This window comes from Citrobacter sp. A316 (assembly GCF_002042945.1).
Classification (GTDB): Bacteria; Pseudomonadota; Gammaproteobacteria; order Enterobacterales; family Enterobacteriaceae; genus Citrobacter; species Citrobacter portucalensis.
Genome location: NZ_MVFZ01000009.1, coordinates 57,672 through 115,092, shown reverse-complemented (window position 1 = coordinate 115,092; position 57,421 = coordinate 57,672). Strand labels below are relative to the sequence as shown.

Genomic DNA, 57,421 nt, shown 5'->3' with positions numbered 1-57,421 from the left:
AAACTTTTATTGTATTTCCTGAGTCTCATTTAACGACCTCAATTCCACGGGACCGGGTGGCGTTTAAAGTGTGAGGGCATTTTACGGGAAGGTTACATTACTGTAAACATCTCTAGATCTGTGTTACTGGGTTCTGCCGTGCATGTCACATATGTTGCAATATATGTCGCTTTGGCTTTAAGAACCTGTTGCAACATCACGTTATAACGAAAGCGGGCAGGTGGAGGGCGTACTGAGGGCAATTGGTATAACCAATACGAAAATAAAACAATTGCTTAACAATTGATTATCAATAAAAGGACAATTGAAGAACAAAAAATAAATCTATCGTGGCTGAATCGAGTAAGGAAAATAGTATATATAAAAGGCGTCAATAATTTCCAAATTCTTTGGCGCACAAAATAACAAATATTATTTTTAGCAGTTGTTGCTTATTTCGCCGTTATAATTACGCAGGGTGATTACAACGACCAAATATGCTCGTCATACTTCAAGCTACGGGTGTGTTGGCTTTCCTCGCTCACCCCAGTCACTTACTTATGTAAGCTCCTGGGGATTTGCTGCGTCGCCGCCTTCCCGTAACTCGAATTATTTAGAGCATAAATACGCAACATCACGCCAGACGGGTTTTACGCAGTGCCAGATAATCCAGCAATCCACCAAAAACGACCCCGCAGACTGCGACCACCACCGAGACTTCAAGCAGTTCTGGCAGGAAGGAGAAGTTGGTGTAATCCAGCGCGTTCATGGTTAACAGCAGCAGCCAAACCAGCAGCAGGCAGCAGCCCGCAACCAGCGTCATTAATGCCAGACTGTACGCCCCACGAAATTCCGTGCGTGGAATAAAGCTCTCATTTTGCCAGCTATGTTCCAGAGTCTGGCGGCATACCAGCAGCAGTATCAGACCGGGAATCGCGGCAAACACCGAGAACAGATAAAACGTCGGCCAGCCGTGTGCTTCGACAAACCAACCCGCTACCGGGCCAACGTAAACGCGGCCAACGGCAGAAAGCGCGGAGAGGAGGGCGAACTGGGTCGCTGAGAAGGACTTATTGCACAGCGTCATTAATAAGGCGACAAATGCTGCCGTGCCCATTCCACCGCACAGGTTTTCAAAGAAGACGGCGGCCGCCATGCTGAACATGTGTTTGTCCGTGATGGACAGTAGCCAGTAGCCCGCATTTGACGCCCCTTGCAGGATGCCGAAAATAAGCAATGCGCGGAACAGCGAAAGGCGCTGCATCAGGATCCCGCCGTACAGCGCGCCAACAATGGTAGCCAGTAGCCCCAGTGTTTTATTCACCACGCCAACTTCACCGGCATCAAACCCAACGCCACGGATTAAAAAGGTGGTGGTCAGGCTCATGGCGAAGGCATCCCCGAGCTTATACAGCACAATAAGCAGTAAGATCAGCCAGGCGTTGTTACGACCAAAGAAGTCGCGCAGCGGAGCCGCAACCGCCTGTTCCAGCGTTTTAGGCACCGGAATGGTGTCAGTCGGTTCGGGTGCTAACAGGGTGGCGATGATACAAGGAATCAACAGCGCAGCCATCAGCCAGTACATCCCTTGCCAGCCCAGCCAGCGATCGGCCATCCACAGGGCCAGTCCGCCTGAAACCAGCATCCCTAATCGATAGCCCAGCACGCTGATCGCCGCGCCGGTGCCGCGGTCTTCAGCGGGCAATACGTCGGTTTTCCAGGCATCAAAGACGATATCCTGCGATGCAGAGCAAAATGCGATCACTACTGCGAGTGCAGCCATCCAGCGTAACTGTGTGCCAGGCTCCAGAAAGCCCATCGCGGCGATAGAAATTAACAACAGCACCTGGGTCGCCAGCAGCCAGCCGCGACGTCGACCTAAAAACGGTGGCGTGTAACGGTCCATCAACGGGGACCAGAGAAACTTAAATACGTAGGCCTGACCGACCAGGGAAAAGAAACCGATGGTTTTAAGATCGATATTCTCGACCGTCATCCATGCCTGAAGCGTACCGGAGGTGAGTGCGAGCGGTAAACCGGAGGCGAACCCCAGAATGAGCAGGATAGCTGAGCGTGGCTGCTGAAAAATACGTAAGTAATGACTGGACATGGGCTTCTATAGGCCCGACGAACGCCGGGCCATATGGGCAGAAATTAACGAGCGTTCTGCTTGATGAAATCGTGAACGCTGGTGTCCTGAGACATATCAGCGATGGTATCGGTCAGTACGCTGTTAACGGCATTAGCGATATTTTTGTTAGAGGCCTGCAGGGCACCTTCAACAGAATAGCTTGCGCGGTAGTTTTTGGTCATCTTGTTGCCGTTAGCGGCGGTCGCGATGATAGCGATGTCTGCTTTGGTGGCGATGTTATAGCGTACGCTACCCTGAGACACGTCAGCATACAGTTGGCTAACAATGATTTGCAGGTTGACTGCACCGTTCGGTCCAATCATATAACCGCGTGCGGTCATCTGTTTTTCCAGAACTTCTTGCAGCAGGAAACGCAGATCGCGGGACGCGGTCAGGGTCACCAGCTGGTTGTCACGGGTGACTTTTGCCAGTGCTTGATCCTGACGCTGGTCGGCACCGTTGATGCTAACGGTCACGCCCATCAGGCTCGGGTCCTGCTGCGGCAGGGTAATTTTCGGGGAGACTTCAATAGTAGTCGGCGGTGTTGCGCATCCAGCTAACATAAACAGTGCGACAAACGGGACGAGGATTTTTTTAAACATGCCAGGGCTCTCAGCGAATCTAAATTGTATGGTTAGAGAAAATTCCCGCCATCATAACATCGCCAACGATGAGGGGAAGTGGGTAACGCATGTAAATTCATTGTGTTGTCCGTTTTATGACTTTGTGGAGACTATAAACGGACTTTTTGCAATAAATTGAAGTGAGGAATCAGTGAACTTCATCCGTTTGAATGAGAAAATCAGACAAGCGCTAATTTTTTGTTGCTAAGGTGTAATGAAAACGGTAAAAGCGGCTAGTATTTAAAGGGATGGGTGACATCTCAGCGTTGTCGGAGGAAAAATTTCATGATGATTCGTGAGCAAATAGAAGAAAAATTAAGGGCAGCGTTCGAACCCGTGTTCCTCGAAGTTGTGGATGAAAGCTATCGTCACAATGTCCCGGCTGGTTCTGAAAGCCACTTTAAGGTTGTACTGGTTAGCGATCGCTTTACAGGTGAACGTTTTCTTAATCGTCATCGGATGATTTACAGCACGTTAACGGCGGAGCTTTCCACAACCGTTCATGCGCTTGCCCTGCATACCTACACTATTAAGGAGTGGGAAGCGTTGCAGGATACGATTTTTGCATCGCCTCCGTGTCGCGGGGCGGGAAGCATCGCGTAAAACGGATTTGCAACAACCGACGCTTTTCCAGTATGTTGCTACAGATTATGTGAAAACGGCCTGCGGGCCGTTTTGTTTTGTCTGAATTCTGGGGCAGTCGTACAGTATTCAGACAAAAATTAGCCGGGAATTGTGAAAAAAGCCGCAGCAACGCGCGATAACCGTTCTCGACTCATAAAAGTGATGCCGCTATAATGCGCGTCTTATTTTTCGGAATGTCTTCGGGATGATTCTGACGACAGGGAATGTGATTGCTTATGAGAACATCCCAGTTCCGCGAAGCCAACAACCTGTGCTTGCGGAGAAGAGTTGACCGAGCACTGTGATTTTTTGAGGTAACAAGATGCAAGTTTCAGTTGAAACCACTCAAGGCCTTGGCCGCCGTGTAACGATTACTATCGCTGCTGACAGCATCGAGACCGCTGTGAAAAGCGAGCTGGTCAACGTAGCGAAGAAAGTGCGTATTGACGGTTTCCGCAAAGGAAAAGTACCGATGAATGTTGTTGCTCAGCGTTATGGCGCGTCTGTTCGCCAGGACGTTCTGGGCGACCTGATGAGCCGCAACTTCGTTGACGCGATCATCAAAGAAAAAATCAATCCGGCTGGCGCACCGAACTACGTTCCGGGCGAATACAAACTGGGTGAAGATTTTACTTACGCGGTAGAGTTTGAAGTTTACCCGGAAGTTGAGCTGACTGGCCTGGAAGCAATCGAAGTTGAAAAACCGGTTGTTGAAGTTACCGACGCTGACGTTGACGTGATGCTGGATACCCTGCGCAAGCAGCAGGCTACCTGGAAAGACAAAGACGGCGCTGCTGATGCAGAAGACCGTGTAACCATCGACTTCACCGGTTCTGTAGACGGCGAAGAGTTCGAAGGCGGCAAAGCGTCTGACTTCGTACTGGCGATGGGCCAGGGTCGTATGATCCCAGGCTTTGAAGAAGGCGTTAAAGGCCACAAAGCTGGCGAAGAGTTCACTATCGACGTGACCTTCCCGGAAGAGTACCACGCTGAAAACCTGAAAGGTAAAGCTGCGAAGTTCGTTATCAACCTGAAGAAAGTTGAAGAACGCGAACTGCCGGAACTGACTGAAGAATTCATCAAACGTTTCGGCGTTGAAGATGGTTCCGTAGCAGGTCTGCGCGCTGAAGTCCGTAAAAACATGGAACGCGAGCTGAAAGGCGCTGTGCGTAACCGTGTTAAGTCTCAGGCGATCGAAGGTCTGGTAAAAGCTAACGACATCGACGTTCCGGCGGCTCTGATCGACAGCGAAATCGACGTTCTGCGTCGTCAGGCTGCACAGCGTTTCGGTGGCAACGAGAAACAAGCTCTGGAACTGCCGCGTGAACTGTTCGAAGAACAGGCTAAGCGTCGCGTAGTTGTTGGTTTGCTGCTGGGCGAAGTGATTCGCACCAACGAACTGAAAGCTGACGAAGATCGCGTTAAAGGCCTGATCGAAGAGATGGCTTCTGCTTACGAAGATCCGAAAGAAGTTGTTGAGTTCTACAGCAAAAACAAAGAGCTGATGGACAACATGCGTAACGTCGCTCTGGAAGAGCAGGCTGTTGAAGCCGTTCTGGCGAAAGCGAAAGTGACTGAAAAAGCCACTTCCTTCAACGAACTGATGAACCAGCAGGCGTAATTCGTCGCTTTTTTAGCTCGAATTTCGTACGCAAGCCCGTCACCTTTTGGTGGCGGGTTTTTTTTTGTCACGCATTTTGCATGGGAAGAGTGCGAAAACAGCGTTTCAGTGTTAGCGTTACAACAAAAGATTGTTATGCTTGAATTATGGCGATGTCGTACCCATTACTGAGGGACTAGCTGATAATCCGTCCATAAGGTTACAATCAGCACAGCAGGTTTTTTCAAATTTTATCCAGGAGACGGAAATGTCATACAGCGGCGAACGAGATAACTTTGCACCCCATATGGCGCTGGTGCCGATGGTCATTGAACAGACCTCACGTGGTGAGCGCTCTTTTGATATCTATTCTCGTCTACTTAAGGAACGCGTCATTTTTCTGACCGGCCAGGTCGAAGACCATATGGCTAACCTGATCGTGGCGCAGATGCTGTTCCTGGAAGCAGAAAACCCAGAAAAAGATATCTACCTGTACATCAACTCCCCTGGTGGAGTGATCACTGCCGGGATGTCTATCTATGACACCATGCAGTTTATTAAGCCGGATGTCAGCACCATTTGTATGGGCCAGGCGGCCTCAATGGGTGCGTTCCTGCTGACTGCCGGGGCGAAAGGCAAACGTTTTTGCCTGCCTAACTCTCGCGTCATGATCCACCAGCCTCTGGGCGGTTACCAGGGCCAGGCAACGGATATTGAAATTCATGCCCGTGAAATCCTGAAGGTAAAAGGGCGCATGAACGAACTTATGGCGCATCATACGGGTCAATCTCTTGAGCAGATTGAACGTGATACCGAGCGCGATCGCTTCCTCTCCGCTTCTGAAGCGGTAGAGTACGGTCTGGTCGACTCGATTTTGACCCATCGTAATTAATGCCCAGTGCGCAGGTGTGCCGCTATAATTACCTGGAGCGGCACAACGCTGACTAGCGTCTTGCGCCTGAGAATGGCATTTGCGTCGTCGTGTGCGGCACAAAGAACAAAGAAGAGGTTTTGACCCATGACAGATAAACGCAAAGATGGCTCGGGCAAATTGTTGTACTGCTCTTTTTGCGGCAAAAGCCAGCATGAAGTGCGTAAGCTGATTGCCGGTCCATCCGTGTATATCTGCGACGAATGTGTTGATTTATGCAACGACATCATTCGCGAAGAGATTAAGGAAGTAGCACCGCACCGTGAACGCAGTGCGCTGCCGACGCCACATGAAATTCGCAACCACCTGGACGATTACGTTATCGGTCAGGAGCAGGCGAAGAAAGTGCTGGCGGTCGCGGTATACAACCATTATAAACGTCTGCGCAACGGCGACACCAGCAATGGCGTTGAGTTGGGCAAAAGTAACATCCTGCTGATTGGCCCGACGGGTTCCGGTAAAACGCTGCTGGCTGAAACGCTGGCGCGCCTGCTGGACGTTCCGTTCACCATGGCTGATGCCACCACGCTGACCGAAGCCGGTTATGTGGGTGAAGATGTTGAAAATATTATTCAGAAACTGTTGCAGAAGTGCGATTACGACGTGCAGAAAGCACAGCGTGGGATCGTCTATATCGATGAAATCGACAAGATTTCTCGTAAGTCTGATAACCCATCTATTACCCGTGACGTTTCCGGCGAAGGCGTACAGCAGGCGCTGTTGAAACTGATCGAAGGGACGGTTGCTGCCGTTCCGCCGCAGGGTGGTCGTAAACATCCTCAGCAGGAATTCCTGCAGGTTGATACCTCCAAGATCCTGTTTATCTGCGGCGGTGCATTTGCTGGTCTGGATAAAGTGATTGCTAACCGTGTTGAAACCGGCTCCGGCATTGGTTTTGGCGCAACGGTAAAAGCACAGTCTGATAAAGCCAGCGAAGGTGAACTGCTGTCGCAGGTTGAACCGGAAGATCTGATCAAATTTGGTCTGATCCCTGAGTTCATCGGTCGTCTGCCGGTTGTGGCAACGCTGAGCGAACTGAGTGAAGAAGCGTTGATCCAGATCCTCAAAGAGCCGAAAAATGCCCTGACTAAGCAGTACCAGGCGCTGTTCAATCTTGAAGGTGTTGATCTGGAATTCCGTGAGGAAGCGCTGGATGCGATCGCCAAGAAAGCGATGGCGCGTAAAACCGGTGCTCGTGGTCTGCGTTCTATCGTCGAAGCCGCGCTGCTCGACACCATGTACGATCTGCCTTCTATGGAAGACGTCGAAAAAGTGGTGATCGATGAGTCGGTAATTGGCGGTCAGAGCAAGCCATTGCTGATTTACGGTAAGCCGGAAGCGCAGCAGGCATCTGGCGAATAATTCATCAATTCATACAGACATTTAATTAAAAAGGGGGGATTTTATCTCCCCTTTTATTTTTCCGTAAACATGGCGTTGAATGTGTGGGAAACATCCCCATATACTGACATACATGTTAAAGGTGGTGTGAAGCACAGTCGTACCACCTGATTACCTGGCGGAAACTAAACTAAGAGAGAGCTCTATGAATCCTGAGCGTTCTGAACGCATTGAAATCCCCGTATTGCCGTTGCGCGATGTGGTGGTTTATCCGCACATGGTCATACCCTTATTTGTAGGGCGGGAAAAATCTATCCGTTGTCTGGAAGCGGCTATGGACCATGATAAAAAAATCATGCTGGTCGCACAGAAAGAAGCGTCAACGGATGAGCCGGGTGTAAACGATCTTTTCACCGTCGGGACCGTGGCCTCTATTTTGCAGATGCTGAAACTGCCTGACGGCACCGTAAAAGTGCTGGTCGAGGGGTTACAGCGTGCGCGTATTTCTGCGCTGTCTGACAACGGCGAGCATTTCTCTGCGAAAGCAGAGTACCTTGACTCGCCAGCTATTGATGAGCGCGAACAGGAAGTGCTGGTGCGTACCGCTATCAGCCAGTTCGAAGGCTATATCAAGCTGAACAAGAAAATCCCACCAGAAGTGCTGACGTCGCTTAATAGCATTGACGATCCTGCACGTCTGGCGGACACCATCGCTGCGCACATGCCGCTGAAGCTGGCTGACAAGCAGTCCGTGCTGGAGATGTCCGACGTTAACGAACGTCTGGAATATCTGATGGCGATGATGGAGTCTGAAATCGATCTGCTGCAGGTTGAGAAACGCATTCGCAACCGCGTGAAAAAGCAGATGGAAAAATCCCAGCGCGAGTACTATCTGAACGAGCAGATGAAAGCTATTCAGAAAGAACTCGGCGAGATGGACGATGCGCCGGACGAAAACGAAGCGCTGAAGCGTAAAATCGACGCGGCGAAAATGCCGAAAGAGGCAAAAGAGAAAGCGGAAGCAGAACTGCAGAAGCTGAAAATGATGTCTCCTATGTCGGCGGAAGCGACCGTGGTTCGTGGCTACATCGACTGGATGGTACAGGTGCCGTGGAATGCGCGTAGCAAGGTCAAAAAAGACCTGCGTCAGGCGCAGGAAATCCTCGATACCGACCATTATGGTCTGGAGCGCGTTAAAGACCGTATCCTTGAATATCTCGCGGTTCAAAGCCGTGTAAATAAAATCAAGGGGCCGATCCTGTGCCTGGTTGGACCGCCGGGGGTAGGTAAAACCTCTCTGGGGCAGTCCATCGCTAAGGCAACTGGACGTAAATACATCCGTATGGCGCTGGGCGGCGTACGTGATGAAGCCGAAATTCGCGGTCACCGCCGGACCTATATCGGTTCTATGCCGGGTAAACTGATCCAGAAAATGGCTAAAGTGGGCGTTAAAAACCCGCTGTTCCTGCTTGATGAGATCGACAAAATGTCTTCCGACATGCGTGGCGATCCGGCTTCCGCACTGCTTGAAGTGCTGGATCCTGAGCAGAACGTGGCGTTCAGCGATCACTACCTGGAAGTGGACTACGATCTCAGTGACGTGATGTTTGTTGCGACCTCGAACTCCATGAATATTCCGGCACCGTTGCTGGATCGTATGGAAGTGATCCGTCTGTCCGGTTATACCGAAGACGAAAAGCTGAACATTGCCAAACGTCACCTGTTGCCGAAACAGATTGAGCGTAATGCGCTGAAAAAAGGTGAGCTGACGGTCGACGATAGCGCCATTGTGGGCATTATTCGTTACTACACCCGTGAAGCAGGCGTGCGTAGTCTGGAACGTGAAATCTCTAAACTGTGCCGTAAAGCGGTGAAACAGCTGCTGCTGGATAAATCGCTGAAACATATTGAGATCAATGGCGACAACCTGCACGACTATCTGGGCGTACAGCGCTTTGACTATGGCCGCGCGGACAACGAAAACCGCGTTGGTCAGGTGACCGGTCTGGCGTGGACGGAAGTGGGCGGCGATCTGCTGACCATCGAAACCGCCTGCGTACCGGGTAAAGGTAAGTTGACCTACACCGGTTCTCTGGGTGAAGTCATGCAGGAGTCGATTCAGGCTGCACTGACCGTGGTGCGTGCGCGTGCGGAAAAACTGGGTATTAACCCGGACTTTTACGAAAAACGCGACATCCACGTTCACGTACCTGAAGGGGCGACGCCGAAAGACGGTCCAAGTGCGGGTATTGCTATGTGTACTGCGCTGGTTTCTTGTCTTACCGGTAACCCAGTTCGCGCCGACGTGGCGATGACGGGTGAGATCACTCTGCGTGGTCAGGTTCTGCCTATCGGCGGTTTGAAAGAAAAACTGCTGGCGGCACACCGTGGCGGCATTAAGACGGTCTTAATTCCTGATGAGAACAAACGTGACCTGGAAGAGATTCCGGACAACGTAATTGCCGATCTTAATATTCACCCGGTGAAACGTATTGAGGAAGTTCTGACTCTTGCGTTGCAAAATGAACCCTCTGGAATGCAGGTTGTGACGGCAAAATAGTGACCTCGCGCAAAGAGCACTAATAAAAACAGGGCTGGCAGGCCATTTCGGGCTTGCCAGCCTTTTTTTGTATAGCTAATTTAGATAACGGATTGGGCTTGCCATCATTAACGGGTGTTGTAAGGGCATGGCAGGCCTGATATAACTGCTGCGCGTTCGCACTTTGAAGGATTCAGGTGCGATATAAATTATAAAGAGGAAGAGAAGAGTGAATAAATCTCAACTGATCGACAAAATTGCTGCAGGGGCTGATATCTCTAAAGCTGCGGCTGGACGTGCGTTAGATGCAATTATTGCTTCTGTTACCGAATCTCTGAAAGAAGGTGATGACGTAGCGCTGGTAGGTTTTGGTACTTTTGCCGTTAAAGAGCGTGCTGCCCGTACTGGTCGCAACCCGCAAACAGGTAAAGAGATCACCATCGCCGCGGCTAAAGTACCGGGCTTCCGTGCAGGTAAAGCACTGAAAGACGCGGTAAACTAAGTGATTTCCCCTTTGGGGATGTGACGAAGTACAAGGGCGCATCGACTGATGTGCCTTTTTTATTTGTAATTCCGGTACTTTCTACGCGTTGTGGGCTGACAATTGCCCCTGTTTCTTGTCACAATAGACCTTTGTGCGCAGCGTTCAGGAAACGCTATGCTGCGTGAAGCATATATACTCAAAATCCTTGTCGCCGTTGTTGTCGTCAACGCGGGGGCAGCATAGAGGATAACGCGTATAGTCATCTACAGCGGAGTGTGGTTACACCATGATGGACAGCTTACGCACGGCTGCTAACAGTCTCGTGCTCAAGATTATTTTCGGTATCATTATCGTGTCGTTCATTTTGACCGGCGTGAGTGGTTACCTGATTGGCGGGGGCAATAACTTCGCCGCCAAAGTGAATGGCCAGGAGATCAGCCGCGGGCAGTTCGAGAATGCGTTCAACAGCGAACGTAACCGCATGCAGCAACAGCTGGGCGATCAATACTCTGAGCTGGCCGCGAACGAAGGTTATATGAAAACGCTGCGTCAGCAGGTGCTGAATCGTCTTGTTGACGAAGCGCTGCTGGATCAGTATTCCCGCGAGCTTAAGCTCAACATCAGCGATGATCAGGTTAAACAGGCAATTTTCGCCACGCCTGCGTTCCAGGTGGACGGCAAGTTTGATAACAACCGTTACAACGCGATTGTCAATCAAATGGGAATGACTGCAGACCAGTACGCTCAGGCATTACGTAATCAGCTCACGACACAGCAGCTGATTAACGGCGTTGCCGGTACGGACTTCATGCTGAAAGGCGAAACGGACGAACTGGCGGCACTGGTCGCACAGCAGCGTATCGTGCGTGAGGCGACGATTGACGTTAACGCACTGGCCGCGAAGCAGTCTGTTACCGAGCAGGAAGTTGCCAGCTACTACGAGCAGAATAAAAACAACTTTATGACGCCGGAACAGTTCCGCGTGAGCTACATCAAGCTGGATGCTGCTGCTATGCAGGAGACAGCCAGCGATGCTGATATTCAGTCTTACTATGACCAGCATCAGGATCAGTTCACTCAGCCGCAGCGTAACCGCTACAGCATCATTCAGACCAAAACGGAAGATGAAGCCAAAGCGGTACTGGACGAACTGAACAAAGGCGGTGACTTCGCTGCGCTGGCGAAAGAAAAATCTGCCGATATCATCTCTGCCCGTAAAGGCGGCGATATGGGATGGCTGGAAGATTCCACTACCCCGGATGAACTGAAAAATGCGGGTCTGAAAGAAAAAGGCCAGCTGTCTGGCGTAATTAAGTCTTCCGTTGGTTTCCTCGTTGCGCGTCTTGACGACGTACAGCCTGCGCAGGTTAAACCGCTGAGCGAAGCCCGTGACGAGATTGCGGCAAAAGTGAAGCAGGAAAAAGCGCTGGATGCGTACTATGCACTGCAGCAGAAAGTCAGCGACGCGGCCAGCAATGATAACGAATCTCTGGCGGGCGCAGAGCAGGCTGCGGGTATGAAAGCGGTTGAAACGGGCTGGTTTAGCCGTGACAGCCTGCCGGAAGAACTGAATTTCAAACCAGTCGCTGACATCATTTTCAATGGTGGTCTGGTTGGCGAGAACGGTACGCCTGGCAGTAACTCCGATATCATCACCGTGGATGGCGATCGCGCGTTCGTGCTGCGTATTGCAGAGCACAAAGCCGAAGCCGTGAAGCCACTGGCTGAAGTGAAAGAGCAGGTAACTGCGCTCGTTAAGCACAATAAAGCAGAGCAGCAGGCGAAGCTTGATGCCGAAAAACTACTGGCGGATCTGAAAGCCGGTAAAGGCGATGAAGCGATGAAAGCGGCGGGTCTGAGCTTTGGCGAGGCGAAAACGCTGAGCCGTACGGGTCAGGATCCGCTGAGCCAGGCCGCCTTTGGTCTGAGCCTGCCGGCGAAAGACAAACCGAGCTACGGCGTAGCGAACGATATGCAGGGTAACGTTGTTCTGTTGGCGTTGGACGAGGTGAAAGCCGGTTCTATGCCTGAAGCGCAGAAGAAAGCGATGGTTCAGGGGATCACTCAGAACAACGCGCAGATTGTCTTCGAAGCGCTGATGAGCAACCTGCGTAAAGCCGCAAAAATTAAAATCGGTGATGCGCTGGAACAGCAGCAATAACCGGGGCAGTTCGCAAAAAATTGCAAAAAGTTGTATCTACCAAAGGCCGCTTTCGCGGCCTTTTCCATTTCTGATATTTGCCGTTTGTCTGCCGTTCTGCACCTCGCTATCGTGATTCCACTGTTAACAAACAAGGAGAAAACAGTATGAAACATGGAATCAAAGCTCTGCTTATCACTCTCTCATTGACCTGCGCTGGTATGGCCCAAACCGCATTGGCGGCTGAGCCTGTCGCCAAAAGCCAGGCGACTCAAACCAAAGCGGAAAACTCAGGGGCGGCAAAAAGCAAAGCCACACTGCCCGCTAAAACAAGCGACGATGAAGGCACCAGGGTAAGCATCAACAGCGCTTCTGCGGAGGATTTAGCGCGGGTCATGAATGGCGTGGGTCTAAAGAAAGCGCAGGCGATTGTGAGCTATCGTGAGGAGTACGGGCCGTTTAAAACGGTGGACGATTTAAAGCAGGTGCCGGGCATGGGCAGTTCACTGGTTGAGCGTAACCTGGCAGTTTTAACACTCTAATAACTTGCAGAGCGCTGAAAGTTTGCCAGACTGTAGAGGTCATACCAGTTATGACCTCTTTACTCTGAAATCTGTTCCTATAAAAACAACGTAAGGCTCCTGCGCTATGCAAACACAAATCAAAGTTCGTGGTTTCCATCTCGATGTCTATCAGCACGTTAACAATGCCCGCTATCTGGAGTTTCTGGAAGAAGCCCGCTGGGATGGTCTGGAAAACAGCGACAGCTTTCAGTGGATGACCGCTCACAACATCGCTTTTGTGGTCGTGAATATTAATATCAACTACCGCCGCCCTGCGGTGCTGAGCGACCTGCTGACCATTACCAGCCAGGTCCAACAGCTAAATGGCAAAAGTGGCGTGTTAAACCAGACCATTACCCTGGAGCCGGAAGGACAGGTGGTGGCTGATGCGTTGATTACGTTCGTCTGTATTGATTTGAAGACGCAAAAAGCGCTGCCGCTGGAAGGGGAGTTGCGCGAAAAACTGGAGCAGATGGTGCAGTAGTGGCTGCGACTGCCGGAAGGCGACGCTCAAGCGTCTTATCCGGCCTACATGAGTTGCTGCAACTGCTTTTAGGCCGGATAAGCAAAGCGCCATCCGGCAATACAATCACTTTAACCCGGTTTTCTGCTTCATTGCCGCCATCACTGCCGGTTTATCGGCCAGATAATGGTTCAGGCCGTTGGCACGCAGATTACACGCCGCACAGTGACCGCAACCGTCACCTTTGATGCCGTTATAGCAGGTCAGCGTTTCTTCGCGTACCAGGTCCAGCTTGCCCCAGTAATCGGCCAGTGCCCAGGTTTCGGCTTTATCAATCCACATCAGTGGGGTTTCAAAGCGAATATCTTTTGCCATCCCCAGGCTCACGGCATGGTTCAGGGCTTTAACGAACTCATCGCGACAGTCCGGGTATCCAGAGAAGTCGGTCTCACAAACGCCGGTTATGACCGCCTCTGCCTGCACCTGGTACGCGTAAATTGCTGCCAGCGTTAAGAACAGAATATTGCGTCCGGGCACAAAGGTGTTGGGAATACCGTTTGCATCCGGTTCGTAATCAGGTACCGGAATGTTATCGCGGGTCAGGCTGCTGACAGCCAGTTCGCTGAGCAGCGTGACATCAAGCACTTTATGCGCACGTGCGCCAAGTTTTAAGGCCAGGTCCCGTGCGACATCAATCTCAGCGCGGTGGCGCTGACCATAATCAAAGGTCACGCAGTGCACTTCATCATACTGATGCAGCGCTTGCGCCAGACAGGTCGTGGAGTCCTGGCCCCCACTGAATACAACAACGGCACGTTTCATGGCTTTTCCTGACAATAAACGAAAGCGCTTATGGTAGCGCCTGGACGTAGCGACGACCAGCTTCTTCACGCTGAAGGCGGCGGCAGCCAGGCTTCTGTGAACTCGAACCAGCCGCGAGGATTCAGGCGTACGCCGTTCACCCCCGGTGGCGCGCTGATGCGATAGTGATAATTGAACAGCGGCGTCAGGGTGGCGTCATGCATTAGCGTGGCGAAAACTTGTTGTAAAGCCGCGTGGCGATCGTCCTCATCAGCCTGGATTTGCAGGGCATCCAGGGTCGTTTGCAAATGTGTATATGCTGGCGCGTTCAATACATGTGACCACAGCTGATCGCAGCGCAACCACTGTTCGAGAGTATATTCAGGTGCCTCGCCAATCAGCCTGTCGCCCATCATCAGGTCGGCCTGGGCTAAGGGATGATCGCCATCCCAGTTTTTAGTATTATGAAAAATAAGCGTTAATTCACAGCCGAGTAGCGCCAGCGCCTGGCGAAGCTGTTCAGCCATAGCGTGAAGTTCTACCGGCAGGTGATAAGCCAGCGTCAGCTTTTCCGGCAGCGCTACCTCGTCGAGTTCATCCCATTGCGGGATAGTCCATCCGGGCAGCAGTGCATTGCTTGGCGTGATCAGATTTTCATCCACTTCAAGCGTTTGTAGCAGGGAAGAACGGTGGATGATGTTGATCAGTCGACGGGCCTGCTGCGTATTCAGGCGCGCGCTTTTTCTGAGCGTGAGATAGCAAAAACCGAGGCTGATCCCACTGCTTACCTGGCTTAGCATAGGCAACTCTTCGGGTTTACCAATCGCAATTTGCACCGGATGGCGACAGCTGGTGCCCAAATCCTGGGAGAAGAGTTGCGGGGTTATCCAGTATTCAATGGCTTTCAGTAGCGGATGACTCAGATGGTAGTGATCGTGACTCTCGATACGCACCAGCTCCGGAGTATACAGCGTCAACCGGAACGGGCCGGTACCCACAAACGGGTGCTCAGGATGCGCCAGGTGACTGCTGTAGCTTGCCAGGCGGTGCGCCAGCCAGAAGTCGGGACGATGCAGAATAAAGGTCAGACACTGGGGATGCGTTACCTCAATGCGCTTTACGCTGATAAACAGCTTATTCAGCGCGGGGAGTTCTAACAGCTTCAGCAACTGCTGATGTAGCTGTGTGCTGCTGACTGTATCGCCGTTATGCCAGTGCAGGGTGGAACGAATATAGAAATCCCAGCGCAGGCCATCGGCGGAGATATTCCAGTGATGGGCTAAATCTCCACAGGGGCGTTGCGTCTTACTGTCGAACCGGGTCAGGCCAGAAAATATTTGTCCGGCGAGGTGTTGCTCTGCGCGACCGGGGAGAAATCCAGGGTGCAAAGGGTCGAGTGGACGGTAATAGGGGATACGCAGTGTTGGCGTGTCGTTTTGCCACTGGCCGCCCATAAACGGCTGTAGCAGCGTTCTTAATTCGCCCGGCGCCAACTGGGCCAGTTCCAGCACGCTGAGCTGTTCTCCCTTTTGCAGCGCCTGTTCCATCATGTTGTTGCGCAGTGAATCTGGGGTGACTAAAAAGCGCAGCTGTCCGCGTTTCCCGCGCCCCGACTGGGCGTGCCACTCCAGCCAGCCCGCATCCTGCGCTTGCTTTAGCAGGGTACGCACATGGCGTTCGCTACAAAAACAGCGTTCGGCCAGTTCCCCGACAGTCGCCGACTGCGGTTCGCCGTTCGACGGTTGCCACAGGCGTTGGTACTGATTCAGTCGATTCAATAATCGCATATAAACCCGGAACAATTCATTTCATCTATTCACTATTACTTCCGTATATCTCAGGTGATACTGGAGCACAAGTTAACCGCGTCACAGTGTGGAGAAAGAAATGGCTCGTCTGGCTGCATTTGATATGGATGGCACCCTTTTGATGCCGAATCACCATTTAGGTGACGAAACGCTTTCAACGCTGTCGCGCCTGCGTGAACGCGATATTACTCTGACATTTGCTACCGGCCGCCATGTGCTTGAGATGCGCCATATTTTAGGCTCTATCTCACTGGACGCCTTTTTGATTACGGGGAATGGCACGCGCATTCACTCTCTTGAGGGTGATGTGTTACACCGTCAGGATCTGGATCCGAATGTCGCGGATATTGTGTTACATCAGAAGTGGGATACTACGGCCAGCATGCATGTCTTTAATGACAATGGTTGGTTCACCGGACAAGAGATCCCCTCGCTGCTGCAGGCGCATGTGTATAGCGGATTTAGCTACCAGATCGTCGATGTGAAACGTATTCCGGCGCATCAGGTCACGAAAGTCTGTTTCTGCGGCGATCATGACTCTCTGATCCAATTGCGCATTCAACTGAATGAAGCGCTGGGTGAACAGGCGAATCTCTGTTTTTCCGCGTTTGATTGCCTTGAGGTGCTGCCGCTGGGTTGTAACAAAGGATCTGCGTTGGCGGTATTGAGCGACCACTTAGGGTATTCAATGGCCGAGTGTATGGCGTTTGGCGATGCCATGAACGATCGCGAAATGTTAGGCAGCGTTGGGCGCGGCCTGATTATGGGCAACGCGATGCCACAACTGATTGCTGAACTGCCTCATTTACCGGTGATTGGGCATTGCCGTAATCAGGCAGTGTCACACTTTTTGACGCATTGGCTGGACAATCCACATCTACCTTATTCCCCCGAATGAGAGATCCCTTCCAGCAAGCCAGACTTCGCGTCTGGCTTTTTTTTATCCCATTAATGGGTGTTCAGTAGTCGGGCGAGCTCCGCTTTCCACGGCGTTAAATCACCGATGTGCGCGTCGACCCACTGTGGGTTGTAGTAGGTTTCCAGATAGCGTTCGCCGCTGTCACACAGCAGTGTCACCAGCGAACCGGTAACGCCTGCATCGCGCATACGGGTGGCAAGCTGCAGCGTCCCCCACATGTTGGTACCGGTAGAGGCGCCGACTTTGCGGCCCAACTGCGTTTCCAGCCAGTGTGCGGTGGCCACGCTTGCAGCATCCGGCACGCGCAGCATTTCATCGACCACGTCAGGAATGAAAGACGGTTCGACACGTGGGCGGCCAATGCCTTCAATTTTACTTCCTACCGGACTGCGTAACGTGGCATCGCGATCCTGCCAGAAGGGCAGAAAGACCGAGTTTTCCGGGTCCACTACCATCAGTTCAGTGTCGTAGCCCTGGCAGCGGATATAGCGGCCAATGGTTGCGGAGGTGCCGCCGGTTCCGGCGCTCATCACGATATGGCGGGGAACGGGGTTGGGCTCGCACTGCATCTGACGAAAGATGCTGTCGGCGATATTATTATTGCCGCGCCAGTCGGTGGCGCGCTCAGCGTAAGTAAACTGGTCCATGTAATGACCGTTCAGCTCACGCGCCAACTGCTCAGAGGCTGCATAGATTTCGCAGGCGCTTTCCACGAAATGACAGCGACCACCGTAAAATTCGATCTGTTCAATTTTACGTTTCGCCGTACAGGAAGGCATGACGGCAATAAACGGCAGCCCTAACAGTCGAGCGAAATAAGCCTCAGAGACCGCCGTTGAACCGGACGATGATTCAATGATGGTGGTGCCTTCTTTGATCCATCCATTGCACAATCCGTACAGAAACAGTGAGCGCGCCAGACGATGCTTCAGGCTCCCGGTCGGATGCGTGCTCTCATCTTTTAAATAAATCTGAATGCCCGGGAACGCCGGTAGCGACAGACGAATGAGATGCGTATCCGCAGAACGCTGATAATCTGCGTTGATTTCATTGATGGCGTTTTTAACCCAGGAGCTATTCATCATTAATAGATATCCGTTTGTCATTTTGTGCCCAGAATAGCGAAAAGCACGGAAAAAATTGTTGCCATTTAGCCTTTAAAATAGAATGTAAGGAGAAAATTCTTCTCTGTGGAGTGGTTATGTTAGACAAAATTGACCGCAAGCTACTCGGCTTGCTGCAACAGGACTGCACCCTTTCTTTGCAGGCGTTAGCAGATGCCGTTAATCTGACTACCACCCCCTGCTGGAAACGTCTCAAACGACTTGAGGATGACGGTATCCTGCTGGGCAGAGTTGCTCTGCTGGATCCAGAAAAACTGGGGCTGGGACTTACCGCGTTTGTGCTGATCAAAACTCAGCATCACAGCAGCGAATGGTATTGCCGCTTTGTCACTGAAGTGACAGGAATGCCCGAGGTTCTCGGGTTCTGGCGTATGGCAGGGGAGTATGACTACCTGATGCGAGTGCAGGTCGCTGATATGAAAAGCTATGATGAATTCTATAAGCGCCTGGTGAACAGCGTACCGGGCCTGTCTGACGTCACCTCCAGCTTTGCGATGGAACAGATCAAATACACAACTGCTCTACCTATTGAATAATTCTCCCGGCGCTTATTGCCGGAAATCTTGTCAGGACATAACGCGTGCGATTATTTGCTCAATTAAGCTGGTACTTCCGCCGGGAGTGGCGTCGCTACCTCGGGGCAGTGGCCCTGCTTATCATCATCGCTATCCTTCAGCTTATTCCGCCGAAAGTGGTCGGGATCATTGTCGATGGCGTGACGACTCAACGCTTCACCACCGAGCGACTGCTGATGTGGGTGGGGACAATTGCCCTGATTGCCGTGGTGGTTTATTTGCTGCGCTATGTCTGGCGCGTGCTGCTGTTTGGCGCATCCTACCAGCTGGCGGTTGAGCTGCGGGAAGATTATTACCGTCAGTTGAGTCGCCAGCATCCAGAATTTTATCTGCGTCACCGTACGGGCGATCTGATGGCGCGGGCAACCAACGATGTCGATCGCGTCGTATTTGCTGCCGGAGAAGGCGTGCTGACGCTGGTGGATTCGCTGGTCATGGGATGTGCAGTGCTGATCGTGATGTCAACGCAGATAAGCTGGCAACTGACGTTGATTGCGCTGCTGCCGATGCCGGTGATGGCGATAATGATCAAACGTTACGGTGATCGACTCCATAACCGTTTTAAGCTGGCGCAGGCGGCGTTTTCCAGTCTCAACGACCGTACTCAGGAAAGCCTGACCAGTATTCGTATGATCAAGGCTTTTGGTCTGGAGGATCGGCAGTCGGCATTATTTGCCGCTGATGCTGAAGATACCGGTAAGAAAAACCTGCGCGTGGCGCGCATTGATGCCCGCTTTGATCCCACGATTTATATCGCCATTGGTATGGCTAACCTGCTGGCGATTGCCGGGGGAAGCTGGATGGTGGTTCACGGCTCGCTGACGCTCGGCCAGCTCACCAGCTTTATGATGTATCTCGGTCTGATGATTTGGCCGATGCTGGCGCTGGCCTGGATGTTTAATATCGTCGAGCGCGGCAGCGCCGCGTATAGCCGAATTCGCGCCATGCTGGCCGAAGCGCCGGTAGTGGATGACGGTACTGAACCGGTGCCGGAAGGACGCGGCGAGCTGGCTGTGGCGATTCGCGAATTTTGCTACCCACAAACCACCCACCCGGCGCTGGAAAATGTGAATTTTCGGCTTAAACCAGGGCAGATGCTGGGCATCTGTGGCCCAACCGGCGCGGGGAAAAGTACGGTGCTGTCGCTGATCCAGCGTCATTTTGATATCACCCAGGGCGATGTGCGCTTTCATGATATCCCATTAACGCGCTTACAGCTGGATAGCTGGCGCAGCCGGCTGGCGGTTGTCAGCCAGACGCCATTCCTTTTTTCAGATACCGTCGGTAATAACATCGCCTTAGGGCGTCCGCAGGCCACGCAGGAAGAGATCGAGCATGTGGCGCGCCTTGCCAGCGTTCATGAGGATATTTTACGTCTTCCGCAGGGCTATGACACCGAAGTGGGCGAACGTGGTGTGATGCTGTCTGGCGGGCAAAAACAGCGTATTTCTATCGCTCGAGCGCTACTGCTGAACGCTGAAATTCTGATTCTGGATGATGCGCTGTCGGCGGTGGATGGTCGTACTGAACATCAGATCCTGCATAACCTGCGCCAGTGGGGCGAAGGCCGAACCGTGATTATTAGCGCTCACCGTTTATCGGCCCTGACGGAAGCCAGCGAGATTATCGTGATGCAGCATGGGCATATTGCCCAGCGCGGTGAGCATGAATCTTTAGTGCAACAGCCCGGCTGGTATCGCGATATGTACCGCTATCAGCAGCTGGAAGCGGCGCTGTCTGATGCGCCAGAGATAAACGAGGAGGCGGCTAATGCGTAGTTTCGGGCAATTATGGCCAACTCTGAAAAGATTACTGGCGTATGGTTCACCATGGCGAAAACAGCTGGCGATGGCGGTAGTTATGCTGTGGGTGGCGGCTGCGGCGGAAGTCAGCGGTCCGCTGCTGATTAGCTATTTTATCGATAACATGGTGGCGAAGAACAATCTGCCGTTGGCGATGGTTGCCGGGCTGGTTGCCGCCTATGTCGGTCTGCAACTGCTGGCGGCAGGGCTGCATTACGCGCAGTCGTTGTTGTTTAACCAAGCGGCGGTTGGTGTAGTACAACAGTTACGTACCGACGTAATGGATGCTGCGCTGCGCCAGCCGCTCAGCGCCTTTGATACTCAGCCCGTCGGGCAGCTTATCTCACGCGTGACCAATGACACCGAAGTGATTCGCGACCTGTACGTGACGGTGGTCGCAACGGTCCTGCGCAGTGCGGCCTTAATCGGCGCGATGCTGGTGGCAATGTTCAGCCTGGAATGGCGCATGGCGCTGGTGGCAATGGCTATTTTCCCGGCCGTGTTGGTGGTGATGGTGATTTACCAACGCTACAGCACCCCGATTGTGCGTCGGGTGCGCGCTTATCTGGCGGATATTAACGATGGCTTTAACGAAGTCATCAACGGCATGAGCGTTATCCAGCAGTTCCGCCAGCAGGCAAGGTTTGGCGAGAGAATGGGGGAGGCCAGCCGCTCGCACTATATGGCGCGAATGCAGACCCTGCGACTGGATGGCTTTTTGCTGCGTCCGCTGCTAAGCCTTTTCTCGGCGCTAATCCTCTGCGGTTTGCTGATGCTGTTCAGTTTTACCTCTGGCACCTCCATCGAGGTTGGCGTGCTGTACGCGTTCATCAGCTACCTCGGCCGTTTGAACGAACCGCTGATCGAGCTGACCACTCAGCAATCAATGCTGCAGCAGGCGGTTGTCGCCGGTGAGCGAGTGTTCGAACTGATGGACGGGCCTCGTCAGCGCTATGGTGAAGACGATCGCCCGCTCAAAAGCGGAGACATTGAGGTGGATAACGTTTCATTTGCCTATCGCGACGACAATCTGGTGCTGCAAAACATCAGTCTGTCCGTGCCTTCGCGCAGCTTTGTGGCTTTGGTCGGACACACAGGTAGCGGCAAAAGTACGTTGGCCAGCCTGCTGATGGGTTACTACCCGCTGACGCAGGGGGAAATCCGCCTTGACGGACGTCCGTTGTCTTCTCTGAGCCACGGTGCGTTACGTCAGGGCGTCGCGATGGTGCAGCAGGATCCGGTGGTGATGGCGGATACCTTCCTGGCAAACGTCACGCTGGGTCGTGATATCTCAGAAGAGCGGGTCTGGCAGGCGCTGGAGACCGTGCAACTGGCTGAACTGGCTCGGGGCTTGAGCGAGGGGATTCATACCCGGCTGGGTGAGCAGGGCAATAATCTCTCCGTTGGGCAGAAACAACTGCTGGCGCTGGCGCGGGTATTGGTTGAAACGCCGCAGGTGCTGATCCTCGATGAAGCCACGGCCAGTATTGATTCCGGTACTGAACAGGCTATTCAGCATGCGCTGGCGGCGGTCCGTGAACACACTACGCTGGTGGTGATTGCGCATCGGTTATCGACGATTGTCGATGCGGATACCATTCTGGTACTGCATCGCGGTCAGGCGGTTGAGCGTGGTACGCACCAGCAATTACTGGCGGCGCAAGGCCGTTACTGGCAGATGTATCAGTTGCAGCTGGCGGGGGAAGAGTTAGCCGCCAGCACGCAAGAGGATTCTGTTATCGCCTGACGGCGTAGCGCTTATCCGGCCACGCGGTATCGCAGGCCGGGTAAGGCGTTTATGCCGCCATCCGGCAATCAACAATCTGGTGCAAAAATGTAACGCACTATGCACCGTTATAGTGCGTTTTTTCTTTTTCTCTCCCGGCAGTACCCGGCAAACCTGAATCATTCCGCGTTTTTCATTCCTGGCACACCTCTTGCAATATTCCTCTCGTGTATCTGCAGCCACTACTGAATTCTGACTGGAGGGGATCTATGAAGCTGGTTACCGTGGTAATCAAACCGTTCAAACTGGAAGACGTCCGTGAAGCACTGTCGTCTATTGGTATTCAGGGGCTGACCGTCACCGAAGTGAAGGGGTTTGGCCGACAGAAAGGTCATGCTGAGCTGTACCGTGGGGCTGAATATAGCGTCAATTTTCTGCCAAAGGTGAAGATTGATGTGGCGATTGCCGACGACCAACTGGATAGCGTGATTGATGTCATCAGTAAGGCGGCATACACCGGAAAAATTGGCGACGGCAAAATCTTCGTCGCCGAGCTGCAACGTGTGATTCGTATTCGTACCGGCGAAGCCGACGAAGCCGCACTGTAACTTCTGGCACACAGTGATAGGAAACCAAAAAATGAAGATAGCAACGATGAAAACGGGTATTGCCTCACTGGCGCTGTTGCCAGGACTGGCGATGGCGGCACCGGCGGTTGCGGATAAAGCAGATAATGCTTTTATGATGATCTGTACCGCGCTGGTGCTGTTTATGACTATCCCTGGCATTGCGCTGTTCTACGGCGGTTTGATTCGCGGTAAGAACGTGCTGTCGATGCTGACTCAGGTTACGGTGACATTCGCTCTGGTTTGTATTCTATGGGTGGTTTATGGCTACTCACTGGCCTTTGGCGAAGGGAATAATTTCTTCGGCAACTTCAACTGGGTATTGCTGAAGAACATCGCGCTGACGGCGGTCACGGGGAGTTTCTACCAGTACATTCACGTTGCTTTTCAGGGATCTTTTGCCTGCATCACCGTTGGGCTGATTGTCGGGGCGCTGGCTGAACGTATTCGCTTCTCTGCGGTGCTGATTTTTGTGGTGGTATGGTTAACGCTGTCGTACATCCCCATTGCCCATATGGTCTGGGGCGGCGGATTGCTGGCTTCTCACGGCGCACTGGATTTTGCCGGCGGGACGGTCGTGCACATCAACGCAGCGATTGCCGGTCTGGTTGGTGCGTATCTGATTGGCAAACGCGTTGGCTTTGGCAAAGAAGCGTTTAAACCGCATAACCTGCCGATGGTCTTCACTGGTACCGCTATTCTGTACATTGGTTGGTTTGGCTTCAACGCCGGTTCAGCGGGAACGGCGAATGAGATTGCCGCACTGGCCTTCGTCAATACCGTGGTCGCCACTGCTGCTGCCATCCTCGGATGGATCTTCGGTGAATGGGCGCTGCGTGGTAAACCGTCTCTGCTGGGCGCCTGTTCCGGTGCTATTGCGGGTCTGGTGGGCGTAACACCGGCATGTGGTTACATTGGTGTCGGCGGAGCGCTGATTATCGGTGTGGTTGCGGGGCTGGCTGGCCTGTGGGGTGTGACTATGCTGAAGCGTTTTCTGCGTGTGGACGATCCGTGCGACGTGTTTGGCGTGCACGGCGTGTGCGGTATTGTTGGCTGCATCCTGACCGGCGTTTTCGCTGCCAGCTCTCTGGGCGGCGTGGGCTTTGCCGAGGGCGTGACCATGGGGCATCAGCTGCTGGTGCAGCTGGAAAGCGTGGCGATCACCATTGTCTGGTCCGGCGTAGTGGCCTTCATTGGCTATAAGCTGGCGGATATGACAGTGGGTCTGCGCGTACCGGAAGAGCAGGAGCGTGAAGGTCTGGATGTGAACAGTCACGGCGAGAACGCCTACAACGCTTGATGTTTCAATCTGCCGGATGGCAACGCTTTTGCGCCACCATCCGGTAATTCTCAATTGCGATTACGCATCACCCCTTCCTGCACGGTAGAGGCGACCAGTACGCCGTCCTGGGTATAAAACTCTCCGCGTACAAAACCCCGGGCACCGGATGCCGAAGTGCTCTCGACGTTATACAACAGCCACTCATTAATATTGAACGGACGGTGGAACCACATGGAGTGGTCAATGGTGGCGATCTGAATCCCTTTTTCCAGAAAACCAATCCCGTACGGCTGCAGCGCAACAGGCAGGAAGTTCAGGTCTGAGGCATAACCCAGCAGATATTGATGGACGCGCAGATCGTCCTGCAGTTCACCGTTAGCGCGGATCCATACCTGGCGCGACGGAGGTGCGACGTGACCTTTTAAGGGGTTGTGAAACTCAACCGGGCGCACTTCCAATGGACGATCGTTGATAAATTTTTCTTTCAACAGCGGCGGCAGTAAATGCGCCACTGAGCGGGCAATTTCTGTTTCTGATTTCAGCTCATCGGGACCCGGTGCATCCGGCATGGTTTTCTGATGTTCAAATCCGTCTTCCGGCGCCTGGAAAGAGGCGGTCATGTAAAAAATGGGTTTACCATTCTGGATTGCGGCAACGCGGCGCGCGCTGAAGCTGTTACCATCACGCAGGACTTCCACATCATAGATGATGGGCTTTTGGCTATCGCCGGGGCGTAAAAAGTAGCTGTGAAAAGAGTGGACCAGACGCTCTTCCGGTACTGTTTCTTTGGCGGCATACAGCGCCTGACCGACAACCTGTCCCCCAAAAACCTGACGCAACCCTAAGTCTTCACTTTGGCCCCGAAAGAGTCCTTCTTCAATTTTTTCCAGATTTAACAATGTCAGCAAATTTTTCAGCGCCAGACTCATACGTGCTCTCCAGGTTATATCGTTCTCGCAGCGAGGTAGGCAGAGTATAACGCAATTTTGAAAGTGGTCCGATGGGTGCAATTGTCTGAATTAAAGGCCTATTACAGGCAAAAGCAGCTGTCTTGTGCCACACTTAGTCACGTTATGTTTTTGTTAACCACTCTTCTGGCGAGGAAAGTTCTCGCTGGTGCATAGATGATAAGGAGAATTTAATGAAACTCGTGCACATGGTAAGTGGTTTAGCGGTTGCGGTCGCTCTGGCGGCTTGTGCTGATAAAAGCGCGGATATTCAGACACCTGCGCCAAGCCCTAATACGTCAATTGCTGACACACAGTCTAAAATTCAGCAGCCCAATGTTTCCGGTACAGTATGGATCCGCCAAAAAGTGGCCTTGCCACCCGATGCGGTGCTGACCGTTACGCTGTCGGATGCGTCGCTGGCCGATGCGCCGTCAAAAGTACTGTCGCAAAAAGCGGTCCGTACTGAGGGTAAACAGGCGCCATTCAGCTTCGTATTACCGTTTAACCCGGCAGATATTCAGCCTAACGCCCGTATTCTGCTGAGTGCGGCAATTACGGTTAATGACAAACTGGTCTTTATTACTGATACCGTTCAGACGGTCATTAATCAGGGTGGTACGAAAACCGATCTGACGCTGGTCCCTGTACAGCAAACGGCAGTACCGGTTCAGGCCAGCGGTGGGGCAACCACCACGGTGCCGTCAACGTCACCAACCCAGGTAAATCCCTCTTCTGCCGTTCCTGCTCCCACGCAGTATTAAGGCAGTCGTAACCCTCTCCACCTGGGGAGGGTTAGTACACCCAGCGATAACGCTGTAAATCTATCTGCCCGCTCCCTGAAACAACTATTCCTTCTGCCAGCAAAGCCTGACGCTGTCGTTGCAGGTCGGGGCCGGTCAGCGAAATGGCACCATGACGATTAACCACCCGATGCCAGGGCAAAGTGCTGCCTTCGGGGAGGAGCTTAAGCACGCCGCCGACCTGGCGTGCAGCACGCGGCGAACCGGCAAGTCTGGCAACATCGCCATACGTGGTGACGAAACCTTCGGGGATTGACGCGACGATTTGCCAGACGCGTTGGGGGAAAGTGTCTTGTATATCCATTATTTATTCCTGCGCTAATCCTCCAGCATAATGCCGAATGGTGAGGGAGTGAAGCCGCATTGCACAAGAAAACAGCATCCGATGCTGGATGGGTTGCAATTACAGGGTGCAGCAGTGATAATGCGCCTGCGCGTTGGTTAACAACGCTCTCAATGGGGGCTCTGTTGGTTCTCCCGCAACACTACTCTGTTTACCAGGTCAGGTCCGGAAGGAAGCAGCCAAGGCAGATGACGTGTGTGCCGGGATGTAGCTGGCAGGGCCCCCACCCAATTCTGCCGCCCGGCAATTTCCCCTCTGCTTATCTTCTTTTCTTTGTCATCGTATTGTCATTTTATTGTCATCAAATGCTGTCAATGTGTTTCGGGGATGTTATTTGATGCTTTTGCCGCCGCCATCGCACTGTAACGACGGGGTCTTACATTCGGTGTGTTTTGGCTGACCACAAGGATTTTCTACGATGTCGACCGCTGTATTGAATGTCAAAATAGATGAGGCGCTAAAAGAAAAGCTTCGCCATTACGCTGAAGTGCATAACGAAAATTTAAGTATCGCGACGGAAAAACTACTGCTGATCGCGTTTTCCGCCGTTGAAGAGGCGGGAGTCTCCGCTGAGGATATCGATAGCCAGCATACGGAAGAATCCGTGGTTGAAGCACTGACTCCTAAAGAAATCAAAGCATTGCGAAGACTACTGAAGAAGAAAAAATGAAACAACAACCGCTCTCAACCGCCTGTAATTATGGCGAAGCCTGTGAAATGCTGCGCTCCGGTTATGTGAAACATGTTCGTCTGAGCTGGAACGTCGGCAGCGATGAGTTCTTCCGTATTGCCTCCGACTGGTGTGATGCCGGGGCAAAAATTAAGAAAGACGGTGAGGATTTCGTGATTTCTCTGAAGGGGTTTCCGGTTCCTCCTCAGCGGTAATATTGCCGGGACATCCTCGTCCATCACGGCATTCAAAGACGAGTCCTTTGACTCGTCGTTTAGATTATTTTACGTATTTTCCCGCTGCTGGCCTGCAAACGCAGGTTATCCCAAATGGGTTGCAACACCCGGAAGGCGGCACGCGCTGTGTCATCCGGTAACGCGAAGGGCATACGCAAAAAGCGGTCAAATGCACCATCAAGACCGAAACGCGTACCGGTTCCCAACTGAATGCCTGCGCTTTCGGCGCGCGTAGCGAATAGCGTTGCCAGCGTATCGGGCAGTTCAACCCAGAAAGAGAGTCCTCCCTGCGGCTGGGTAAACTGCCATTCCGGGAAATGTGCTTTCATCAGGTCTGAGCACAGATCGCGCTGCGATGTGAGCTGGCATCTTCTGTCAGGAAGAAAGTCGTCGGCGTTATCCAGCAGCCAACTGGTGGCGAGTTGTTCAAGCACCGGGGAGCCTAAATCGAAGGTGTCGCGGGTTTGTACCAGCGCCGCAATGGTTCGCGCCGACGCCCGGATCCAGCCCAGACGCAATCCTCCCCAAAAACTTTTCCCGGCCGAACCCAACAGAATGATCGGCGCGTCGCGATTGAATGCGGCAAGTGGTGGCGGCGGTGGGGCGTCATACCACAGGTTCACCATCGTTTCATCGACCACTACGGTAGTGTGGGTTCGTTCGGCAATATCCGCCACGACCTGGCGAGTTGCAACGTCCATGCAACGCCCGGTCGGGTTGTGAAAGTCCGGCATCAGATAGGCCATTCTCGGTGCAGTTTGCGCAAGGGTAGCGACAAGACCTGCCGTATCCCAACCGTGTTCGGGCAGTGACACGCCGACGGGGCGACAGGATGCGCCTTGAATCGCGGCAATCGCCAGCGGATAAGTGGGGTGATCGACCACTACGCGATCGCCGGGGCCGGTGAGTAAGCGCAGGATCAGCGCCAGCCCACTGACAGCGCCGTTTACAACCATGATTTCATCGGGCTGCGTCGGGAGTCCGCGTTCACAATAATGCCGGGCGATAGATTCACGCAAAACCGACAGTCCCTGTGGCAAATACCCGGAGCTAAGTAAATGCTGTGGCATAGCAAACAGCGCCTGCTGGTAAGCCTGATGAATTTCGGGTCCGGCACTTAGCGCCGCAGTGGACAAATCAAGCGCTGTGCCGGTGCTGGTCCGGGTTGGCACATGGCGAATATGTTCCGGCAGGATCACCCGTGAGCCGCTACCATGACGGCTTTCCAGATATCCCTCTTCACGCAGTTGCGCCATAGCGCTGGCGACGGTAGTTCGGCTCACTTGCAAAGCGGCAGCGAGCTCGCGTTCACCCGGTAAGCGGCTATCCAGCGCCAGCCGACCATCGAGGATAAGCAGACGTAACGCTTCTGCCAGCTGTCGCCAGATGGGCGTTCGCGAGGGACTTTCCTGCCAGTGTCCGAGCAGGCGCTGCAAAGACTGGCTTCCGTAACGGCGAGATGACATAGCAGTCCACTTTTTGAAAACTGGACATTAATCATAGTGCCAATTGCGGTGAAGATGAAAGTTATCTGAGAGTGAGAGGGGAAAAGCATGCTGCGTCGTTTACTTCAGCTGTTTATCGGGCTGACGCTGTACGGTGTGTCGACGGCGATGTTTGTCCGTGCCGATTTAGGGGCCGATCCGTGGAACGTGTTTCACCTGGGTGTAGCCAATTTATTGTCGATGAATATCGGCGTGGTGATTATTGCCGTGGGTGTGTTGGTGCTGCTGGCGTGGATACCGCTGCGCCAGCGTCCAGGGTTTGGCACGTTGAGCAACGTGATTATGATCGGGCTGGCGGCAGATGTCGCGCTGCTGGTGATTCCGGGATTTGAATCCCTGCTGGCGCGCAGCGGGCTGTTGGTGTCAGCGGTGATCCTGAATGCGTTAGCAACCAGTCTGTATATTGGTGCCGGTTTTGGCGCCGGTCCGCGTGACGGTCTGATGACAGGTATCCACGCGCGTACCAGCTGGCCAGTACGGTGGATTCGAACCGCAATCGAAGTGTCGGTACTGCTTATCGGTTGGCTGCTGGGTGGAACCGTGGGGGTTGGTACGGTGCTGTATGCCCTGGCTATCGGGCCGCTCATTCAGCTTTGCCTGCCGTGGTTTCGGCATCTGCCGCAGGCACGTATTCGCATCAAGAATACGCCTGGGGCGCGATCGCCTGCTGGAGACTAAACTTAACCTCGACTGACGCGGCCGGAATCGGCTTGCCGTGCAGTACACTTCGGAGGTTTTTCTCATGAAGTATGTTGATGGCTTTGTGGTTGCCGTACCCGCTGAAAACAAGGAGGCGTACATTGCGATGGCGGCAAAAGCAGCTCCGCTGTTCAAGGAGTTCGGTGCATTGCGCGTGGTGGAGTGCTGGGCAGATGATGTCCCCGACGGCAAATTGACCGATTTTCGCATGGCGGTGAAAGCGCAGGATCATGAAGAAGTGGTATTCAGCTGGATTGAATACCCTTCCAAAGAGGTCCGCGACGCGGCGAATCAGAAGATGATGTCCGATCCCCGTATGAAGGAATTCGGTGAATCTATGCCATTTGATGGCAAGCGAATGATCTACGGGGGATTTGCGCCCATTATGGAAGAGTGATGTGACTGGCTGTGCGGCGTGCCGCCAGCCATCTCAACATCAACAGCCATGTTAAAGCCGTTTTTCTGCCCACAGAATAAATTCCGCTTTCGGCAGCGCTTTGCTGTAAAGCCAGCCCTGACCGTACTGCACGCCGTGCTTGCGTAACCAGGCTTCCTGATTCTCGGTTTCGATACCTTCCGCCACCATTTCAAGTTTCAGCGTTTTCGCTATCTCGATGATATGCGGAGTGACGTTGTTGTACTCCAGCGCATCGACGAACGATTTGTCTATCTTCAGGATGTCTACATCCAGATCCTGCAAATAACTCAGGCTGGAATAGCCGGTACCAAAGTCATCAATATAGATTGAATGACCAGCCTGACGGTATTTGGCAATAAACGGCGCGCTGTTTTTCGGGTCGGCAAATTCGCGTTCAGTTAGCTCCAGCGCGATTTGCGCAGGCTTAAGTTGCCAGTGGTTCACCTTCTGGCTTAACAGGGCAGGAAGCGTTTCGGAGGACAGATCGGCTGACTCAAGGTTGATGGATATATGCTGCTCCGGGTGCTGACGCAGCCATTTGCCTAAATCTTCAAATACGCTTTCAATGATCAACCGGGTGAGGGACTCTGTCATCCCGGTTTCATGCGCCAGCGCGACGAAGATTTCCGGCGACAGATAGCTTCCGTCGGCTTGTTGCCAGCGAGCCAGTGCCTCTGCCCCAACAACTTTCCCCGTTTTGAGCGAGATAATTGGTTGGTAGTGGACTTTGATGTCCCGATGCTGGATAGCGTCCTGTAACTGGTGATGGGGAGACTGCAAGCGGCGCAAAATACGCAAAACAAAGGCGGCGGTGAGCAAGCCGATAAGAATGCCTGCCGGGAGCCAGATCAGTGCCTGCCGGTGCCAGGTTTTTTGCAATGGCAGGGTGGAAGCCCAGGTTACGATCGTGATGCCTAACTCAGGAAAGGGGCGGGCGTTATAAATGCTGCCATCTTTTTTAAAATGAGTAATCGATCGTTCTTGCTGTACATGCTGCAAAACGTCCGATGGCAGATCGGCGCTACTGGCAACCACGACGTTGCGCACGGTGCCAATGATAGTCACTTCAATCGGCCATGAGCCAAACGGGATGACGTCAATGAAAGAACCCGGATCGACCATCACAATATAATGTTCGCTCCCTAATGCTGCCATAAAGCGCTTGATGCCCAAATCATTTTGCGTGGTAAGCCATGCGCGATATCCATCAGGCGTGACTTTCATTGCGGGTGGAAATGCGTCAGCCTGGCTTCTTTTTTCCAGAGATGAGCATTGCGGAACGTTATCTTTGAGGTACAGCACTTCCTGAATATAGCGGTAGCTATATGACAAACGACGCATTTCCAGTAGATGCTCTTCACTACAAGGCACCCCCTGAAATGCTTCAATATGGCGCAATGCTTTTTTCGCCTGCTCGCCTACGCGTTCCGTACGTAATGCGACTCGCGTTGAGAACATATCGAGTTCATCGATAAATTTCGTTTCGACCTGACGATGCGCCAGCCACAGGCTTAAACCTACAGGCGCGAGGATAGAAAGGAACAGTACCCCAGTCACCAGGCTTATCAGATGTCGTGTTGTCACAGTGATATCCTTATTTACACAGCGTAGGGAAAGTATATCCGAAACCCCAAAAAGCTATTCGATTGGCATCATATATTTACGGCCACTTATCATCCCGTTTAACTCCCAGTAGCGTAAATCAGGTTGTGGTTTGTACAAGAGTGGTGTATTTTGTTGGTTATGTTATAACGTAACAAATTGAGGTTGCCATGAAACCGGATATTCATCCTTTTTACCGTACCGTGGTGTTTCACGATACCAGTGCCAATGAATTCTTTAAGGTCGGTTCGACCATCAAGACTGAGCGTGAAATTGAGTTTGAGGGGGAAATGTACCCGTACGTGACCCTCGATATCTCTTCTAAATCGCATCCGTACTATACCGGGAAACAAAAAACCTTTGATAATGAAGGTAGTGCAGCACGTTTCCAAAAACGTTTTGGTCATTTTATTGGCGCTAAGCGGGGTTAAAATGCAGGTACTCAATTCACTTCGCAGCGCAAAACAGCGCCATCCTGACTGCCAGATAGTAAAACGCAAAGGGCGTTTGTACGTTATCTGCAAAACGAATCCGCGCTTTAAAGCAGTACAGGGGCGTAAAAAAAGACGTTAGTTTCTTTGCCAGCATTTCAGGGATTAAAGTGCGTTGCCTTCGCAGGAACGCACTTTTTTTATTTATGCAGAGATGCTGTTACTGGCTGGTCTGGGCGCGGGTAAGCGTAAAGACATCGTAAAACGAGAGTTCGCCTTTGCGCGATATCATCTTTTGCAGTTGCGCTTTATGTTCGCTATCCACGGACGGTGAGTGCAGGATAGTATCGATGAGTGAGGAGGGGACAAAGCGCGTGTTGTACCATTCTCCGTTATAGCAAACTCTAAAATCCAGAACGTCGATGTCTTCAAAGCGGTATCGTGGCGCAACGTCGAAAAAGAAAAAGCCGTTGAGTACAACGAACAGTACCACCAGCAGCCATACTGAATCGACTAACGTTTCTGATTGTAGCATCACCGCCAGCGTGGCAAACCACGCAACATACATGCCGATAAACAGCCCTGGGTGTTTGCGAATAAAGCTGATGCTAAAGCGCGGTTTGTTGTCGCGCTTCTCGCGAATATTTAAATCGTCGATTGTTTCAGTAAGCAGGCGCTGTATTTCTGTCATCTCTTGCCTTCGTGATATCTGCAAAATTCAGGAGGGATCGCCCTATTTTAAAAGGGGATACCCTTTGAAGAAAGTAACAGATTAACCGCAATTTAGCATAACAGTTACATTTAAGATCACAGCGTTTTGATGATCCTTGCGGGATTGCCCCCAACCACGGTGTTGGCCGGAACGCTTTTAGTGACTACTGCGCCTGATGCCACAACCACGTTATCGCCCAGCGTGACGCCGGGATTGATCACTGCACGGCCACCTATCCAGACATTGTTGCCGATAGTCACGGGCTTTCCGAACTCCAGGCCACTGTTGCGCTCGGTAGCATCCAGCGGATGGGTCGCGGTATAGATATGAACGCCAGGTGCCAGCATGCAGTTGTCGCCAATATGAATTGGACAGACGTCTAGCATAACGCAGTCGAAATTAGCGTAAAAGTCTTTACCAAGATAGATGTTATAACCGTAATCACAACGGAAAGAAGGTTCGATATAGGCCCCCTCACTCTGACCTAACAGATCACGCAGGATTGCCTGACGATCATTTTTTTCATCGGGAGCGGTGAGATTGTAGCGATGGATCAACTGACGAGCGCGTAGCCGTTCACTGCGCAGCGTTTCATCTGCCGGGCGATAGTATTCGCCGGCGATCATTTTTTGCTTTTCATTACGCATTACGAATTCCCTGTGTACTGATGGTTATTTCAGCACAGTAAAACGTAATGCAAAAAAGGGGAACGTTCCCGCTTCTTTGCTGTGATCATAGTCACGCGATTTGAATTAAATAACCATTGTAAATACGAAAATGGTTAGCCAGACAACTGTACCGCTATACCTGACTTACCCTTGAGTGCAATTAGCGAATGAATTTCCAAACAGAAGTTGGAATCTTGTCGTAAAGCTTATTCATGGTCAATTCAGCAAGGCGATGATCTGCTGCTGAGTAAAATACAGCCAGTTCGTTGTCGGACAATTCATATTTATTTTTTTCAATAACGCGCTCTAACGTATCAATTGTCTGGCAACGTCGCAGGCGCATCAAATAATCTGTTTTAGTTAATGGTTTATCGGACATAACTCTTACCTATGATTGTAATAATTTTTAACAAGACAAACTAACAGGATTAGCCCTGGTGGCATTGACAAAACAGCGAAACAGTCGATTACCTGACTTCCGCCATTTCTGCAGATCCTGCGTATTAATACCATAACTGCTGAACAACATAAAAGTGTCATCCAGGTATTCATCTATCTGCGCGATCAGCTTATTGTCCTCATTGTACTTAATTTTATAATTAAGTGCGAAGGTTGCAATATGCTCTATCAGTTCATTGAGCTGCAAGCTGGTTGCAGAGGTAGGGTCATTAACCCAGCCATGGTTACTTTGTTCAAGGTTTGCAAGACAGTCATGATACAGAGTTTCGCAGAGAAATTTAAGCTGCGCGATATCATGTCTTTTGGGTGAGTATTCATCCATAACGCATCCCCTTCTTAGTGGCTTAAACTAACCGAACACCTTCGGGATGGATACAACAACTACCTGGAACTTGCCCGCGACTCCTGATGATTTAACTATAATCTACTCTAAAAAAGATTTCATCGTCATATCACGAAAAATTACAATTATGTAAAATTATGATGCTACGTCATTTTTACATTTTAACAGATAAATGCCGCTATTCGAAATGGGACAAATTCTTTATTCTTCGGGCAATCATCGGGTTATCTTGTTTAGGTTTAGCAACGAAAGGCAACAACCGACAATGTGAACCAGTGGATAGGATTAATCTTAATATTTATTAAAGTAAATAAGAACTCTCGCTGTTTTTTTAAGAATAGCCTTTAAGGCTACAAGGATTATATCGCTTATTTACCCGAGAGAAAATAAACGGAATGGCAATAAGTGATTTTTATGATTTTTCCAGAAAAAAGGCCGCTTGCGCGGCCTTATCTTTAGACATGTATCAATGATGCTCTACTGAGTGGCTATGCTCAATATCTTCATTTTTGCGGCTAAAGCGGCGGCGTACCACCACAAAGAACACCGGAACAAAGAAGATCGCCAACACGGTTGCCGTCACCATCCCACCCATTACGCCAGTACCAACGGCGTTCTGCGCACCGGAACCTGCGCCGGAGCTGATGACCAGCGGCATTACGCCCAGAATAAAGGCCAGTGACGTCATCAGGATTGGACGTAAACGCATGCGTACTGCGTCCAGCGTCGCCTCAATCAGACCCTTACCCTCTTTATCCATCAAGTCTTTGGCGAATTCGACGATAAGTATCGCGTTCTTCGCCGACAACCCAATGGTTGTGAGCAGGCCTACCTGGAAGTAAACGTCGTTGGTCAGGCCGCGGAACGTTGCTGCCAGCAATGCACCGATAACACCCAGCGGTACCACCAGCATTACGGAGAACGGAATTGACCAGCTCTCGTACAACGCTGCCAGACACAAGAACACGACGATCAGTGAAATGGCATACAGGGCAGGGGCCTGGTTGCCGGACAGTCGTTCCTGGTAGGACATACCGGTCCAGTCATAACCGATACCGGATGGCAGTTTGCTGGCCAGTTGCTCCATCATGGCCATCGCTTCACCGGTACTTTTACCCGGAGCGGCCTGGCCTAAGATTTCCATGGAAGGCAGACCGTTATAGCGTTCCAGACGCGGTGAGCCGTATTCCCAACGCGAAGTAGAGAAGGCGGAGAACGGTACCATCTGTCCATCGCTGCCGCGGACATACCAGTTTCCAATATCTTCCGGCAACATACGGTATTTCGCTTCAGACATGACGTAAACTTTCTTCACACGACCACGGTCGATGAAGTCATTCACGTAGCTTCCGCCCCATGCTGCACCCAGCGTTGTATTAATGTCACTAATGGAAACACCCAGAGCCTGCGCTTTTTCCTGATCGATATCGATCTTGAACTGCGGGGTATCTTCCAGACCGTTAGGACGTACGCCGACTAACAGATCAGGATGCTTCGCAACTTCACCAAACAGTTGGTTACGCGCCTGAGTCAACTTCTCATGACCCAAACCTGCCTGGTCAATCAACTGGAAGTCGAAACCGGTCGCGGTCCCTAACTCCACAATAGCTGGCAGGTTAAAGGCAAAGACCATCGCGTCTTTAATCTGCGAGAATGCGCCCATCGCACGTTGAGTAATCGCCTCAACCTTGTTCTCTTCGCCTGGACGTTCACTCCAGTCTTTCAGAGAAACGAACGCGATACCGGTGTTCTGACCACGACCTGCAAAACCGAAACCGTTAACGGCAAACACCGATTCAACGTTCGCTTTTTCCTTGGTCAGGTAGTAATCCGTCATTTCGTCCAGCACCTTCTGGGTACGCTCTTGCGTTGCACCCGCTGGCAGCTGAGCCATAGACAGGAATACCCCCTGGTCTTCATCTGGCAGGAACGAACTTGGCAGACGAACGAACAGATAGGCCATGCCCACGACGATGATCAGATACAGCGCCAGATAACGACCGGTGCTGCGCAGAATACCGCCCACGCTATCGGTGTAATGATGCGTGCTCTTATCGAACATGCGGTTAAACCAGCCGAAGAAGCCTTTTTTGCCTTCTCCGTGATCGCCTTTAGCAATCGGTTTGAGCATGGTCGCACACAGGGCCGGGGTCAGAATCAATGCCACCAGTACAGACAGTGCCATCGCGGAAACAATGGTGATGGAGAACTGACGGTAAATTGCACCGGTAGAACCCCCGAAGAACGCCATTGGGATAAATACCGCTGACAGTACCATCGCGATACCCACCAGTGCGCCCTGAATCTGGCCCATCGATTTACGCGTTGCTTCCTTCGGCGGTAGCCCTTCTTCAGCCATTACACGTTCAACGTTCTCGACCACAACGATGGCGTCATCCACCAACAGGCCGATGGCGAGCACCATCCCGAACATCGTCAGCGTGTTTATCGAGAAGCCGAAAATCGCCAGGACGGCAAACGTACCCAAGAGCACCACCGGCACGGCGATAGTCGGAATCAGCGTCGCGCGGAAGTTCTGCAGGAACAGATACATTACCAGGAACACGAGGATGATTGCTTCCGCCAGCGTTTTCACTACTTCGTGAATAGAGATTTTCACGAACGGCGTGGTGTCATACGGGTAAACGATCTTCAGACCTGACGGGAAGAACGGCTCCATCTTCTTCAGTTCTTCGCGGATAGCGTTTGCTGTATCCAGGGCGTTAGCACCTGTCGCCAGCTTGATACCCAGACCGGATGCCGGTTTACCGTTGAACTTCGCAATGATGTCGTAGTTTTCACCGCCCAGTTCCACTTTCGCCACGTCACGCAGACGAACCTGGGAACCATCCTGATTCACTTTCAGCAGAATTTTGCCGAACTCATCAGCGGAGGTCAGACGGGTTTGCGCGATGATTGACGCGTTAAGCTGCTGGCCTTTCACCGGCGGCGTACCACCTAACTGACCGGCAGCAACCTGGGCGTTCTGCGCTTTGATGGCGCTGATTACATCAACCGGCGTCAGCTGGAAGTTGTTCAGTTTATTCGGATCCATCCAGATACGCATCGCGTACTGAGAACCAAACAGCTGAACATCACCCACACCTGACGTACGGCTAATGGCATCCTTCATGTTGGCGCCAACGTAGTCGGAAATATCCTCCTGCGTCATGGTGCCGTTGGTGTTGATAACACCGACAACCATCAGGAAGCTGCTGGATGACTTCTCAACGCTAACCCCTTGCTGCTGTACTTCCTGAGGCAGCAACGGCATGGCCAGCTGCAGTTTGTTCTGCACCTGTACCTGCGCGATATCCGCATCAGTACCAGACTGGAAGGTTAGAGTGATCTGCACGGTACCCGTGGAGTCACTGTTAGAGGACATGTACATCAGGTTATCGATACCGTTCATATTCTGTTCGATAACCTGCGTAACAGTATCCTGTACTGTTTTGGCATCAGCGCCAGGGTAGGTCGCGGAGATCGTCACTGCTGGCGGTGCAATAGTCGGATATTGCGCTACCGGCAATTTGAGGATCGCGAGCCCCCCTGCCAACATGATGATAATGGCGATCACCCACGCAAATATTGGGCGATCGATAAAGAAATTAGGCATGTCTTAACGGCTCCTGTTTAAGTTAAGACTTGGACTGTTCAGGCTGGCTACCGCTTTCGCCTTGCTGGTTGTTATCAGCGGTGATTTCCTGCGCTTTTACCTGCGCGCCAGGACGTACTTTCTGCAGCCCAGTAACAATCACGCGGTCGCCCGGCTTAAGTCCATCAGTGACTAACCATTTGTCACCAATCGCTTGTGCGGCGACAATTTGACGAGTTTCAACTTTGTTGTCTGCACCGATAACCAATGCACTGGCATCGCCACGCGGTGTACGGGTAACACCTTGCTGTGGAACCAGTAATGCAGTTGGGTTAATCCCTTCTTCCAGGCGTGCACGGACGAACATACCCGGCAGTAAGGTGTGATCCGGGTTAGGGAAGATTGCGCGTAACGTAATCGACCCGGTGGTTTGATCAACCGTCACATCAGAAAACTCCAGCGTACCGGACTGCGGGAATTTAATGCCGTCATTGGTTACCAGTTCGACTTTCGCTTTGCCGTTCTCTTGCTTCAGCGTGCCGTTGGCCAGCTCCTGTTTCAGGCGCAAGAAGTCGTTGCTTGACTGCGTCACGTCCACGTAGATCGGGTCCAACTGCTGAACGGTCGCCAGTGCGGTCGCTTGACCGTTTTGCACCAGAGCACCTTCCGTAACGGATGATTTACCAATGCGGCCGCTGATCGGCGACGTCACTTTGGTATAGGCCAGATTGATGCGTGCAGTTTCTACTGCGGCTTTCGCGGCGACAACGGCGGCATTTGCCTGCTGTGCGTCTGCCAGCGCGCTATCGTAATCCTGTTGACTGATGTACTTAGTACCCAACAGTTTCTGATAACGTTTAACCGTCAGTTGAGCGATATTTGCTGCGGCTTGTGCTTTGGCCAGATCGCCTTTTGCGCTTTCGTAAGCGGCCTGGTAAGTCGCAGGATCAATCTGATAGAGAGATACACCCGCTTCGATGTCACCACCTTCAGTGAAATTACGCTTCAGGATAATACCGCTAACCTGAGGGCGAACTTCTGCAATGCGAAACGCACTGGTGCGACCCGGAAGCTCGGTTGTTATCTGTAGAGGTTCAGTTTTGAGTGTAACAACTCCAACCTCTGGCATCTGCTGGCCCCCTTGTTGGGCCTGTTTGTCGTCACATCCTGTTAGCGCTAAGCTGCCTGAGAGCATCAGAACGACTGCCAGAGGCGTTAACCCTCTGTTTTTGTTCATATGTAAACCTCGAGTGTCCGATTTCAAATTGATCAATGGCTTAAAGCCCATAAACCCATTGCTGCGTTTATATTATCGTCGTGCTATGGTACATACATTCACAAATGTATGTAAATCTAACGCCTGTAAATTCACTGACATATGGCACGAAAAACCAAACAACAAGCACAGGAAACACGACAGCATATTCTCGATGTTGCTCTGCATTTGTTTTCGCAACAAGGGGTATCATCCACCTCGCTTGCGGAGATCGCAAAAGCCGCTGGTGTCACGCGCGGCGCAATCTATTGGCATTTCAAAAACAAGTCGGATTTATTCAGTGAAATCTGGGAGCTAGCAAAACCTAACATTGATGAGTTAGAGACTGAGTATCAGGCAAAATTCCCCGACGATCCACTATCAGTATTAAGAGAAATTTTAATTTACGTTCTTGAAGCTACCGTGACAGAAGAACGCCGACGTTTGTTGCTGGAAATTATATTCCACAAATGCGAATTTGTCGGGGAAATGGCCTCTGTTCAGTTAGCTCAACGCCATCTTTGTATTGAAAATTACGATCGTATCGAACAAACATTGCGGCACTGTATGGATGCCAATATGCTGCCGGAAAACCTGAACACCCGTCGCGTGGCGGTCCTGTTGCGTAGCTATATTACCGGAATCATAGAAAACTGGTTATTTGCCCCCGAATCGTTTGACCTGAAAAAAGAAGCTCGGGAATACGTCGCTGTGCTGCTGGAGATGTGCCTTATGTGCCCAACTCTGCGGGTTGGCGTGGCGGAAATCCACTAAACGTTTTGGGCCTGTACCAGGAATTCTCCTGGTCGTTTTGCCTGCTGCTATTCTGCCGGTCACAGCCGTGATATTCTTGCCGCTTGACTATTTTCGGTCACTTTTCCGGTTCAGAAACGTTCACTCTCATGACTATGTTGCAGCTCTATAAACGTTCACAGCATCTTATTGCTATTACCATTCTTTTCTTCATTCTCTTGCTTTCTTGCCAGTCGTCTGCTTTTGCGCGGGCGCAACAGAGTGGTGAACTGCCGACGAAAGCGGATATTCAGAGCCAACTGGATGCACTGAGTAAACAAAAAGATCTCTCCGCGCAGGATAAGCTGGTTCAACAGGATCTCATTGATACCATCGCCACGCTGGATAAAATCGAACGCGTGAAGGATGAGACCGTACAGCTTCGCCAGAAAGTTGCCCAGGCACCGGAGAAAATGCGTCAGGCGACGGATGCGTTAAATTCGCTCAGCGATGTCGATAACGACGATGAAACGCGAAAAACGCTGAGTACACTCTCCTTGCGACAGCTTGAGTCGCGCGTGGCACAAGTTTTGGATGACCTGCAAAGCTCGCAAAACGATCTTGCTGCCTACAACAGCCAACTGGTGTCGCTCCAGACGCAGCCAGAGCGTGTGCAGAATGCGATGTACACCGCGTCGCAGCAAATGCAGCAAATCCGCAATCGACTCGATGGCACCAATGTGGGAGAGGCGGCGTTACGCCCCAGCCAGCAGGTGTTGCTGCAGGCGCAGCAGGCGCTGCTGAATGCGCAAATCGACCAACAGCGTAAGAGCCTGGAAGGCAATACTGTTTTGCAGGATACCTTGCAAAAACAACGTGATTACGTAACAGCTAACAGTAACCGGCTTGAACATCAGCTCCAGCTCCTGCAAGAAGCGGTGAACAGCAAACGATTGACGCTAACCGAAAAGACGGCTCAGGAAGCGGTAACACCGGATGAAGCCGAGCGTATTCAGTCAAATCCGTTAGTGAAGCAGGAACTGGACGTTAACCATCAGCTAAGTCAGCGTCTGATTGCCGCGACCGAAAACGGCAACAACCTGATGCAGCAGAATATCAAAGTCAAAAACTGGCTTGACCGCGCGCTGCAATCCGAACGCAATATTAAAGAACAGATCGCAGTCCTCAAAGGCAGCCTGCTGCTGTCGCGTATTCTGTATCAGCAACAGCAAACCCTGCCGTCGGCGGATGAACTTGCCGATATGACTAACCGAATCGCCGATTTGCGTCTGGAACAGTTTGAGATTAACCAGCAGCGCGATGCGCTATTCCAGAACGATGCGTTTGTCGCCAAACTGGAAGAAGGGCACAGCAACGAAGTGAATGGTGAAGTCCATGATGCCCTGCTGCAGGTTGTGGATATGCGCCGTGAACTGTTGGATCAGTTGAACAAGCAGTTGGGCAACCAGTTGATGATGGCGATTAACCTGCAAATCAATCAACAGCAGCTAATGAGCGTGTCGAAGAACCTGAAAGGGATCCTCACGCAGCAAATCTTCTGGGTTAATAGTAACCGTCCGATGGACTGGGACTGGATCAAAGCCTTCCCACAAACGCTAAAAGATCAGTTTAAGTCGATGAAAATCACGGTGAACTGGGAAAAAGCCTGGCCCGCCGTCTTTATTGCATTCCTTGCGGGGCTACCGCTGCTGCTTATTGCCGGGTTAATCCGCTGGCGTTTGAAATGGTTGAAAGAGTATCAGGCGAAGTTAGCCGCCGCGGTAGGTAACCTGCGTAACGACAGTCAGCTTAATACCCCAAAAGCGATACTGATCGATCTCATCAGAGCGTTACCAGCATGCCTGATTATCCTCGCCGTGGGCCTGATTCTGCTTACCATGCAGTTGAATATCAGCGACCTGCTGTGGGCGTTTAGCAAGAAGATGACAGTCTTCTGGCTGGTGTTTGGTTTGTGCTGGAAGGTGCTGGAAAAAGATGGCGTGGCAATTCGTCATTTTGGTATGCCAGCGAAACAGACCAGCCATTGGCGCCGCCAGATCGTGCGTATTAGCCTGGCGCTGTTGCCGCTTAACTTCTGGTCAGTTATTGCTGAGCTGTCGCCACTTAATTTGATGGACGATGTGCTGGGTCAGGTGGTTATTTTCCTCAACCTGTTGCTGATCGCCTTCCTGGTATGGCCAATGTGCCGCGAAAGCTGGCGTGACAAAGAGTCACATGGCCTGCGTCTGGTCACTATTACCGTCCTCTCAATTATCCCGATCGCGTTGATGGTGCTGACGGCGACAGGGTATTTCTACACCACGCTGCGCCTGGCCGGTCGTTGGATTGAAACGGTCTATCTGGTTATCCTCTGGAACCTGCTGTATCAGACGGTACTTCGTGGATTGAGCGTAGCGGCACGCCGTATTGCCTGGCGTCGTGCTCTGGCGCGTCGTCAGAACCTGGTGAAAGAAGGGGCGGAAGGTGCCGAGCCGCAGGAAGAACCGACCATCGCGCTTGAGCAGGTTAACCAGCAAACGCTGCGCATTACCATGCTGGTAATGGTTGCCCTGTTTGGTGTTCTGTTCTGGGCTATTTGGTCTGATTTGATAACCGTATTCAGCTACCTCGATAGCATTACGCTCTGGCATTACAATGGCACCGAAGCGGGGGCTGCGGTGGTGAAAGACGTCACCATGGGCAGCCTGCTGTTTGCGATTATTGCCTCAATGGTCGCGTGGGCGCTGATCCGCAACTTACCCGGCCTGCTGGAAGTGCTGGTGCTGTCGCGACTGAAGATGCGTCAGGGCGCTTCGTATGCGATCACCACGATCCTTAACTATGCAATCATCGCCATCGGCGCGATGACGGTCTTTGGATCGCTCGGTGTTTCGTGGGATAAGCTACAGTGGCTGGCAGCAGCCCTGTCGGTTGGCCTTGGTTTTGGTCTGCAGGAAATCTTCGGTAACTTTGTTTCGGGTCTGATTATCCTGTTTGAACGCCCGGTCCGCATCGGCGATACCGTGACTATCGGTACGTTCTCAGGAACGGTCAGCAAGATCCGTATCCGTGCCACTACCATTACCGACTTCGATCGTAAAGAGGTGATCATCCCGAACAAAGCCTTTGTGACGGAGCGCTTGATCAACTGGTCGCTTTCCGATACCACCACGCGTCTGGTGATCCGCATCGGCGTGGCCTACGGTTCGGATCTGGATAAAGTGAAGAAAGTGCTGTTGCAGGCGGCGATGGAACACCCGAAAGTGATGCACGATCCAGAGCCTGCGGTGTTTTTTACCGCCTTCGGCGCCAGCACGTTGGATCATGAACTGCGTTTATACGTGCGTGAACTGCGCGATCGTAGCCACACGGTTGATGAACTGAACCGTGCGGTCGATCGTTTGTGCCGTGAAAACGACATTGATATCGCCTTTAACCAGCTCGAAGTGCACCTGCATAACGCGAAAGGTGATACCGTGACCGAGGTTAAGCGTGACATCATTAAAGGTGATGATCCGACGCCTTCGGTAGGCTAATAGAAAAACTCATCAGGCCTGCGAGCTTCGATTCATTCGTAGGCCTGATAAGTGCAACGCTTTCAGGCATTTCAGCTATAGCGCGTTTTTTGAAGAAGAGAGCTGTTTCTTTTCGTAATCCCGTTTAACAATCTCCAGCGCCTTCAGTACGGTTTCAGGCGCAACCCGATTTTCCTCAAGTAAAACAATCAAATCGACGGCCAGTTTGACCTCGTCCGGGGCGTTCTCTAATGACATAAATTCTCCGGGGATTAACGGGTTAAACGCGCCAGCACGTTTTCTATTCTTGCCAGGGCATGGCGACAGCGCGCCAGTCGCGCCTCGAATGCTTCTACTTCACGATGCAGTTTTTGCTGTTCTTCAAAGCCGGTAGCCTGAGCCAGACGCTCTTTGCGTTCACGCGTCATTTCAACCAGACGGCGTTCAAATTCCTGATGTTGGACCCGCTTGCGCTGCCAGCGCGCCAGACCTGGAGAAGCACTGTCCCACTCTCGAAGAGACCAACTGGTAGTTTCACGTGAAATCGCCTCTAACTGTGAGGCAAGGTGTTCCGCAAGCCAGGTGATTTGTGGAAGTTGTTGCTGCTCAACGGCGCGACGCAGGGCAGTAAGATTATCGTCAGCTTCATCCAGGCAGGCCTGCAACAACGTGCTGCGCGTGTGAAACAGATGCCTGTCAAAGCGGGCGCTAAGCGTTGTGTGATGCGCCAGCGGAGCACAACGCTGTCGCAGGCGGTTAAGCTGGTTTTCGAGCGTCTGTAACAGCATGGCGGTTTTCACAACAACACTCCGATGAAAATGAGAACCGTTATGCTAAAGTAGCGATTCTCTGTGTTAAGTACTCATATTATGCAACGTATTATTCTAATCATCATTGGCTGGATAGCGGTAGTGTTAGGAACGCTGGGCGTTGTATTGCCTCTGTTGCCTACTACGCCATTCATCCTGCTGGCCGCCTGGTGTTTTGCCCGCTCATCGCCGCGTTTTCACGACTGGTTGCTATACCGTTCGTGGTTCGGCGGGTATTTGCGCCACTGGCAAAAACACCGTGCGATGCCGCCGGGGGCAAAACCGCGCGCTATTTTGTTGATCCTGGTGACGTTTGGCATTTCGCTCTGGCTGGTTAATATGATGTGGGTACGCGGCCTGCTGCTGGTTATTCTCGCCTGTTTACTGATTTTTATGTGGCGGATCCCGGTGATTGATGAAAAACAACAAAAGCAGTAAAGCGCAATAATCGCTGTTGCAATTGTCTCTCACAGCCAGTAAATTCGACCGTTTTCGAGCACAGGCGCAGGTGGTCAAAGGTTAAGCAAGTGTAACCTTGACTCTTATATAGACACAAAATCATTCAAGATACGTCGAGGATGAAGTGTATAGTGCGCCGTGAAGTAATACTGTATTAATCAGGCACAAACTTATGACCGCGACAGCACAGCAGCTTGAGTTCCTCAAAAATAGCATCAAAAGCATCCACGACTACCCAAAACCGGGCATTCTCTTTCGTGATGTCACCAGTTTACTGGAAGACCCGAAAGCCTACGCTCTCAGCATTGAATTGCTGGTTGAACGCTACAAAAATGCGGGTATCACTAAAGTGGTTGGCACCGAAGCGCGTGGCTTCCTGTTTGGCGCGCCGGTAGCGTTGGGTCTGGGCGTCGGCTTTGTTCCGGTACGCAAACCCCGTAAGCTTCCGCGTGAAGTTATTGCTGAGACCTATGAGCTGGAATACGGCACCGATCAGCTGGAAATCCACGTTGATGCCATCAAACCGGGCGATAAAGTGCTGGTTGTGGACGATCTGCTGGCAACCGGCGGCACGATTGAAGCGACCGTGAAGCTGATCCGCCGTCTGGGTGGTGAAGTGACCGATGCCGCTTTTATCATTAACCTGTTTGATCTGGGCGGCGAACAGCGTCTGGAAAAACAGGGGCTGACCTGTTATAGCCTGGTTCCATTCCCGGGCCACTAATTTAGGGCTATCTTTTTTGCCATTTTGGCCCCGGTCAGTGCTCGAAATCCTCACGTACCGCGTGTACGCTCCGGTTTCTGTGCGCTGCCCGAAACCAAACTGACTGCAACGATAACGCCCGAATATAACGTGTCAACCTCGCCGTCGCTGCGAGGTTGTGTTAGCATTATCCCCCTGTGAATCCACCCTCCAGCCTTTCAGAGCCTGCCAATGAGTTATCAGGTCTTAGCCCGAAAATGGCGCCCACAAACCTTTGCTGACGTCGTCGGCCAGGAACATGTGCTGACGGCACTGGCGAACGGCTTGTCGCTAGGGCGTATTCATCATGCTTATTTGTTTTCCGGCACCCGTGGCGTCGGGAAAACCTCTATCGCCCGTTTGCTGGCGAAGGGATTAAACTGTGAAACTGGCATCACCGCCACGCCGTGCGGCGTGTGCGATAACTGCCGGGAAATTGAGCAGGGGCGTTTTGTCGATCTGATTGAAATCGACGCCGCATCACGCACCAAAGTCGAAGACACCCGTGACCTGCTGGATAACGTCCAGTATGCGCCTGCGCGTGGTCGCTTTAAGGTCTACTTGATCGACGAAGTGCACATGCTGTCGCGCCACAGTTTTAACGCCTTGCTGAAAACGCTCGAAGAGCCGCCCGCGCACGTTAAGTTCCTGCTGGCGACTACCGATCCGCAGAAGCTGCCGGTGACTATCCTGTCGCGCTGTCTGCAATTCCATCTTAAAGCGTTGGATGTCGAACAGATTCGCCATCAGCTTGAGCATATCCTCAAAGAAGAGCATATCGCCCATGAACCACGTGCGCTGCAACTGCTGGCTCGCGCCGCGGACGGCAGCCTGCGTGATGCGCTGAGCCTGACCGATCAGGCGATCGCCAGCGGCGATGGTCAGGTCTCGACCGACGCGGTGAGCACCATGCTCGGCACGCTGGACGACGACCAGGCGCTCTCGCTCGTTGAAGCGGTTGTGGCTGCGGACGGCGAACGCGTTATGGCGCTGGTGAACGACGCCGCCGCGCGCGGTATCGAATGGGAAGCGCTGTTGGTTGAGATGTCGGCTTTGCTGCATCGTATTGCCATGGTTCAGCTTTCGCCTGCCGCGCTCGGCAGCGATATGGCCGCCATTGAACAGCGTATGCGTGAACTGGCGCGAATTGTTCCGCCAACCGATGTGCAGCTTTATTACCAGACTTTGTTAATCGGGCGCAAAGAACTGCCGTATGCGCCGGACAGGCGAATGGGCGTCGAAATGACGCTGTTGCGTGCGCTGGCTTTTCATCCGCGCATGCCACTACCGGAACCTGAAGTTCCACGACAGTCGTTTGCCCCGGTCGCACCCACTGCGGTGATGACTCCGACGCAGGTGCAGCAGCAGCCTGCGCCTGCTCAGCAGCAACAGAATGTGCCGCTCTCCGATGCCACCAGCCAGGTGCTGGCGGCGCGCAGCCAGTTGCAACGCGCTCAGGGAGCAACCAAAGCAAAAAAGAGTGAACCGGCAGCCGCTTCCCGCGCGCGGCCGGTGAATAATGCTGCGCTGGAAAGACTGGCTTCGGTGTCGGAACGTGTTCAGGCGCGTCCGGCGGTCTCTGCGCTGGAAAAAGCACCGGCGAAGAAAGAAGCGTATCGCTGGAAAGCGACCAATCCTGTTGCAGAAGTCAAAGAAGTCGTCGCCACGCCGAAAGCGCTGAAAAAAGCGCTTGAGCATGAAAAAACGCCGGAATTGGCGGCAAAGCTTGCGGCTGAAGCCATTGAACGCGACCCGTGGGCCGCCCAGGTGAGCCAGCTCTCGCTGCCAAAACTGGTGGAGCAGGTGGCGCTTAATGCCTGGAAAGAAGAGAATGGCAACGTGGTTTGCCTGCACCTGCGTTCCACGCAGCGACACCTTAATTCCAGCGGCGCGCAGCAAAAACTGGCTGAAGCACTGAGTTCCTTAACGGGGTCAACGGTTGAATTGACCATCGTTGAAGATGATAATCCAGCGGTGCGTACGCCGCTGGAGTGGCGTCAGGCCATTTATGAAGAGAAGCTCGCGCAGGCGCGTGAGTCGATTATTGCGGATAATAACATCCAGACGCTGCGTCGTTTTTTCGATGCGGAGCTGGACGAAGAGAGTATTCGCCCCATTTGATCGTGAGCCTAATGGTTTGACGGTCGTCATCCCTTAACGTGATTGAGAGAGAAGCCTATGTTTGGTAAAGGCGGTCTGGGTAACCTGATGAAACAGGCCCAGCAGATGCAAGAAAAAATGCAGCAGATGCAGGAAGAAGTCGCCAAGCTGGAAGTGACCGGCGAATCTGGCGCGGGTCTGGTGAAAGTGACCATCAACGGCGCGCACAACTGCCGTCGTGTGGAGATCGATCCAAGCCTGCTGGAAGACGACAAAGAGATGCTGGAAGACCTGGTTGCTGCGGCATTCAACGACGCTGCACGTCGCATTGAAGAGACGCAGAAAGAGAAGATGGCCTCTGTTTCCTCCGGAATGCAGCTGCCGCCTGGCTTTAAGATGCCGTTCTGATGCAAACCAGCCCGCTGTTAACTCAGCTTATGGAAGCACTGCGCTGTCTGCCGGGCGTTGGCCCGAAGTCGGCGCAGCGCATGGCGTTCACGCTACTTCAGCGCGATCGCAGCGGCGGGATGCGTCTGGCACAGGCGTTAACGAAGGCAATGTCGGAAATCGGCCACTGTGCCGATTGCCGCACATTCACAGAGCAAGACGTCTGCAACATCTGTTCGAACCCGCGTCGCCAGGAAAACGGTCAGATTTGCGTGGTGGAAAGTCCGGCGGACATCTACGCCATTGAGCAAACCGGGCAATTTTCTGGACGTTACTTCGTGCTGATGGGACACCTGTCGCCGCTGGACGGTATTGGCCCTGATGATATCGGGCTGGATCGTCTCGAACAGCGACTGGCGTCCGAGCACATCAACGAACTGATCCTGGCGACCAATCCCACGGTCGAAGGAGAGGCGACCGCCAACTATATTGCTGAGCTTTGCATGCAATATGGCGTTGAAGCCAGCCGTATCGCCCATGGCGTTCCGGTAGGCGGCGAGCTGGAAATGGTCGATGGCACTACGCTGTCGCACTCTCTGGCAGGACGACACAAGATTAAATTCTGAACAAACGGAGGCCGCGACGGCGGCTTCCGCTTGAAATCCTTCCCGCTTGTCCCCATTTCACCCTCAACGTGTTTTTACCATTGAAAATGGCATTGTTGAGGTAGATCTACATGAAAGGACAAGAAACTCGTGGTTTTCAGTCAGAAGTAAAACAGCTTCTGCACCTGATGATCCATTCTCTGTATTCCAATAAAGAAATCTTCCTGCGTGAGCTTATCTCTAACGCCTCGGATGCGGCAGACAAGCTGCGTTTCCGCGCCCTCTCTAACCCGGACCTGTATGAAGGGGACGGTGAGCTGCGTGTACGTGTTTCCTTCGATAAAGATAAGCGTACGTTGACCATTGCCGATAATGGCGTGGGGATGAACCGTGATGACGTTATCGATCATCTGGGGACTATTGCGAAATCCGGTACTAAATCTTTCCTCGAATCCATGGGTTCCGATCAGGCGAAAGACAGCCAGTTGATCGGCCAGTTCGGGGTAGGTTTCTACTCTGCGTTCATCGTGGCGGACAAAGTCACCGTGCGTACCCGCGCTGCGGGCGATAAACCGGAAAACGGCGTGTTCTGGGAATCTGCGGGCGAAGGCGAGTACACTGTTGCCGACATCACCAAAGACGATCGCGGCACCGAAATCACTCTGCACCTGCGCGAAGGCGAAGATGAGTTCCTTGATGACTGGCGCGTACGTTCCATCATCAGCAAATATTCCGACCATATCGCTCTGCCGGTAGAGATCGAAAAATCCGAAGAGAAAGACGGCGAGACCGTGGTTTCCTGGGAAAAGATCAACAAGGCGCAGGCGCTGTGGACCCGAAACAAGTCGGAAATCAAAGACGACGAGTACAACGAATTCTACAAGCACATCGCCCACGACTTCACTGACCCGCTGACCTGGAGCCACAACCGTGTGGAAGGTAAGCAGGAGTACACCAGCCTGCTGTACATCCCGTCCCAGGCTCCGTGGGATATGTGGAACCGCGATCACAAGCATGGTCTGAAACTGTACGTCCAGCGCGTGTTCATCATGGACGACGCCGAGCAGTTCATGCCGAACTATCTGCGCTTTGTCCGCGGTCTGATAGATTCCAACGATCTGCCGCTGAACGTTTCTCGTGAGATCCTGCAGGACAGCACCGTCACCCGTAACCTGCGCAGCGCGCTGACCAAACGCGTACTGCAGATGCTGGAAAAACTGGCGAAAGACGATGCGGAAAAATACCAGACCTTCTGGAAGCAGTTCGGCCTGGTGCTGAAAGAAGGCCCGGCGGAAGATCACGCCAACCAGGAAACTATCGCTAAGCTGATGCGCTTCGCGTCTACGCATACTGACTCCTCCGCACAGACCGTGTCGCTGGAAGACTACGTGTCGCGTATGAAAGAAGGGCAGGAGAAAATCTACTACATCACTGCAGACAGCTACGCGGCAGCGAAGAGCAGCCCGCACCTGGAACTGCTGCGTAAGAAAGGCATCGAAGTGCTGCTGCTTTCTGATCGCATCGATGAGTGGATGATGAACTACCTGACCGAGTTCGACGGTAAGGCATTCCAGTCTGTTGCCAAAGCTGACGAGTCCATCGACAAGCTGGCGGATGAAGTTGATGAATCGGCAAAAGAAGCGGAAAAAGCACTGACGCCGTTCGTTGAGCGCGTGAAAACCCTGCTGGGCGACCGCGTGAAAGAAGTGCGTCTGACTCACCGTCTGACCGACACGCCAGCCATCGTCACCACCGATGCGGATGAAATGAGCACCCAGATGGCGAAACTGTTTGCCGCTGCGGGCCAGGCCGTACCGGAAGTGAAATATATCTTTGAACTGAACCCGGACCACGTGCTGGTAAAACGCACGGCGGATACCCAGGATGAAGCACAGTTTAAAGAGTGGGTCGAACTGCTGCTGGATCAGGCGCTATTTGCTGAGCGCGGCACGCTGGAAGATCCGAACCAGTTCATCCGTCGTATGAACCAGTTGCTGGTGTCCTGATACCCGCAATGTGATGCCGGATGGCGCTAACGCTTATCCGGCCTACACTCTCGTCAATCTCATGCCGGATACGCTGTTTACACCGCGATCCGGCATTTTCTCGCCTTATTTTTAATTTTCCCACCGTTAACCGTTTCAGCGCCGGGCGTCTTTCTTGAGCCAATTGCGTGATGGTGGTATCGTTTAGCGCTTTTTAAAAAATATCGACAACCTTTAAGGGGATTTTCGTAATGCGTATCATTCTGCTTGGCGCTCCGGGCGCGGGTAAAGGAACTCAGGCTCAGTTCATCATGGAGAAGTATGGTATTCCGCAAATCTCCACCGGTGATATGCTGCGTGCCGCCGTGAAATCTGGCTCCGAGCTGGGCAAACAAGCGAAAGACATCATGGATGCCGGTAAGCTGGTGACTGATGAGCTGGTGATCGCGCTGGTAAAAGAGCGTATTGCTCAGGAAGACTGCCGTAATGGTTTCCTGCTTGATGGCTTCCCGCGTACTATTCCGCAGGCAGACGCCATGAAAGAAGCGGGCATCAACGTGGATTACGTTCTGGAGTTTGACGTACCTGACGAACTGATCGTTGACCGTATCGTGGGTCGTCGCGTACACGCTGCTTCTGGCCGCGTTTACCACATCAAATTCAACCCGCCTAAGGTTGAAGGTAAAGACGACGTGACCGGCGAAGAGCTGACCACCCGTAAAGACGATCAGGAAGAGACCGTACGTAAGCGCCTGGTGGAATACCATCAGATGACCGCTCCGCTGATCGGCTACTACTCTAAAGAAGCGCAGGCGGGTAACACCAAATACGCGAAAGTTGACGGTACTCAGGCCGTGGCTGACGTGCGCGCAGCCCTGGAAAAAATCCTCGGCTAATTTTTTCGCGTAATAAACCTCTTATCAGGCCTGCCATTATCTCGTAGGCCTGATAAGCGCAGTGCCATCAGGCAAATTCTCGTCTTACCTCTCACAGCAATTAGTTCTTCTTGATCGCTTTTCCGCTACAATTATCAACAATTTGAATCGATAAGAGGCGGTAATGCGTCAGACGAAAACCGGTATCCTGCTGGCAAACCTCGGCACTCCCGATGCCCCAACCCCCGAAGCCGTTAAGCGCTACCTGCGCCAGTTTTTAAGCGATCCACGCGTAGTTGATACGTCACCTGCACTGTGGTGGCCGCTGCTGCGCGGGGTGATTTTACCGTTGCGTGCGCCACGCGTAGCCAAGCTATACCAGTCAATCTGGATGGAAGACGGTTCCCCGCTGATGGTCTACAGCAAGGCACAACAGCAGGCGCTGGCAGAACGCCTACCAAATACCCCTGTCGCGCTGGGAATGAGCTACGGTTCGCCATCGCTCGAAAGCGCGGTCGATGAACTGTTGGCAAGCGGGGTTGAACACATGGTGGTGTTACCGCTGTATCCGCAATATTCCTGTTCAACTGTTGCAGCCGTCTGGGATGAACTGGCGCGTATCTTAGCGCGTAAACGCGGTATTCCTGGCGTTTCATTTATTCGTGATTACGCCGATGACAGCAGCTACATCGATGCGCTGGCGAAGAGTGCCCGGGATTCATTTGCTCAACACGGTGAACCTGATTTGCTGCTGCTCTCTTACCACGGCATTCCGCAGCGTTACGCCGATGAAGGCGATGACTACCCGCAGCGCTGTCGCGATACCACCCGTGAGCTGGTTTCAGCGCTTGGTCTGCCGCCAGAAAAAGTAATGATGACCTTCCAGTCTCGCTTTGGCCGCGAACCGTGGCTGACGCCGTATACCGACGAAACGTTAAAAATGCTGGCGGAGAAAGGGACACAACATATCCAGGTTATGTGTCCGGGCTTCTCGGCAGATTGCCTCGAAACGCTGGAAGAGATAGCGGTACAAAACCGGGAAATTTTCCTCGAGGCGGGCGGTAAGCAATATGAGTATATTCCGGCGCTTAATGCCGCACCGGAACATATTGAAATGATGGTTAAACTGACCGACGCTTACCGTTAAAGCTGGGCTCTGAAGTAACGAGCGCCTTCCCGCAACGCATCGTCGGCGGTTTTCATCATTCGCGAATAGTGCAGGAAGGCGTGCAGCGTACCGGGGTACATTTTGTACTGACAGGGCTGCTGATGCGCCTGCAACGTCTGGAATAGTAAGCGGCTATCGTCAATCAGCGGATCAAATTCAGCGCCGGCGATAAAACACGGCGGCACGTCGCGCGTCAGGTCGTTATTGAACAGGCAATAATACGGTGACTCGCGATCGTCAGCGCTACGCAGGTACGCGTTTTCGTACATCTGCAAGTCCTCGCGGGTTAACCCATCCCACGCTCCGCCCATCAGCCGTCGGCTCAGTGAATCCTGCAGGCCGTAAAGCCCATACCACAACAGCACTCCAGCCACCTTGCCGCAGACAATGCGTTTATCCCGCAGCCACAGCGCGCTGGCAAGCGCCAGCATGGCCCCGGCGGAATCGCCCGCAAAACCAATATGATTCACATTAAGAGAATAGTCGCCAGCGTGCTGATGAAAATACTGGCAGACGGCGGCAATCTCTTCGATGGCTTGCGGGAAACGGGCTTCCGGCGCAAGCGAATAGTCGATACCAATTACAGTGCACTGCGTATAGCGCGCCAGCAAGCGCATAATACGGTCGTGGGTATCCAGATTACCGAGAATAAAACCGCCGCCGTGCAGGTAATATAGCGTTGCCTGGCTATGGGGTTGCGGAGCGTAGATGCGTGTGGCCACGGGGCCGCATGCGGTAGAAATAACGCATTCGCGGGTATCCATTTCTGGGGCATCGGCATTCCACAACTGCCGTTCATGAATGTAGTGTTGGCGCTGGGCCACGAAGTCATCGGCAGCGGGCCACGGCGGCAGATCGTCGCGATGAAAATTCACCACGCTTTTCATTTCATCCGAAATTCTGTCGAGTACGGGGATCTTGTTTTCCGGCTTCATAAAACGCTCCTTGTGAAGGTGAGTTATTGTAGAAATTACTCCCGTATAAACTGCGATCTCACCGTCTGATATTGAAACTTAGCGCTGCATCGCATGCGTGGCAGGGAATGTGCTACCATGCATCGCTCAGTTAACCACCCGTAAAATCGACCATGAAATTTCCCGGTAAACGCAAATCCAAACACTATTTTCCCGTCAGCGCGCGCGATCCGTTGCTGCAACAAATTCAGCCAGAAAATGAAACCAGCGCAGCCTGGGTGGTGGGCATCGACCAGACGCTGGTGGATATTGAAGCCAAAGTGGATGATGATTTTGTAAAACGTTATGGATTAAGCGCCGGGCACTCTCTGGTGATTGCCGATGATGTTGCTGAAGCGCTCTACCAGGAACTGGTGCGTGAAAATTTGATCACCCATCAGTTTGCGGGCGGTACTATCGGTAACACGATGCACAACTACTCCGTACTGGCGGATGACCGCTCGGTGCTGCTGGGCGTGATGTGCAGCAATATCGAGATTGGCAGCTATGCGTACCGCTATTTATGCAATACATCCAGCCGTACCGACCTGAACTACCTGCAAGGCGTTAACGGACCGATTGGCCGCTGCTTTACGCTGATTGGCGAGTCAGGTGAGCGTACCTTCGCAATCAGCCCTGGGCATATGAATAAACTACGGGCGGATAGCATCCCTGAATCGGTGATTGCCGGCGCGTCCGCGCTGGTGCTGACGTCCTACCTGGTGCGCTGCGAACCGGGTGAGCCGATGCCGGAAGCGACCATGAAGGCGATTGAATATGCCAAAAAACACAATGTGCCGGTGGTTCTGACCCTGGGCACCAAATTTGTCATTGCCGATAACCCGCAGTGGTGGCAGGCATTCCTGAAAGAGCATGTCTCTATTCTGGCGATGAATGAAGAAGAGGCCGAAGCGCTGACCGGCGAAAACGACCCGCTGCTGGCGTCTGACAAGGCGCTGGATTGGGTGGATCTGGTGCTGTGCACTGCGGGTCCGGCGGGTCTGTATATGGCGGGCTTTACGGAAGAAGAAGTCAAACGTAAAACCCAGCATCCGCTGCTACCCGGTGCTATTGCCGAATTTAACCAGTACGAATTCAGCCGCGCCATGCGCCATAAAGACTGTACCAATCCGCTGCGCGTGTATTCGCACATCGCACCGTATATGGGCGGGCCTGAAAAGATAATGAATACCAACGGCGCGGGTGATGGCGCGCTGGCGGCATTGCTGCATGATATTACCGCCAACAGCTATCACCGCAGCAACGTACCTAACTCCAGCAAGCACAAGTTCACCTGGCTGACCTATTCGTCGTTAGCCCAGGTGTGTAAGTATGCTAATCGCGTGAGTTATCAGGTGCTGAACCAGCATTCACCGCGCCTGACGCGCGGTTTGCCGGAACGTGAAGACAGTCTCGAAGAGTCGTACTGGGACCGTTAAATCTTGCATAGGCCGGATAAGCAATAGCGCTATCCGGCACGGACATTAACTGGCCGTAGCAACTTCACCTGCAGGCGGCGTTTCAATTAGCTCCAGCATGGTGCGGGCGATTTCACGCTCACCCATGACGACCTGGTTGGCGCCGCGTTCGGTAATATATTCCACCTCATCGTCATAATGCGCACGGGCGATAATCTCAATCGACGGGCATTTCTCACGTGCAGAAGCGACAATTTCACCCGCTTCATAACCATTGGGAATGGTCAGCAGCAGCCAGCGCGCGCAGTCCAGATGCGCCAGATTCATAATCTCTTCGTTGGCGGCATTTCCCAGCACTGCGCGGATCCCACGCTCGCGCAGTTCATCCACCCGGGTACGTGAGGTTTCGATAACCACCAGCGGGATCCCCGCAGCAATCAATTTCTCGCCCAGCAGGCTGCCGACGCGGCCAAAGCCAACCAGCAAGGCGTGATTGCAGATATCCACCGGAATTTGCTTCTCTTCTTCGATAGCCTCTTCCAGCGTCTGCTCTTCCAACGTTTCTGTTTTGGCGAGGTATTTTTCTAACACCGCGAACAGCACCGGGTTGAGCATGATGGACAGGATTGCCCCAGCCAGCACCAGATTCTGTCCGGCCTGCGGCAGCAGGTTTAGCGCCATTCCCAGACCCGCCAGGATAAAGGCAAATTCACCAATCTGCGCCAGGCTGGTGGCAATGGTGAGCGCCGTACGTTGGGAGTGACCAAATAGACGAACCAGGAAATAGGCGGCAAGGGATTTACCAAAGATAATAATCGCCAGCGTGCCCAGTACCGCCAACGGCTGCTGGATCAGAACTAACGGATCGAACAGCATCCCGACGGAAACAAAGAACAGCACGGCGAACGCATCGCGCAACGGCAGGGTATCATGCGCCGCACGGTGGCTCAGTTCAGATTCATTCAGCACCATACCGGCGAAGAACGCGCCCAGCGCAAAGGAGACATCGAACAGCTCTACTGCGCCAAAGGCGATACCTAAGGCGAGGGCAAGGACTGAGAGGGTAAACAGTTCGCGTGAACCGGTTGCGGCGCTGCGTGCCATAATCCACGGTACCAGGCGACGACCCACCAGCATCATAATCGCGATAAACGCCACCACCTTACCGATGGTAATGCCCATATCGACGGCCAACGAGGCGAAGCCGACATCTTCTTTTTCCAGCATCCCGGCGACGGCTGGCAGGAGAACCAGCGTCAGCACCATCATCAGATCTTCGACAATCAGCCAGCCAATGGCAATTTGCCCGCGCTGGCTGTCAATGAGCTGTCGTTCCTCAAGCGCACGCAGTAGCACCACGGTACTGGCGGTTGAAAGACACAGACCAAAGACGATCCCCACCATCAGCGACCAGCCTAATACGGCTGAAAGCGCCATACCCAGCAGCGTTGCCACTGCTATCTGGGCAATCGCACCGGGAATGGCGATAGACTTTACCGCCATCAAATCCTTCAACGAAAAGTGCAGTCCCACGCCGAACATCAGCAGAATAACGCCAAGCTCGGCCAGCTCAGGCGCGAGCTTAGTATCAGCAACAAAACCAGGTGTAAATGGACCGGCCAGAACGCCCGCTAACAGATATCCCACCAGAGGAGAAATACGTAGTTTATTGGCAATCATGCCTAATATAAAAGCGAGCACAAGGCCGCCGACAATGGTGGTGATAAGCGGGGTGGCGTGATGCATTCCGTCTCCTTTGGTTGCTGTGATGATCCTAAAAACCCAAACTACGAGTAATAGTTTATGACAATTTTAATGTTTATGTTTATGAATAATTATTGAATTTTGAAGAAAACGGGATTTTACGCGCAAAAAAGCACGGATCGGAAAAGTACAGCGATATATGAGAGGTAAAGGCTGATGGCTACTGTAAGTAATGACGGCCAAAGTTTACTTTTGGCCGTCAGAAAATCAGGCTTTGTGTCGGTTATCAGGTAAGAATATGGTCAGTATCCCCAGAAGTGGCAGGAAAGCACATATTTTGTAGACCAAATCGATGCTGGTATGGTCGGCTATGAGCCCTAGCACAGCGGCTCCCAGGCCGCCCATGCCGAAGGCAAAACCGAAAAATAGCCCAGAAACCATGCCGATACGCCCAGGGAGCAGCTCCTGCGCGTAGACCAAAATGGCAGAAAACGCCGATGCGAGGATAAAACCAATGATCACGGTTAAAATCCCGGTCCATTCCAGCGTTGCGTAGGGTAAAACGAGGGTAAATGGCGCAACGCCGAGGATAGAGCCCCAAATAACATATTTTCTGCCAATTTTATCGCCTAATGGTCCGCCAATCACCGTCCCGGCCGCGACGGCAAACAGGAAGGCAAACAGGTGAAACTGGGCGTTTTGTACCGATAATCCGAATTTTTGCATCAGATAAAAGGTGTAATAGCTGCTGATGCTCGCCATATAGAAGTATTTGGAGAAAATCAGTACCAGCAGGATGCTTACCGCCAGCACCACTTTATTGCGCGGTAACGGATTTACGATGGCGACTTTCGGTTTTCCTTTACTCATCCGATGCTGCGCAGCGTACCAACGGCTGATTTGTGCCAGGACGACAATCGCTAATAACGCAGCCAGAACAAACCAGGCCACATTACCCTTACCATATGGCGCGATGATGACAGCTGCCAGCAAGGGTCCCAAAGAGCTACCGAAGTTACCGCCAACCTGGAAAATTGACTGTGCCAGGCCGTGGCGACCGCCGGAGGCCATGCGTGCCACGCGGGACGATTCCGGATGAAATACCGAAGAGCCGGTGCCAACCAGCGCCGCGGCGAGCAGCACCATATGGAAACTGCCGGCCATGGCCAGCAAAACAAGCCCGCTCAGCGTGAAGCACATCC

Annotated in this window: 53 protein-coding genes, 1 other RNA gene, 1 pseudogene and 1 other annotated feature (2 of these 56 only partly in view); of the genes and pseudogenes, 34 read left to right on the top strand and 21 right to left on the bottom strand. The window is 52.5% G+C overall.

The window, feature by feature from the left end; all coding sequences use genetic code 11:
• The 3 genes from cyoA to BZK41_RS12870 form a co-directional block, all read right to left on the bottom strand.
• Window positions 1-29, bottom strand: partial view of a cytochrome o ubiquinol oxidase subunit II gene (gene cyoA, locus BZK41_RS12880; RefSeq protein WP_032942534.1) — the 5' portion only. It extends 919 nt beyond the left edge of the window; 29 of the gene's 948 nt are visible here — the first part of the coding sequence; its start codon is at window positions 27-29; its stop codon lies off the left edge, out of view.
• 584 nt (window positions 30-613) lie between these two features.
• Window positions 614-2,089, bottom strand: coding sequence for a muropeptide MFS transporter AmpG (gene ampG, locus BZK41_RS12875; protein WP_063941308.1), 1,476 nt, complete (start codon window positions 2,087-2,089; stop codon window positions 614-616).
• 44 nt (window positions 2,090-2,133) lie between these two features.
• Complete coding sequence (locus BZK41_RS12870; protein WP_003831011.1) at window positions 2,134-2,712, bottom strand: lipoprotein; 579 nt, start codon at window positions 2,710-2,712, stop codon at window positions 2,134-2,136.
• A gap of 306 nt (window positions 2,713-3,018) precedes the next feature.
• On the opposite strand from BZK41_RS12870, the gene bolA reads away from it, so the two are divergent.
• The 9 genes from bolA to fadM all read left to right on the top strand — a co-directional run bounded on the left by bolA (window position 3,019) and on the right by fadM (window position 13,439).
• Window positions 3,019-3,336 (top strand): transcriptional regulator BolA, encoded by a 318-nt coding sequence (bolA, locus tag BZK41_RS12865; protein ID WP_003021619.1) that lies wholly within the window; start codon window positions 3,019-3,021, stop codon window positions 3,334-3,336.
• Between the two features lie 343 nt (window positions 3,337-3,679).
• Entirely contained in the window at window positions 3,680-4,978 is a 1,299-nt protein-coding gene (tig, locus tag BZK41_RS12855; RefSeq protein WP_003021622.1) for a trigger factor, read from the top strand.
• A 247-nt stretch (window positions 4,979-5,225) separates the two neighbouring features.
• A complete protein-coding gene (gene clpP, locus BZK41_RS12850; protein WP_003021624.1) occupies window positions 5,226-5,849 on the top strand; it encodes an ATP-dependent Clp endopeptidase proteolytic subunit ClpP in 624 nt (207 codons plus the stop codon).
• 126 nt (window positions 5,850-5,975) lie between these two features.
• Window positions 5,976-7,250 (top strand): ATP-dependent protease ATP-binding subunit ClpX, encoded by a 1,275-nt coding sequence (clpX, locus tag BZK41_RS12845; protein ID WP_003831013.1) that lies wholly within the window; start codon window positions 5,976-5,978, stop codon window positions 7,248-7,250.
• A 184-nt stretch (window positions 7,251-7,434) separates the two neighbouring features.
• Window positions 7,435-9,789, top strand: a complete 2,355-nt coding sequence (gene lon, locus BZK41_RS12840; RefSeq protein ID WP_003831014.1) for an endopeptidase La — start codon at window positions 7,435-7,437, stop codon at window positions 9,787-9,789.
• A gap of 190 nt (window positions 9,790-9,979) precedes the next feature.
• On the top strand, window positions 9,980-10,270 hold the full coding sequence (gene hupB, locus BZK41_RS12835) for a nucleoid-associated protein HU-beta (RefSeq protein ID WP_219352570.1): 291 nt from the start codon (window positions 9,980-9,982) through the stop codon (window positions 10,268-10,270).
• Window positions 10,271-10,538: 268 nt separating this feature from the next.
• Window positions 10,539-12,413 carry a peptidylprolyl isomerase gene (gene ppiD / locus BZK41_RS12830; protein WP_079938375.1) on the top strand — a complete coding sequence of 625 codons (1,875 nt, stop codon included), beginning with the start codon at window positions 10,539-10,541 and terminating at the stop codon, window positions 12,411-12,413.
• A 146-nt stretch (window positions 12,414-12,559) separates the two neighbouring features.
• Complete coding sequence (locus BZK41_RS12825) at window positions 12,560-12,934, top strand: helix-hairpin-helix domain-containing protein (protein ID WP_079938374.1); 375 nt, start codon at window positions 12,560-12,562, stop codon at window positions 12,932-12,934.
• Window positions 12,935-13,040: 106 nt separating this feature from the next.
• Window positions 13,041-13,439 (top strand): long-chain acyl-CoA thioesterase FadM, encoded by a 399-nt coding sequence (gene fadM / locus BZK41_RS12820; protein ID WP_003021636.1) that lies wholly within the window; start codon window positions 13,041-13,043, stop codon window positions 13,437-13,439.
• 105 nt (window positions 13,440-13,544) lie between these two features.
• Here the strand turns inward: fadM and queC are convergent, their stop codons facing one another.
• A complete protein-coding gene (gene queC / locus BZK41_RS12815) occupies window positions 13,545-14,240 on the bottom strand; it encodes a 7-cyano-7-deazaguanine synthase QueC (protein WP_003021638.1) in 696 nt (231 codons plus the stop codon).
• Window positions 14,241-14,305: 65 nt separating this feature from the next.
• Window positions 14,306-16,006 (bottom strand): SgrR family transcriptional regulator, encoded by a 1,701-nt coding sequence (locus BZK41_RS12810; protein WP_079938373.1) that lies wholly within the window; start codon window positions 16,004-16,006, stop codon window positions 14,306-14,308.
• A gap of 100 nt (window positions 16,007-16,106) precedes the next feature.
• Between BZK41_RS12810 and cof the strand changes: the two genes are divergently transcribed.
• Window positions 16,107-16,925 (top strand): HMP-PP phosphatase, encoded by an 819-nt coding sequence (cof, locus tag BZK41_RS12805; RefSeq protein ID WP_079938372.1) that lies wholly within the window; start codon window positions 16,107-16,109, stop codon window positions 16,923-16,925.
• Window positions 16,926-16,975: 50 nt separating this feature from the next.
• On the opposite strand, the gene BZK41_RS12800 is transcribed toward cof, so the two are convergent.
• Window positions 16,976-18,031, bottom strand: a complete 1,056-nt coding sequence (locus tag BZK41_RS12800) for a PLP-dependent cysteine synthase family protein (RefSeq protein ID WP_139762606.1) — start codon at window positions 18,029-18,031, stop codon at window positions 16,976-16,978.
• Window positions 18,032-18,147: 116 nt separating this feature from the next.
• Here BZK41_RS12800 and decR point away from each other — a divergent pair, with 116 nt between their 5' ends.
• The 5 genes from decR to amtB all read left to right on the top strand — a co-directional run bounded on the left by decR (window position 18,148) and on the right by amtB (window position 24,099).
• Window positions 18,148-18,606, top strand: coding sequence for a DNA-binding transcriptional regulator DecR (gene decR / locus BZK41_RS12795; RefSeq protein ID WP_003831023.1), 459 nt, complete (start codon window positions 18,148-18,150; stop codon window positions 18,604-18,606).
• Between the two features lie 44 nt (window positions 18,607-18,650).
• On the top strand, window positions 18,651-20,423 hold the full coding sequence (locus BZK41_RS12790) for a SmdA family multidrug ABC transporter permease/ATP-binding protein (protein WP_079938371.1): 1,773 nt from the start codon (window positions 18,651-18,653) through the stop codon (window positions 20,421-20,423).
• Complete coding sequence (locus BZK41_RS12785; protein WP_079938370.1) at window positions 20,416-22,194, top strand: SmdB family multidrug efflux ABC transporter permease/ATP-binding protein; 1,779 nt, start codon at window positions 20,416-20,418, stop codon at window positions 22,192-22,194. Before BZK41_RS12790 ends, BZK41_RS12785 begins: the two co-directional genes overlap by 8 nt.
• Window positions 22,195-22,442: 248 nt before the next feature.
• Entirely contained in the window at window positions 22,443-22,781 is a 339-nt protein-coding gene (glnK, locus tag BZK41_RS12775; protein ID WP_079938368.1) for a P-II family nitrogen regulator, read from the top strand.
• 31 nt (window positions 22,782-22,812) lie between these two features.
• Entirely contained in the window at window positions 22,813-24,099 is a 1,287-nt protein-coding gene (gene amtB / locus BZK41_RS12770) for an ammonium transporter AmtB (protein ID WP_008783954.1), read from the top strand.
• Between the two features lie 50 nt (window positions 24,100-24,149).
• Here the strand turns inward: amtB and tesB are convergent, their stop codons facing one another.
• The gene (gene tesB / locus BZK41_RS12765) at window positions 24,150-25,010 is read right to left on the bottom strand and encodes an acyl-CoA thioesterase II (RefSeq protein WP_079938367.1); all 861 of its coding nucleotides are present in this window, start codon (window positions 25,008-25,010) and stop codon (window positions 24,150-24,152) included.
• 212 nt (window positions 25,011-25,222) lie between these two features.
• Here tesB and BZK41_RS12760 point away from each other — a divergent pair, with 212 nt between their 5' ends.
• Window positions 25,223-25,792 carry a YbaY family lipoprotein gene (locus BZK41_RS12760; RefSeq protein WP_079938366.1) on the top strand — a complete coding sequence of 190 codons (570 nt, stop codon included), beginning with the start codon at window positions 25,223-25,225 and terminating at the stop codon, window positions 25,790-25,792.
• A gap of 31 nt (window positions 25,793-25,823) precedes the next feature.
• On the opposite strand, the pseudogene BZK41_RS12755 reads toward BZK41_RS12760, so the two are convergent.
• A pseudogene (locus tag BZK41_RS12755) lies at window positions 25,824-26,147 on the bottom strand (MGMT family protein); the annotation flags it as partial.
• A 150-nt stretch (window positions 26,148-26,297) separates the two neighbouring features.
• Here BZK41_RS12755 and ffs point away from each other — a divergent pair.
• The 3 genes from ffs (at window position 26,298) to BZK41_RS12740 (ending at window position 27,059) form a co-directional block, all read left to right on the top strand.
• Window positions 26,298-26,394, top strand: an RNA gene (gene ffs / locus BZK41_RS12750) — signal recognition particle sRNA small type.
• A 198-nt stretch (window positions 26,395-26,592) separates the two neighbouring features.
• Window positions 26,593-26,844 carry a hypothetical protein gene (locus BZK41_RS12745; RefSeq protein WP_043015410.1) on the top strand — a complete coding sequence of 84 codons (252 nt, stop codon included), beginning with the start codon at window positions 26,593-26,595 and terminating at the stop codon, window positions 26,842-26,844.
• Window positions 26,841-27,059 (top strand): hypothetical protein, encoded by a 219-nt coding sequence (locus tag BZK41_RS12740; protein WP_079938364.1) that lies wholly within the window; start codon window positions 26,841-26,843, stop codon window positions 27,057-27,059. Before BZK41_RS12745 ends, BZK41_RS12740 begins: the two co-directional genes overlap by 4 nt.
• Window positions 27,060-27,118: 59 nt before the next feature.
• Here the strand turns inward: BZK41_RS12740 and BZK41_RS12735 are convergent, their stop codons facing one another.
• Complete coding sequence (locus BZK41_RS12735) at window positions 27,119-28,546, bottom strand: PLP-dependent aminotransferase family protein (protein WP_079938363.1); 1,428 nt, start codon at window positions 28,544-28,546, stop codon at window positions 27,119-27,121.
• A gap of 87 nt (window positions 28,547-28,633) precedes the next feature.
• On the opposite strand from BZK41_RS12735, the gene BZK41_RS12730 reads away from it, so the two are divergent.
• The gene (locus tag BZK41_RS12730) at window positions 28,634-29,263 is read left to right on the top strand and encodes a YitT family protein (RefSeq protein WP_079938362.1); all 630 of its coding nucleotides are present in this window, start codon (window positions 28,634-28,636) and stop codon (window positions 29,261-29,263) included.
• A gap of 64 nt (window positions 29,264-29,327) precedes the next feature.
• Window positions 29,328-29,681: a DUF1428 family protein gene (locus BZK41_RS12725; protein ID WP_003831033.1), complete on the top strand. Its 354-nt coding sequence runs from the start codon at window positions 29,328-29,330 to the stop codon at window positions 29,679-29,681.
• A 51-nt stretch (window positions 29,682-29,732) separates the two neighbouring features.
• On the opposite strand, the gene BZK41_RS12720 is transcribed toward BZK41_RS12725, so the two are convergent.
• A complete protein-coding gene (locus tag BZK41_RS12720) occupies window positions 29,733-31,286 on the bottom strand; it encodes an EAL domain-containing protein (RefSeq protein ID WP_079938361.1) in 1,554 nt (517 codons plus the stop codon).
• A gap of 188 nt (window positions 31,287-31,474) precedes the next feature.
• Between BZK41_RS12720 and BZK41_RS12715 the strand changes: the two genes are divergently transcribed.
• Both BZK41_RS12715 and ykgO read left to right on the top strand, forming a co-directional pair.
• Window positions 31,475-31,735 carry a type B 50S ribosomal protein L31 gene (locus BZK41_RS12715; protein WP_079938360.1) on the top strand — a complete coding sequence of 87 codons (261 nt, stop codon included), beginning with the start codon at window positions 31,475-31,477 and terminating at the stop codon, window positions 31,733-31,735.
• A gap of 1 nt (window position 31,736) precedes the next feature.
• Window positions 31,737-31,877, top strand: coding sequence for a type B 50S ribosomal protein L36 (gene ykgO / locus BZK41_RS12710; RefSeq protein WP_005125190.1), 141 nt, complete (start codon window positions 31,737-31,739; stop codon window positions 31,875-31,877).
• 78 nt (window positions 31,878-31,955) lie between these two features.
• Here ykgO and BZK41_RS12705 read toward each other — a convergent pair whose 3' ends face one another.
• From BZK41_RS12705 to acrA, 6 genes are all read right to left on the bottom strand, one after another.
• Window positions 31,956-32,426, bottom strand: a complete 471-nt coding sequence (locus BZK41_RS12705) for a YlaC family protein (RefSeq protein WP_020996574.1) — start codon at window positions 32,424-32,426, stop codon at window positions 31,956-31,958.
• A 116-nt stretch (window positions 32,427-32,542) separates the two neighbouring features.
• Window positions 32,543-33,094, bottom strand: a complete 552-nt coding sequence (maa, locus tag BZK41_RS12700; protein ID WP_079938359.1) for a maltose O-acetyltransferase — start codon at window positions 33,092-33,094, stop codon at window positions 32,543-32,545.
• A 181-nt stretch (window positions 33,095-33,275) separates the two neighbouring features.
• Window positions 33,276-33,494 (bottom strand): HHA domain-containing protein, encoded by a 219-nt coding sequence (locus tag BZK41_RS12695; RefSeq protein WP_002892050.1) that lies wholly within the window; start codon window positions 33,492-33,494, stop codon window positions 33,276-33,278.
• A gap of 27 nt (window positions 33,495-33,521) precedes the next feature.
• The gene (gene tomB / locus BZK41_RS12690; RefSeq protein WP_003021733.1) at window positions 33,522-33,896 is read right to left on the bottom strand and encodes an Hha toxicity modulator TomB; all 375 of its coding nucleotides are present in this window, start codon (window positions 33,894-33,896) and stop codon (window positions 33,522-33,524) included.
• A 487-nt stretch (window positions 33,897-34,383) separates the two neighbouring features.
• The gene (acrB, locus tag BZK41_RS12685; RefSeq protein ID WP_003021736.1) at window positions 34,384-37,533 is read right to left on the bottom strand and encodes an efflux RND transporter permease AcrB; all 3,150 of its coding nucleotides are present in this window, start codon (window positions 37,531-37,533) and stop codon (window positions 34,384-34,386) included.
• A 22-nt stretch (window positions 37,534-37,555) separates the two neighbouring features.
• The gene (gene acrA, locus BZK41_RS12680) at window positions 37,556-38,749 is read right to left on the bottom strand and encodes a multidrug efflux RND transporter periplasmic adaptor subunit AcrA (protein WP_048226274.1); all 1,194 of its coding nucleotides are present in this window, start codon (window positions 38,747-38,749) and stop codon (window positions 37,556-37,558) included.
• 141 nt (window positions 38,750-38,890) lie between these two features.
• On the opposite strand from acrA, the gene acrR reads away from it, so the two are divergent.
• Together acrR and mscK are read left to right on the top strand one after the other, a co-directional pair.
• A complete protein-coding gene (gene acrR, locus BZK41_RS12675; RefSeq protein WP_079938358.1) occupies window positions 38,891-39,541 on the top strand; it encodes a multidrug efflux transporter transcriptional repressor AcrR in 651 nt (216 codons plus the stop codon).
• 128 nt (window positions 39,542-39,669) lie between these two features.
• Window positions 39,670-43,035 carry a mechanosensitive channel MscK gene (mscK, locus tag BZK41_RS12670; protein WP_079938357.1) on the top strand — a complete coding sequence of 1,122 codons (3,366 nt, stop codon included), beginning with the start codon at window positions 39,670-39,672 and terminating at the stop codon, window positions 43,033-43,035.
• A 75-nt stretch (window positions 43,036-43,110) separates the two neighbouring features.
• Here the strand turns inward: mscK and rsmS are convergent, their stop codons facing one another.
• Both rsmS and priC read right to left on the bottom strand, forming a co-directional pair.
• Entirely contained in the window at window positions 43,111-43,272 is a 162-nt protein-coding gene (gene rsmS, locus BZK41_RS12665) for a pleiotropic regulatory protein RsmS (RefSeq protein WP_079938356.1), read from the bottom strand.
• A gap of 14 nt (window positions 43,273-43,286) precedes the next feature.
• Window positions 43,287-43,814: a primosomal replication protein N'' gene (gene priC, locus BZK41_RS12660; RefSeq protein WP_079938355.1), complete on the bottom strand. Its 528-nt coding sequence runs from the start codon at window positions 43,812-43,814 to the stop codon at window positions 43,287-43,289.
• Window positions 43,815-43,883: 69 nt separating this feature from the next.
• Between priC and BZK41_RS12655 the strand changes: the two genes are divergently transcribed.
• The 8 genes from BZK41_RS12655 to hemH all read left to right on the top strand — a co-directional run bounded on the left by BZK41_RS12655 (window position 43,884) and on the right by hemH (window position 52,123).
• Window positions 43,884-44,261 (top strand): DUF454 family protein, encoded by a 378-nt coding sequence (locus tag BZK41_RS12655; RefSeq protein WP_008783969.1) that lies wholly within the window; start codon window positions 43,884-43,886, stop codon window positions 44,259-44,261.
• 193 nt (window positions 44,262-44,454) lie between these two features.
• Window positions 44,455-45,006 (top strand): adenine phosphoribosyltransferase, encoded by a 552-nt coding sequence (gene apt / locus BZK41_RS12645; protein WP_003021759.1) that lies wholly within the window; start codon window positions 44,455-44,457, stop codon window positions 45,004-45,006.
• Window positions 45,007-45,216: 210 nt separating this feature from the next.
• A complete protein-coding gene (gene dnaX, locus BZK41_RS12640; RefSeq protein WP_079938354.1) occupies window positions 45,217-47,145 on the top strand; it encodes a DNA polymerase III subunit gamma/tau in 1,929 nt (642 codons plus the stop codon).
• Window positions 46,478-46,542: a sequence feature (DnaX frameshifting element), on the top strand. Its footprint overlaps the gene before it by 65 nt.
• Window positions 47,146-47,202: 57 nt before the next feature.
• On the top strand, window positions 47,203-47,532 hold the full coding sequence (locus BZK41_RS12635) for a YbaB/EbfC family nucleoid-associated protein (protein ID WP_003021764.1): 330 nt from the start codon (window positions 47,203-47,205) through the stop codon (window positions 47,530-47,532).
• Window positions 47,532-48,137, top strand: coding sequence for a recombination mediator RecR (gene recR / locus BZK41_RS12630; protein ID WP_079938353.1), 606 nt, complete (start codon window positions 47,532-47,534; stop codon window positions 48,135-48,137). Before BZK41_RS12635 ends, recR begins: the two co-directional genes overlap by 1 nt.
• A 110-nt stretch (window positions 48,138-48,247) precedes the next feature.
• Complete coding sequence (gene htpG / locus BZK41_RS12625; RefSeq protein ID WP_032942554.1) at window positions 48,248-50,122, top strand: molecular chaperone HtpG; 1,875 nt, start codon at window positions 48,248-48,250, stop codon at window positions 50,120-50,122.
• 230 nt (window positions 50,123-50,352) lie between these two features.
• On the top strand, window positions 50,353-50,997 hold the full coding sequence (gene adk / locus BZK41_RS12615) for an adenylate kinase (RefSeq protein WP_003021773.1): 645 nt from the start codon (window positions 50,353-50,355) through the stop codon (window positions 50,995-50,997).
• A 163-nt stretch (window positions 50,998-51,160) separates the two neighbouring features.
• Complete coding sequence (hemH, locus tag BZK41_RS12610) at window positions 51,161-52,123, top strand: ferrochelatase (RefSeq protein WP_079938352.1); 963 nt, start codon at window positions 51,161-51,163, stop codon at window positions 52,121-52,123.
• Here hemH and aes read toward each other — a convergent pair.
• Entirely contained in the window at window positions 52,120-53,079 is a 960-nt protein-coding gene (gene aes / locus BZK41_RS12605) for an acetyl esterase (protein ID WP_079938351.1), read from the bottom strand. The two genes, hemH and aes, sit on opposite strands and share 4 nt — an antisense overlap.
• A gap of 152 nt (window positions 53,080-53,231) precedes the next feature.
• Here aes and gsk point away from each other — a divergent pair, with 152 nt between their 5' ends.
• The gene (gene gsk / locus BZK41_RS12600; RefSeq protein WP_003021781.1) at window positions 53,232-54,536 is read left to right on the top strand and encodes an inosine/guanosine kinase; all 1,305 of its coding nucleotides are present in this window, start codon (window positions 53,232-53,234) and stop codon (window positions 54,534-54,536) included.
• A gap of 45 nt (window positions 54,537-54,581) precedes the next feature.
• On the opposite strand, the gene ybaL is transcribed toward gsk, so the two are convergent.
• Together ybaL and fsr are read right to left on the bottom strand one after the other, a co-directional pair.
• On the bottom strand, window positions 54,582-56,261 hold the full coding sequence (gene ybaL, locus BZK41_RS12595; protein WP_079938350.1) for a YbaL family putative K(+) efflux transporter: 1,680 nt from the start codon (window positions 56,259-56,261) through the stop codon (window positions 54,582-54,584).
• Between the two features lie 225 nt (window positions 56,262-56,486).
• On the bottom strand, window positions 56,487-57,421 hold the 3' portion of the coding sequence (fsr, locus tag BZK41_RS12590; RefSeq protein WP_003021788.1) for a fosmidomycin MFS transporter. It continues 286 nt past the right edge of the window; 935 of the gene's 1,221 nt are visible here — the last part of the coding sequence; the start codon falls outside the window, past its right edge; its stop codon occupies window positions 56,487-56,489.

Bases quoted from the DNA above. Each gene is read 5' to 3' on its own strand.
- hemH (WP_079938352.1), top strand. From the start codon at position 51,161: ATGCGTCAGACGAAAACCGGTATCCTGCTGGCAAACCTCGGCACTCCC.
- ykgO (WP_005125190.1), top strand. From the start codon at position 31,737: ATGCAGGTACTCAATTCACTTCGCAGCGCAAAACAGCGCCATCCTGAC.
- BZK41_RS12810 (WP_079938373.1), bottom strand. From the start codon at position 16,006: ATGCGATTATTGAATCGACTGAATCAGTACCAACGCCTGTGGCAACCG.
- tig (WP_003021622.1), top strand. From the start codon at position 3,680: ATGCAAGTTTCAGTTGAAACCACTCAAGGCCTTGGCCGCCGTGTAACG.
- BZK41_RS12760 (WP_079938366.1), top strand. From the start codon at position 25,223: ATGAAACTCGTGCACATGGTAAGTGGTTTAGCGGTTGCGGTCGCTCTG.
- bolA (WP_003021619.1), top strand. From the start codon at position 3,019: ATGATGATTCGTGAGCAAATAGAAGAAAAATTAAGGGCAGCGTTCGAA.
- clpP (WP_003021624.1), top strand. From the start codon at position 5,226: ATGTCATACAGCGGCGAACGAGATAACTTTGCACCCCATATGGCGCTG.
- fadM (WP_003021636.1), top strand. From the start codon at position 13,041: ATGCAAACACAAATCAAAGTTCGTGGTTTCCATCTCGATGTCTATCAG.
- BZK41_RS12785 (WP_079938370.1), top strand. From the start codon at position 20,416: ATGCGTAGTTTCGGGCAATTATGGCCAACTCTGAAAAGATTACTGGCG.
- BZK41_RS12825 (WP_079938374.1), top strand. From the start codon at position 12,560: ATGAAACATGGAATCAAAGCTCTGCTTATCACTCTCTCATTGACCTGC.
- acrR (WP_079938358.1), top strand. From the start codon at position 38,891: ATGGCACGAAAAACCAAACAACAAGCACAGGAAACACGACAGCATATT.
- cof (WP_079938372.1), top strand. From the start codon at position 16,107: ATGGCTCGTCTGGCTGCATTTGATATGGATGGCACCCTTTTGATGCCG.
- ybaL (WP_079938350.1), bottom strand. From the start codon at position 56,261: ATGCATCACGCCACCCCGCTTATCACCACCATTGTCGGCGGCCTTGTG.
- queC (WP_003021638.1), bottom strand. From the start codon at position 14,240: ATGAAACGTGCCGTTGTTGTATTCAGTGGGGGCCAGGACTCCACGACC.
- BZK41_RS12655 (WP_008783969.1), top strand. From the start codon at position 43,884: ATGCAACGTATTATTCTAATCATCATTGGCTGGATAGCGGTAGTGTTA.
- BZK41_RS12745 (WP_043015410.1), top strand. From the start codon at position 26,593: ATGTCGACCGCTGTATTGAATGTCAAAATAGATGAGGCGCTAAAAGAA.
- maa (WP_079938359.1), bottom strand. From the start codon at position 33,094: ATGCGTAATGAAAAGCAAAAAATGATCGCCGGCGAATACTATCGCCCG.
- decR (WP_003831023.1), top strand. From the start codon at position 18,148: ATGTTAGACAAAATTGACCGCAAGCTACTCGGCTTGCTGCAACAGGAC.
- htpG (WP_032942554.1), top strand. From the start codon at position 48,248: ATGAAAGGACAAGAAACTCGTGGTTTTCAGTCAGAAGTAAAACAGCTT.
- lon (WP_003831014.1), top strand. From the start codon at position 7,435: ATGAATCCTGAGCGTTCTGAACGCATTGAAATCCCCGTATTGCCGTTG.
- clpX (WP_003831013.1), top strand. From the start codon at position 5,976: ATGACAGATAAACGCAAAGATGGCTCGGGCAAATTGTTGTACTGCTCT.
- BZK41_RS12695 (WP_002892050.1), bottom strand. From the start codon at position 33,494: ATGTCCGATAAACCATTAACTAAAACAGATTATTTGATGCGCCTGCGA.
- acrB (WP_003021736.1), bottom strand. From the start codon at position 37,533: ATGCCTAATTTCTTTATCGATCGCCCAATATTTGCGTGGGTGATCGCC.
- BZK41_RS12635 (WP_003021764.1), top strand. From the start codon at position 47,203: ATGTTTGGTAAAGGCGGTCTGGGTAACCTGATGAAACAGGCCCAGCAG.
- tomB (WP_003021733.1), bottom strand. From the start codon at position 33,896: ATGGATGAATACTCACCCAAAAGACATGATATCGCGCAGCTTAAATTT.
- BZK41_RS12740 (WP_079938364.1), top strand. From the start codon at position 26,841: ATGAAACAACAACCGCTCTCAACCGCCTGTAATTATGGCGAAGCCTGT.
- ampG (WP_063941308.1), bottom strand. From the start codon at position 2,089: ATGTCCAGTCATTACTTACGTATTTTTCAGCAGCCACGCTCAGCTATC.
- adk (WP_003021773.1), top strand. From the start codon at position 50,353: ATGCGTATCATTCTGCTTGGCGCTCCGGGCGCGGGTAAAGGAACTCAG.
- amtB (WP_008783954.1), top strand. From the start codon at position 22,813: ATGAAGATAGCAACGATGAAAACGGGTATTGCCTCACTGGCGCTGTTG.
- tesB (WP_079938367.1), bottom strand. From the start codon at position 25,010: ATGAGTCTGGCGCTGAAAAATTTGCTGACATTGTTAAATCTGGAAAAA.
- rsmS (WP_079938356.1), bottom strand. From the start codon at position 43,272: ATGTCATTAGAGAACGCCCCGGACGAGGTCAAACTGGCCGTCGATTTG.
- dnaX (WP_079938354.1), top strand. From the start codon at position 45,217: ATGAGTTATCAGGTCTTAGCCCGAAAATGGCGCCCACAAACCTTTGCT.
- ppiD (WP_079938375.1), top strand. From the start codon at position 10,539: ATGATGGACAGCTTACGCACGGCTGCTAACAGTCTCGTGCTCAAGATT.
- mscK (WP_079938357.1), top strand. From the start codon at position 39,670: ATGACTATGTTGCAGCTCTATAAACGTTCACAGCATCTTATTGCTATT.
- BZK41_RS12725 (WP_003831033.1), top strand. From the start codon at position 29,328: ATGAAGTATGTTGATGGCTTTGTGGTTGCCGTACCCGCTGAAAACAAG.
- aes (WP_079938351.1), bottom strand. From the start codon at position 53,079: ATGAAGCCGGAAAACAAGATCCCCGTACTCGACAGAATTTCGGATGAA.
- acrA (WP_048226274.1), bottom strand. From the start codon at position 38,749: ATGAACAAAAACAGAGGGTTAACGCCTCTGGCAGTCGTTCTGATGCTC.
- gsk (WP_003021781.1), top strand. From the start codon at position 53,232: ATGAAATTTCCCGGTAAACGCAAATCCAAACACTATTTTCCCGTCAGC.
- BZK41_RS12735 (WP_079938363.1), bottom strand. From the start codon at position 28,546: ATGTCATCTCGCCGTTACGGAAGCCAGTCTTTGCAGCGCCTGCTCGGA.
- BZK41_RS12870 (WP_003831011.1), bottom strand. From the start codon at position 2,712: ATGTTTAAAAAAATCCTCGTCCCGTTTGTCGCACTGTTTATGTTAGCT.
- BZK41_RS12730 (WP_079938362.1), top strand. From the start codon at position 28,634: ATGCTGCGTCGTTTACTTCAGCTGTTTATCGGGCTGACGCTGTACGGT.
- recR (WP_079938353.1), top strand. From the start codon at position 47,532: ATGCAAACCAGCCCGCTGTTAACTCAGCTTATGGAAGCACTGCGCTGT.
- BZK41_RS12715 (WP_079938360.1), top strand. From the start codon at position 31,475: ATGAAACCGGATATTCATCCTTTTTACCGTACCGTGGTGTTTCACGAT.
- BZK41_RS12705 (WP_020996574.1), bottom strand. From the start codon at position 32,426: ATGACAGAAATACAGCGCCTGCTTACTGAAACAATCGACGATTTAAAT.
- glnK (WP_079938368.1), top strand. From the start codon at position 22,443: ATGAAGCTGGTTACCGTGGTAATCAAACCGTTCAAACTGGAAGACGTC.
- apt (WP_003021759.1), top strand. From the start codon at position 44,455: ATGACCGCGACAGCACAGCAGCTTGAGTTCCTCAAAAATAGCATCAAA.
- BZK41_RS12800 (WP_139762606.1), bottom strand. From the start codon at position 18,031: ATGATGAATAGCTCCTGGGTTAAAAACGCCATCAATGAAATCAACGCA.